Genomic DNA, 57,671 nt, shown 5'->3' on the forward strand with positions numbered 1-57,671 from the left:
CATAAGCTCGATTTCCCGATATCGGGAAATCGGTGGCGTAAGAACGAAGGTTGAAAATATTAAAAATCAGGTTGGAAAATGTTGTTTTTTTTCAAGGTACTTCATGTCACAATTCTATTAAAGCGCTTTCCTGAATCATGTCATGTTGCAATGGCAAAACACGACGGTTTGGTCAGGCGTAGAAAGGCTAAACGTTCATTCAAACGATTAGCATTTAACATCATTCAATTGATGAAGGGAGAACGGGGCAATGAAAGTAGGAAAAAGACTTGGGGTAGGTCTAGTCTTGGCTGCACTGACATTCAGTGCAATAGGCTGTGGGAACAACGGTAACAAAGAGACAAATACAACACCATCGGCAGGAGAGGCTTCAAGTAAACCGGAGAATTCGCCTTCCAAAACGGAAAAGGTCAAGATTACGTATTCGATGTGGGGTAGCGAAGAAGAAGGGAAAACCGTCCAGGCGGCGGCAGACAAGTTTAATGCTTCCCAAGACAAAATCGAAGTAAAAGTGGAGGCAATTCCTTGGGAAAACTACATGACAAAGTTGAATACACAGGCAACGGCAGGCCAATTGCCGGATACGGGGATATTGAAGGAGGATGGCGTCATCCAGTGGTCCTCTGACGGCATGTTGAATGATGTGAGCTCCATGTACGATGGAAGCGACAGCAAGCCGCTCGATAGCTTGGCCTACAAATATCAAGGCAAAACCGTAGCCTATGCTGCTGCCAATGAAATCCTCCTCCTTTATTACAACAAAGACATGTTTGACAAAGCGAATGTGCCTTATCCACCATCTGCACTGGATAAAGCATGGACATGGGATGAATTCGTAGCTGCGGCCAAGAAGCTGACGGTTGACAAGAATGGCAAACATCCTGACGAGGATGGCTTTAAATCGCAGAGCATCGTTCAGTATGGCGCCTCTATTGAAAATCTACCGTGGCAGTTGGAAACCTGGGCGCTTAGCAATGGCGGCGGTTTCTATTCGAGTGACGGGACCGAAGTGAGAATCGGAGAAGACGCCAGTACGGAAGCGATTCAGAAAGTTGCTGATCTATACTTGAAAGATCATGTTGCCCCGTTGTCGGTTGGTCAGACTGATGATGGCATTCAGCGCACCATCATTGCAGGAACGGTTGCCATGGCCACAAACGGTGCGTGGAATGTAGGAACCAGCTTGAACACAGCCAAGGAGAAAGGTTTGAACTATGGCGTTGCCGTACTGCCTTATATGAAGGAAAAGGTTACTCTAAACACGGGCGGCGCCAATGTCGTATTCTCCCAGACCAAGCATCCGAAAGAAGCGATGGAATGGCTCAAATGGTACAATTCCGAAGAAAACAACTGGGGGCTCATCTCATCAGGCATTTGGATGCCAACGCTGCAAAAGTGGTATACGGATGAAACTCTCACCCATAAATGGGTCGACAATCCGAACTTCCCTCCGTATGACGAATACAAGTCTGCGGTAGTCGATTATGCGCAATCCGCCGCCGCGAGACCCGCATCGTGGTTCTATACAAATCATACGACAGACTTTAACACCTTGCTCGGATCGACTCTGGGGGATGTTTGGACCGGAAAGACGACCGCCAAGGAAGCCATAACCAAAAATCTCGATGCTTTGAAAGCGGCTCATACAGGCAATAAATAACGGATAAAAGGAATGACCGCCAATATATTGCAAGTGGCGGTCTTCCTTCAAACATGAGGTGGGGAGCGAGATATGGAACCGATTAACAAACCGCTGAAGCGTCGTTCTCGCTTTTACTCAAGCGAGGCAAGAGTTGCTTATATATGCTTGATTCCGGCTTTCCTCGGACTGATCTTCCTGACCTACCTGCCTCTTCTGGGGGTGCTCGGAATCAGCATGACGAATTGGACAGGGTTAGCCAACCCCGAATTTGTTGGCCTCAATAATTATATCAAGCTGTTTACCACCGATCCGTACATTAAAGATTCGATTATCGCGACGGTCTACTTCGCCGTATTATCCGTAGCCGGAAGCATGATTTATTCGTTTTTCATCGCGATGCTGTTGAACCGTAAAATTCCGGCAAGAGGTTTTTTCAGAGCCGTATTTTATGTGCCGTTCGTTTTGCCGGCTGCTGCTATATACGTAGGTTGGTCCTGGCTTTACGAGGCGAATTTCGGTTTCTTCAACTATCTCCTCTCCGAAATCGGGTTGAGCAAAATTCTCTTTATTGCGGATTCCAGATGGGTAGTTCCTTCGCTTTCCTTGATTGCGGTCTGGTTGTCGGGGAACTTGATCGTTATTTTTTTGGCCGGGCTTCAGAACGTCCCGAGCGTCTATCATGAAGCGGCTGAGATGGATGGCGCAAGCGGATGGAAACGCTTCTGGCATATCACCTTGCCTTGCATGACGCCGATTATCTTTTACAACTTGTTGATGAGCCTGATCGCCAATCTCCAAGTCATAACACCGGCCCTTTCTCTGACCAATGGCGGCCCGGGCAATTCTTCAAGGTTCATGACATATCTGATGTACGATCAGGCTTTCGTCAATTACAGGCTGGGTTATGCTTGTGCGACGACCTTTGTAATTTTCGCCATCCTTGCCGCGTTTACTGGTATTTTGTTCAAGACATCGAATCTGTGGATCTTTTCTGAAGGAGGCGATGGCAATTGAGTGAAGCAGCGTACGTCAGACTAAAGAGCAAGAAACGCAGTGAACGAACGATAAACGTGATTATGTTTGTAGTCGTTGTTTTATTTGCTTTAATCGTGCTCTTCCCGATCTGGTGGATTTTTCGTACGTCTCTGATGACCAATCCCGAGATCTACAAATATCCACCGTCACTATTACCGGGAAATTGGTTGTTTTCCAATTATGAAGATACACTGAAGGTATTTAAATTTTGGAAATATCTAGGAAATACGATGATAATCATCGTTCCTTCCTGTTTGGCGGGAACGTTTACGGCCACCTTGTGCGGATATGCCTTTGCGAGGCTGCGGTTTCGGGGGAAACAGTTGATCTGGACCCTATGTGTCGGTTCAATGCTTTTGCCTACCATGGTTACGCTCATTCCGCTGTACATTGGATGGACGCGGGGGTTGGGGGTCCATGACAGCTATCTGCCATTGATTTTGCCATATTTTTGCGGAGGCGGCGCGTTTAATATCTTTTTAATTAGACAGTTTATTCTCTCCATACCGAGAGAACTCGACCAAGCGGCAACGATTGACGGAGCCGGATACTTCCGCATCTTGTTCAATATTATTATTCCAGCGATCAAGCCCGCCATGATCGTCGTCGCATTGTTTATTTTCATCGGCTTGTGGAATGATTTGCTCCAACAGATGATTTACATTAATTCGAGCGATAAATTCACGATAGCGTTGGGGCTCACCAATTTCAGAGGTCAATTAAAGCAAGATTGGTCGATGACGATGGCCGCCACGTGCTTATCCTTTGCTCCGGGAGTCATTTTCTACCTGATTGGTCAAAAGTATTTTGTAGAGGGAATCACGATGACCGGATTGAAAAATTAGTTCGGATCATTGTCGCTTTGTCCCATTGAAAGGAGAATTATCGATATGAATGTTAGGCTTAATGACCAATTTTGGCAGCCCAGGGTTCGGCAAACTATCCAGGAAACGATTCCCTATCAATGGAAGGCGCTGAACGATGAAATCGAAGGCGCGGAGCCGAGTCACGCCGTAGAAAACTTCCGTATCTCGGCAGGAGAACAGACAGGAACTTTCTACGGAATGGTCTTTCAGGACAGTGATGTAGCCAAATGGATCGAAGCTGCTGCGTACAGCCTGCGGCACTTTCCGAATCCGCAGCTCGAAACCGTCATCGATGCGGTTGTTGATCTGATGGGACGTGCCCAGCAGTCAGACGGCTATTTGAACACTTATTTTTCAGTCGCTGCACCGGAACAGCGCTGGAAGGATTTTTCATTCGGGCATGAGCTTTATTGCGCGGGCCATCTGATCGAGGCCGCGGTGGCTTATTACGAGTCCACGGGCAAGCGGACTTTTGTGGATATGATGTGCCGTTACGCCGATTATATTGACCGGATTATGGGTCCAGATTCGGATAAAATGCAGGTGTACTGCGGGCATGAGGAGATTGAGCTCGCGCTCGTAAAGCTGTTCAAGGCAACGAAAGAACAAAGGTATTTACATTTGAGCCGATACTTCGTAGAGGAGCGTGGAAAGCAGCCGAGTTTCCTGAAGGAGGAGCCCGAGTTCGGCGGACCTTCCAAGGATCGCTGGTTCGATCTGGATTACCATCAGGCTCACGCCCCCGTAAGAGAGCAGGAAACGGCAGAAGGACATTCTGTGCGTGCCATGTATTTGTATTCGGCTATGGCGGATCTCGCGATTGCATATGGAGACGCAACGCTGACCGATGCGCTTCGCAAACTATGGGTTCATGTGACTTCCAAGCGGATGTATATAACGGGAGGGCTTGGCTCGCAAGGTCATGCCGAACGCTTTACGATTGATTACGATCTGCCTAACGACACGGCATACACCGAAACATGCGCATCCATCGGACTTGCCATGTGGGCATTTAGAATGCTCCAGATTGAAACTGACAGCCGATACGGGGATGTGATGGAACGGGTTCTATTCAACGGGGTGCTGAGCGGGATGTCGCTAGATGGCAAACGTTATTTTTACGTCAACCCATTGGAGGTTCATCCTGCTGTAACTCAATACCGTTACGATATGCAGCACGTCAGAACCGAGCGCGTGCCATGGTTCGGCTGCGCTTGTTGTCCGCCTAATATTGCGCGGCTGCTAACGTCTTTGGATACTTACTTCTTTACGCAAAAAGGCAAAGACATCGCTATGCATCTTTACGCTTCCAATGAGAGTACATTCGATGTTCAAGGAAGAAAGATGATATTGCATACGGAAACTCATTATCCATGGGACGGAAATATCCAGATCCGACTGCAAATGGATGAGCCGACCGATTGCACGCTTTCTTTCCGAATCCCTTCATGGTGTAGAGATCCTTACATCAAGGTAAACGGGAACTTGCAAGCGCTGGATACGATCGTCAAGAGCGGATATGCGCATATCAGCAGAACGTGGATGGAAAACGACGAGATCAAGCTGTATTTCCCGATGATCGTCGAGCGCATTGAGTCGAACCCCAAAGTGCACGAGAATGCTGGCAAAATCGCTTTGCAATACGGTCCGCTCGTTTATTGTATGGAGGAAGTGGACAACGGCCCGGATCTTACGGATATCTGCTTTCCCGAAGATTCTGAATTAACGGCAGTGTATAAGGAAGATGTTCTAGGCGGTATTGTCGTGTTAACCGGAGAAGGGCTGCGTTCAGATTTTTGTTGGGAAGATGACCTGTACAGGCCGGTCATGCGAAAGAAGAAGAGCGTCCCAATCTTGGCTGTGCCATACGCATTTTGGGGTAATCGGAAGCCAGGCGAAATGACGGTTTGGATTCGCGAAAAATAAAAAAAGTCGAACGAATACTTTTTGGATTAAGACACTGCGCTAGAACCGATGACCTCTTACATTCTCATAAATATTGTTAATCCGAAATGAGACTTCTGCTATGCAGAAGTCTTTTTTTGTAGGATAAAAGTGATCTGCTTGAGTTACGGGGTGTATAATCCCCCTATAATTTCGACCGCTCGGTAGTAGTGGAAGGTGGATGATCGACAGAAGGTTATCAATATGGTAACCTGCAATCATGACAAACTCGACTGGAAAGCCGGATGATTCGCTTGTCCGATTCTCATATGGATTATTTCTGAACAATATGGTTTCTATGAACTGCTCATTTAAGGAGAAGGGACGGCAATGAATGAAAAGTATTTTTGATCGAAACCATACGAACGAGATTTTAGCACGTATCGATAAGTTAGAGGGTCATTCAGAACCACATTGGGGGCAGATGAATGCTGCTCAAATGCTGGCTCACTGCTCCGCATTCCAGGACATTGCCTCGGGCGTTTCTTTTCCAAAGAGAGGATGGCTTGGGGTCGTGATTGGAGGCTTCGTGAAACCAATAATGTATAATGACAAAACATTGCCCCACAATATGTCAACGATCCCGACCATTAAATTTACAGATGAAAGAGAATTCGAGAAAGAAAGAGAATTATTGAAACAAAAAACCGACTTATTTCAGCGCAATGGACCGGAGAGGTGCACGACTCATCCCCACCCCTTTTTCGGCAAGCTTACCCCCGAGCAGTGGGGCATCGGTATCTATAAGCACTTGGATCATCATTTAAAGCAGTTTGGCGTTTAGTTTTCTCTGTGTGATGTTCGGGCTAGGGCATATTTCAAGAGGTCAACGGCTTGATCCCGCTAGTCTCCATTAAACCATAAATTCAAACCACTTCTGCTGAAGTGGTTTATTTATTTGTGACAATCGTTTTCTATTTATATATTTTTTTCATACAATTTCCCATAATTTTTTGGTGATTTGGCGATAATCATTTGTTAGACTAAGCACAGAAACATGAAGGAGATCACGCTATGTACACGATTTATCTTGTTGAGGATGATATGAACTTGAATCAAATTCTTGCTTATTACTTAAAACAGGAAGGCTGGCAGGTTAGCAGTTTTACGGACGGTGATGAAGCAAGGCGGTCTATTCAGCAAAAACCGGATATGTGGAATCTTGACATATGAAGGTGTTATCCGAAACAACAGAATCAATGACCAACTTTCTTGATAGGTGCAGCCCATTCGGGTTTTCAACGACCTTAATTGTTCTCTCGACGGCTTTCGAAGATAAAAGTTTGGTAGGAAACAATATGTGATTAGGGATGAAACGGAATACCTAGATAGTTTCACTACAGAAACGGCAGAGATGCCGTTTTTTATTTTGATCTTTGTGTGTATGATATTCCATTAGAAAATAATGAATAAAGCCTTTCGGAATAAACTCCAAAAGGCTTCATATCTAAATTCTATAGCTAGATTTTCATCATTGTGTAGTCATCGTAGAAACCGAGGCAAGAATTCAACTACCTCAAATTATTTATTGCGGGCAGAAATTTGAATGCAGTATTGTCGGATGGAATCGGTTTGATATCAGGGTAAGTTTTAGTTTACATAAGATAAAGCAGAGAGAGGGTACTCCATTTTTGTGTATTTAATGTATAAGCAGGGAAAACAGTGTTTAAAATAGAGCGTACTTGTCCGCTAAGTCAGCTGTTCCTGACTTAGCGGATTTTTTATTACTACATTGCTGGGGCAACTAGAAGCATGATAGTATTTTAAGTAATGGAATGTTGCTAAATGGTTATTAGAAGAAATTAAAGCAATCCATAAATTGATCCGAATACAACTAGAGGTGAACAGGATGCTGAAAATTAACCGTGAGGACAAGCGTCCAATATGGCAACAACTGCTTGATCAAGCAATCCATAACATCACAACCGGCAAATGGCTGCCAGGCGAGTTGCTGCTGCCTTCTCGTGAACTCGCACTATTAGTGGGTGTCTCTCGTTCAACGATACAGATTGTTTATGAGGAATTATTTAGTCGCGGCTACACGGTTACTTCAAGGCGCGGCGGAACAAGCGTGAGTGACTGGACCAGCAGAACAAGTTTTACAGAGGATGTGAAACCCCAAGGGCCTAACACCCCTGAGTTACCTTTATTAAACGAAGCAGTCAGTCATTTGCAGAGCTGGTTTAGAGGCAAAGAATATCAAAATGTTGAGATCGATTTCAGCCCGCATGAGCCTTATTTGGATCAACATTTTCAGAAAAATTGGAGACACTCATTTTTGCAAGCCTCGAAAGAAACGGACCTGGACAGTTGGACATATGGCAACGCTTATGGTTTCGTTCCACTACGCGAACAGATTGGGCGTTATCTGTCACTCGAGCGAGGTGTTCACGTTCATATCGATCAAATTATTTTAACTTCGGGCGCACAACATAGCCTTGATTTGATCGCTCAAGCACTTTTAAATGAAGGAGAAACGGTTTCCGTAGAAGATCCCGGGTTCCCCGCCGCATGGATGGCCATGAAATATCGGCGGATGAATGTTGTTCCTGTCCCTGTTGATGATTACGGATTACAGGTAGATCACATTCATCCACAATCAAAGCTTGTTTATGTTACGCCTTCACATCAGTGTGCAGTTGGGGTGATCATGTCGGAGCCCCGCAGGCAACAATTGCTACATATGGCTGCTCAGCAGCAATTTTGGATTGTAGAAGACGACTATGACAGCGAATTTCGGTATCGTGGCGACCCGTTGCCTACGTTGTTTAGCCAGCAATCTCAGAACACATTGTATATGATGAGTTTTTCAAAAATGATTGCTCCTGGTATACGAATATCCGCAATCATTGGCCCCCAAAAAGCCATTCGCCAGCTAGCACAAGTCCAAGAGCTAACCTATCGTCACCTTCCGATTATGGAGCAATTAACGCTTACACACTTTATTGAACATGGGTATTTCATGCGTCACATGAGAAGGGTCAGAAACGTATATCGGCGCAGACATGAAGCGATGTCGAAAGCCATTAGCTCATCTGGCTTAGGAGAACGTTTCAAGCTAAGCGGCGTAGAAACGGGATTACACATGTTTTTAGAAGCGGAAGACTCGTTTAACGAACAAGCCTTTACGAACCAAGCGTTAGAAAAGGGAGTACGCGTTTATCCGCTGAGCCATTATTGTTTGGAAAGTAATCGAAAAGGGTGGGTGCTTGGTTTTGCTAAAGTAGATGAGTCAGCAATAACAAAAGGGATTTATCGTCTTGCGGAGATGCTGCTATAATTCGAACATCTCCGTCTCTTGGGTGAGTCGATCTGTCTCTGTATTTATGATCATGTTTCCTACTATTTCTGCTGAGCTTGTTTTATTCTACTCATTCTGGATGATTTTTGGCGGAAATGTCCATGTATCAAAACATGCGCAGCCAAACCTGCAACGAGACCCCAAAATGCACCGCCAACACCAAGTAATGTAACATTTGCAGCCGTTGCTAAAAAAGTAATCAGAGCTGTCTCACGTCCCTTGGGATCAATTAAAGCGCCTGCAAGGCTGCTGCCAATTGTTCCAAGCAAGGCCAATCCGGCTAACGTCGCGATGAAGGTGGCAGGAAGAATCAGAAACAAAGCAGCTAGCGTCACACCAAATAGGCCGACGATAATGTAAAAAATACCACAAGCAATTCCTGCTATATAACGTTTATTTGAATCTTCATGCGAGTCTTTACCTGTACAAATCGCTGCAGTAATAGCTGCTACATTAAAAGCATGCGACCCGAATGGTGCTGCAAGGAGTGAGCCTAAACCGGTTACTGTCAAAATCGGATTCGCACTCGTTTTAAATCCATCATTTCGCAATACTAGCATTCCAGGCATATATTGCCCCGTCAAAGTAATAACAAATAGAGGTAATGCTACGCTGAGTAAAGTATCAAATGAAAGCTCGGGAACAACAAATATAGGTGTTGCGATTGCCCATTTGATATTGCTGAAATCAACATTTTTCACACTAATCAAGTAGATAAGTCCAATTATTAAAATACCGATGATAGCGTAACGGGATGTAAACCTTTTTAATATTACATAAGCAGCAAATAGGACAACGACAAGTAATGGGTCAAATTCCGCTCCACCGAAGGCTGAAATACCAAACTTCAATAGAATGCCAGCCAGCAAACCAGAAGCAATGCCTGAGGGAATAAGCCGTACGAAACGCTCGAACATTCCCGATAATCCCAAAGCAATAAACCCTAAAGCAGAGATGATGTAAGCGCCAATCACTTCAGAATATGGGGTTACTGCTAATGCCGAAACGAGAAAAGCTGCACCTGGTGTGGACCAAGCCGTAATAATCGGTTCACGGTATCGATAACTTAGCCAAATGCCAGTAATCCCCACACCAACGGAGATCGACATTACCCATGAAGCAGTCATTTCAGCGCTCAGACCAGCTGCTTTGGCTGCTTGAAATACGAGAACAAAGGTCCCGCCATAGTTGACAATGACAGATATTAAAGCAGCTATGGTAGGAGATATAAAATCACGGCTGTGCAGTGAAGATGATATTGTATCCATATTCTCTCTCCTAATCATTCTGTTGTGCGGTTTCATCCCAGTAATACTCATCCGGTAAATATCGCTTGCCAAATACGCTTGTCCCTACTCTTATAATGGTTGCCCCTTCTTCAATAGCAACCTTAAAATCCCCAGACATGCCCATCGAGAGAATATCCATTGGTACCCTAGGCAGCTCCTTCTCTATAATCTGTGATTGAATTTGTTTTAATAAGCGGAAGCAATGTCGAGTCTCGTCATTTGTAGCATTCAGTTTTCCTATAGTCATCAAGCCTTTAACATTTAATGTTTCAAAATGAGACAATTGTTGAACCAACTCCAGTGCAGATTCCGGTAAAACACCGAATTTGCTTTCTTCAAATGATGTATTGACTTGTACCAAGATATCCAAAGTTTTGTGTTCTTTGAGGAGCTGCTGATGCAAGGCTTTTCCGAGCTTCAAACGATCCACAGAATGAATGAGTGTGACATATTTAACAACGTCCTTCACTTTATTCGTTTGCAGATGTCCGATAAAATGCCATTCTACTTGGTTGTACTGCTGCATAAGCGGGAATTTCTCGCGAAGTTCTTGAGCTTTATTTTCGCCAAATAATACTTCACCCGCTTGTATGGCAATTCGCAACTTTTCAAGCTGAACCGTTTTTGTCGCTAACAAAAGCTTCACTTCATCTTTCTTGCGTCCTGAGTGCTGGCAAGCCAATTCCATCTGATCCCTTACGGATCTAAGATTTTGTTCAACGAAATGGACCATGTCTGTTCAGCCTTCTTTCTGGAAACGCACAGACTATGCGCAATGTTTTTTCTGTATAGTCATCCATTAGACTTTTTTACTTGTACATTTTTTCTGCCTCAATCGGATTTTCTTTTGCTGTTATTTTATGGGGATCAATTCGGTACACCTGAACAGATGTATTGAAAACAGCAGACCTGTATTTATCTACATGCTGTTTGGACAATGGGCGGTTATAATAACCAGGCACATATTTGTGGAGCATTTCCTGCAACATGTATGTAGCTTCATCCAGATCCACGATGAGCTCGGCCTTGCCGAAAATCATGACACTCATATAGGCTGTGTCTGTCTTAGCCGGTACTGGATCAGTAATGGTTCCATATTCTTCACAAACCGTAAAACAAACCTCAGGGTTTACACTCATGACCTGATTGCGTCTCCCGCCTGCGGCACCATGAAAATAAAGCTTCTCATTTGCCCAAACAAAGTTGAGCGGAACAACATAGGGCAGCTGACCATCAACCATGCCTAGATGACCAATTCGCGCTTTGCTCAGGAAAGCTTCAATTTTGTTGCTATCGAGCACCTCTCTAATCTTGTAACGAACCATATCCATTTTTAACCCCTCCTTCAATACTGATTTATTTTCGCTAGCATATCAGTTATTGGAGTGAGTAAGTAGATCCAAAAATGCGTTTATCGAGCAATCCATATTTCTTTGGTGGTTCGGAAATTTCTATGGCATTGCCACTTAGAGGAAAATGGTGTCTGAATTTATCGCAATAACTTTTCGCCGAGTTGGCTTCATCAGCGATTAAATCAAGATTCAAAGAGCCTGTTGACATTTCTGAAAGTTAACGATATTCTAAAAGAAATTATGTTAGTGAGTACTAACTTTAAATGTCTGAGATCTACTAAAATAAATGAGGATTTGGAGAACGGGATGACCACAGACAATAAAAGCAAGCTGATGCTGGCAGCAATTGATTTAATGGCTGAGAAAGGCTACAAAGGCGTATCAACGAAGGAGATAGCTGCAGCGGCAGGCGTCAGCGAAATGACCTTGTTTCGCAATTTTGGAAGCAAGCAAAATCTACTGGACAAAGCAGTCGATCATTATCATTATTCGATTGAAATGACTAAGATTTTTCATGAAAAAGTAATTTGGGATTTGAGAGCGGACTTGCTCATGATAAGCCAAATGTATCATGAGATCATGGATCGAAACCGTAAACTGTTTCTCATTGTCTTGAGTGACAACGAGCTGGCCGAGATTCGTGAGAAAGCGCAGAAGCATCCGCGGAAACTATTGGAGCTATTGACGAATTATTTTGCAGACATGCAGGAAAAGAACAAACTGATTGCAACCGATGCGGAAACACAGGCCATTACCTTCATGTGGATGAATTATGGAGCTTTCATAACACAGCTATTTGGTGCGTCATCCATCACTAAGGTGACCCAGCAAAATTTTATGCAATCGAGCATTGAATTGTTTGTTAGAGCTCTGACTCCGTAGTTTTTAAGCATTAGTTAGTGAGTACCAACAACCATTTGGGAGGTGTTGCATTGAGTAATAAACAATATTCCGAATCAGGCAAAATAGTTGGTCAAACGGCATCGGTGGGTTATCAAGTTGGTGTTCGGAGAACGTTTCCGATTTCGCAAGAAGAGGCTTGGGCGTTTCTCACCTCTACCGAAGGGCTGAAATTATGGCTCGGCAGCCTATCTTTCTTAAATTTGCACAAGGGAGAGACTTTTACGACTCCTGAAGGTATTTCTGGCGAATTTAGGGTTGTAAAACCGTTTCAGCAGCTTCGCTTAAAGTGGGAGAAGAACGAATGGGAGAAACCATCGACGCTGCAAATCCGGGTGCTATCCGATAAACCTGACAAAACAACGATCAGTTTCCATCAAGAAAATCTGGATCATCCGAATACGCGTGAACAAATGAAGCTTTATTGGGAAGATGTATTGATGGCCATTAGACTTAAGACAAGTGATTCCGTAAATGATGAAAGGAAATGAGTATGAAAAAAGTTCACTGATTTAATTAGTTCCTGTAAAGCGATAAGGTCAGGGGGGTTACTGCCCATTAGGCTCCACCATACTAAACAAATTAACCACGTCCATCGGACGTGGTTTTCTGTTCATTAGGTGGATAGCTTATGAGGAGATGCACCATTAAAATATTGCCAAAATAAAAGCGTCATGTTTTATGATGAGCTGGCATGCGGAGTATTAAGAATCCAAACCGTTAAATGGATAAAATTTTCATAAATTACATCGTAATAAATGCTTTACAAGACATATGTGGGTGTACTATTATGAAATAGGACACCAAATGGTGTCTGATTAAAAAATAGAAAGGATGAGTATTTTAAATGCATATACTAGCCATTGTTCTTCAAAGTTGGCTGCTTTTTTCTATGGCTTTTTTTGGAGGAAGCAAGATTGTTGGAGCAAAACATCAGGTTGAACTGTTTGATTCGATTAAACTTCCTCAATGGTTTCGCGTCATTACGGGCTACGTTCAAATTGTTGCCTGCATAGGACTCATTGTCGGCTATTGGTATGCGGGGATTGCGGCATGGACCGCATTATTGGTGGGCGTCATGATGCTATTGGCGTGCCTCACGCATTTCAGAGTCAAACATCAAATCGGAAAAATATTCCCTGCCATATTGAATCTTTTAATAGCTGCTGCAGTAGTGCTATTATATGCAGATGAGCTGTCCAATCTATTTGGGTAAGGATAGTGGAATTCACCAATAAAACAAATTAACCACGCCCATAGGACGTGGTTGATTTGTTTTAAACCTATTCAATAAATTTCCTTCAAAAGCTCGAAAACTTCCTCTAAAGTAAGGCCGAAGGTTTTGTAATAGGAAGTGTCTAGAACCATTTGCTTCATAATCATTTCGTTGCGTTTTTGCAGCATCTCATCAGGGGAGAGCTCGGCTACAAAACAGCCTTTGCCGGTTACGGTATAAATCAAGCCAAGCCGTTCAAGCTCTTCCCACGCTTTTTTTACGGTAATGATACTAACACGAAGCTCTGTGGCGGCTTGTCGTATGGGAGGTAAGCTGTAACCATTTTCTAGTTCACCTTTTAGAATTTGTGCGCTAATTTGTTCAAAAAGCTGCTGATAGATCGGTTTATCAGATGAGTTCGAAATAGCTATGTTCATTAAATTTCCACTTTCTGAAAACGTTTGATTGCAATATGATAAGCGATTATCGTAAATATCGCAAATATGACGATGCCCGAGAACAAGATGGATAGATGAATTCCCAAATGATCAGTACCATTTCCTTTGAAAAGATCATACACAAATGAATTCTGTATTCCGAGCCATTCTGCGCCTCCTGCAAACAGTATCGCAGCTGTAATGGACACAATCGTTGCTGCGCCGTATTTATAGGCTGTTTTATAATACATCGATATAAGGATAATGTTGAAGATTGCAATCATAACGAAGCATAGTCCCCAAAAACCAAAGGATGGTTTGAAGAAAAAATAGGTCAGATTTGGATATAAGCGAATAGTAATCAAACCATAAATCATGGCAACAATGATGTGCATTAATTCCAGGATAACAATAACGTATACCTTTGCTTTTACAATGTCTTTTTTGGTTACAGGCAGCATGTTTGTAAATATCAAATCATTCTGAGATTTATACCCTGCAAACATATTCGGTATCGTGAGGAAACAGAAGTAGAGGATGACAAGGAAATATAACCATGAGGGAATTAGCATTAAAGCACCCGTCAAAAAAGGCATGATATAAAAGAATGGGCTTACGCCTAGCTTTAATTCTTTCATTAGTAAATTATACATGCACAATCTCCTTTTTCGCGAAATAGATCATAATCTCCTCAAGACTAGGCAAAGTTGATTTAATATTCCAAGAGGGATCAAAGTCTTTAGTATGGATCAAGGCTGTAAAGCCGAATGAATTCTTTTTGTAGGCAATTAACTGGTCTTTTATCAAATCCAATTGCTCTTCTTTCCCGTTCACCAAGCGGTAGGTATCAATAAATTCTTCTTTCTCAGAGCTGTTGATAATATGTCCGTTATCGATAAAAGTAATATAATCGGCACATTTTTCCAAATCAGTTGTGATATGAGTGGAAAACAGGATGCTGATTTCACCATCTTCCACTAGTTCCTGAAAAATATCCAATAAATTGTCCCTTGCCACCGGATCAAGTCCGCTTGTTGGTTCATCAAGAATAAGCAGCTTTGCACCGTGTGATAAAGCGATGGCTAAGCTGTATTTCACTTTCATCCCGGTTGATAATTCAGCTATTTTTTTGTTTTCATTCAAATTGAATCTCTTGAGATAATTGTAATAGGCTTCATCATTCCAATTATGATAGAACTTTTTGATTACATTAGTTAATGTTTTGACTTTGTTTCGAGTATAGAAATTGATGTCACCAAAGGCAGAGCCAATTTCTTGTTTTAATTCGAGCTCGTGTTTGGTCATCTCCTTGCCCAAAATACTAATCTCGCCGCTATCCTTATGAATCAAATTCAAAATGGCTTTTATTGTCGTTGTTTTTCCTGCGCCGTTGGCTCCGATAAATCCCATAATATAACCCTTTTCCAGTTGAAAAGATACGTCTTTTAAATGAAAATGCTCATATTTTTTATTTAAATTTTTTATTTCTAAAGCAAGCATATAATCAACTCCTTTGCGGATTGTGTATGTTGTGCATGCACAATATATCATTGAAACCATTCGCATGTCAATAACAAGAAATTTATGGATGAGTCTGTTTGTTTCTTGTTTATCGTAGTTTGGTATACTTTTGTCGATTAAAGGCTAATCGAGTCGAATTGGCGAGAGGATTGACTTATTTCAGAAGGAGGGTTAGAAGAAGGCAATAAGCAATTGATGACCAAACTGTTTTGAAGGAGTGTCTAAGCGTGGTGGCGTTTTTTTGTATAGAATGCCAGGGGGACGATCTCCGGGATGCAGTCCGAGGGGGAGTCAAAAGATCTCCAAGGAACAAACCATCATGTAATAAAATTCATTTTAGAACATTGGCCCATGCCCTATACGAATGTCCTTCATACGATATACAGTGCCTTATGTTAAATGACAGAGTAAGCAATTGCTCAATGAGAGATGTGATTATTTAAATTAAAAACGGAGCTTACCGGGTGAGTTGTTTTTAAAGTGTGCGGAGTGTAACAGCACATGGCTCAAGCAATCCGAAGCTGCTTAAAATAACACCAGCCCAATTTACTTGTTTATTTGGCGTGGCTTAGTCAGTGAAGATTCAAAACATCGATAAGTTAATCAAACTTTTTATTCTCAAATGGGCGAGACAAGCCAGCGGCGCTGACTCGTCCTTATTAATAAATAGTGTAGATGTGAAACCAGTTCTGGAGGGAAAACGGTCGTACTCAGGGATGGGATCAAAGTTTAGTCTAATATGATATTGCCTTGGTTATCGCTGTTTAGGAAGGCTTTGTATAATGGCGTTCTGACACTATTTTGATTCATATGGTGCAGCTAAGGAGATGAGAGCACTGAAGAAGATAACAGTAAAAAACGTTTTGCTCGTTACAATCACAGGCATTTTCAATTTAGAAAAAAACGATGCCAAAAGTGTAAGAAAAGGTATTGTAAGTGCGGTATTAGACAGGAAGTTATAGTAAATGTCAAAGCAAGGCGAAGAGCAGCGAGTGTTAAAGGAGCAACCGGAACAACGGGAGCAACGGGAGCAACAGGAGTCACAGGGGCGACAGGAGCAACAGGAGCAATCGGAGTTACAGGAGCAACAGAAGCAACAGGAGCAATTGGGGTTACAGGAGCAACCGGAGCGACAGGAATGATAGGTCCAATTGGAACAACAGGAGCAACAGGTGATCCTGGTGTGACAGGATCAATAGGGGCAACTGGGGTTACAGGAGCAACAGGTCCAACAGGAAATCCAGGTGGGGCGACAGGTGAAACAGGATCAACAGGGTCAACAGGAGCAACGGGAGTCATAGGAGCGACAGGTGAAACAGGAGCAACAGGAGTCATAGGAGCGACAGGAGTAACAGGAGCAACAGGTGATCCAGGTGTGACAGGATCAATAGGGGCAACTGGGGTTACAGGAGCAACAGGTCCAACAGGAAATCCAGGTGGAGCGACAGGTGAAACAGGATCAACAGGTGAGACAGGGGCAACGGGGCCAACAGGAGCAACAGGAGCGACAGGTGAGGGGTCTACAGGAGCGACAGGAGTAACGGGTGCAACAGGAGCAACAGGTGAGACAGGAGCAACGGGGTCAACAGGAGCAACAGGAGAAGCGGGTGCAACGGGAGTAACGGGAGTAGCGGGAGCGACAGGTGAGACAGGGGCAACGGGTGCGACAGGAGTAACGGGAGCAACAGGAGCAACGGGTACAACAGGAGTAACGGGAACAACAGGAGCGACAGGTGAGGGGTCAACAGGAGCGACAGGTGAAGGGTTGTCAGCTTATGGTTATGTATTCAATACAGGTAGCCAGTCAGTGGCGGTTGAAACGGATATTATTTTCGATAGCAATGGTAATCTAAATAACATCACCCATACACCGAATACATCACAAATTATGATAAATAACGCTGGAGACTATGCCGTTTATTATATTGTAACTGCAGTAGAAAGTAATCAATTTACCTTGTATCAGAATGGTGCCCCTGTTGGCGGAAGTGTATATGGTTCGGGTGTTGGTACTCAATCTAACCCAGGCATGATTATTATTACTGCTGCCGCTAGTGATGTACTAACTTTAAGAAATCATTCCAGCGCCTCTAGCGTTACTTTACAAACCAATGCCGGGGGATCTCAAATCAATTCAAATGCTTCCATTCTTATTATGAAAATAAGTTCTTAGGATTTCTTTCAAAATTGTGAAAGGATAAGTTAATGTAATTTACAGAACTATCCGGATGAAAATGTAAGTATTTTAATGTGATGAGGCTAGTGCTGACTCACCTTTAGACTGCACCAATAAAAAAATCACGTCCATTGGGCGTGATTTTTTTTATATGTTGGAATGCCCAATGAGCGAACCACAGCGTCAGCGCGTGTGGAAGGATTGAACTGAGAAAGCTGTATCGAATGAGGGAGCACACTGTCTGAATCCATTGCTAAACGTCATCATTGAGTTACCTTCATCAGCAATTAAATCAAGTCTAGGAGAACCCAAGCTGGATAAGCCTGTTAGACGAGATGAAGCTCTTTAGTGCTCAATTTCTAAGAATTGTTATATAAAAATACAAGTTTTTAATCTGCTGGTTCAGTTTTTGAGTGTGATAAAATGAAAGGTGCGCTTGATAGGCTCAAAAACGATATGAGGAGTGAATGATACACAAATGATGCAATATAGGAGAAAATGGCTCCCAAATACGTTGAAATATAGACTGTTTATCGCGTATATCACACTACTGATGCTTCCTTTGTGCATCGCAATTTATTATCTTTTCCAGCATTTCGAAACGATTCGGCAGAATGATATGATCGACCGCATGTCTGAGCGTATGCAGCAGGTTTATATATCCTTAACGGATATGATGGCATTTTCATATAAAGCGAATACCATGCTGAGCCAGGATGAAAGTCTGATCCAGATTATGCACGCCCCTGATAGATATGATCCTTTTGTACGAAAGAAAATAATAGAAAGCAAAATGTTCGGAATCAACAACAGCTTTTTTTTCCATCAGACGGAGCTGTATTTTCGTTTTATCGACCGTAATGGCAATGTATACACCTCCTATGCTCCCAATGACCAGTTGACAAACGAACGGAAAGAATTGCAGGAGTGGCAAAATAAGCTGCAAATCGGCTTGCGTCCTTACCGATGGGTAGCGAACGACTGGAATGATGTAAGAGGAAGTCAAGGAAGTAAGCTGCTAAGTCTGTATACGATGCTGGACGACGAGCTGCGGGGAAATTATGGATTAGCACGTATCAGCATCAACATTCAGGAATGGTTCAACAATACGCTAAAAGATAATCCGGTCAATCAGGATCTAACGATTTTTACCGGGCAAGAAGAAATCATTTTGCAAAATAAGGAATCTGCTTTCGGTGTCGACAGCATGAAAAGGATCATTTCTTCACATGCAAAAAATGGACATTACAAAGATGAACGCGCTTTGTCACTAGTCAATTACAGTTATGTGGAGGAGCTGGATTGGTATGTCGTTAGTCAAATGCCCTTAAGTGAGCTTCAGCGTGAAGTGAAGCAATTAAGACTGATGATCTATATGTTTCTCATTATTCTGGTAATCGTTTTCATCACGGTAACCTTCTTTTTGGCGTCTCGAATAACGAAGCCGTTGTATGTTTTGAAACGAAGCATGGAAGAGGCGTCGGACAAGAAGCTGAATGTTAAAATATCGATCAACCAAGGTGCAACAGATGAAATTCGTTCGCTAAGCGATAGCTTTAACCGAATGATTGATGATGTTGTTCTGCTAATTGCTAAGCTGAAACAGGAGGAGCGGCAAAAGCAGGTAGTCCGTTTTCAAATGCTGCTCTACCAAATGAACCCGCATTTTCTCTTGAATACGTTGAACACTGTCAAATGGATTGCAAGAAAAGAGAAACAGGACGCCATTGCGGGTATTTGTACTTCTTTAGGCTTAATATTGGAGGCTAGTCTGAATTCCGATATTGAGCTGATTCCACTTAAAGAAGAGATCACTTTGCTGCGATCCTATGAATCCATACAGGCGTTTCGATTTAGAGAACAATTTACAATCGAATATGAAACAGAGGAATCGGTACAGTATGCGCTTGTTCCCAAATTTAGTTTGCAGCCTCTGACAGAAAACTCTATCGCCCACGGCTTTAATATGTCTGAAGGTCGTGGCACCATATGGGTCAGGGCGCGAGCGGAGGGGAGCGAGCTTGTTCTGGAAGTGGAAGATAACGGAATTGGCATGGAAGAGGCAGCCCGCAATAAGGGGAGACGCAGCGGACACGGGATTGGACTAAGCAATTTAAGAGAAAGGCTGGAGCTGCTCTTTAAGCGTGAGGGTGTGATTGAACTTATATCGGGCGCGGAAGGAACCCTCGTTCGAATACGTATGCCATTATTGATTGCAGCGCCTTATTCACAGAAAGGAGATGACGGACATGTGGACGATTTTATTGGTGGAAGATGAAGTGTTTGTTCGTGAAGCCATTAGAGAAATTTTGGACTGGGAAAGCCATGGTTTTTGTGTTGTCGGCGAAGCGGGCAACGGCAATGAGGCGCTTTCGGCTATTGTGGATTTGAAGCCGGATGTCGTCATCGCCGATATAGTTATACCTGGAATGGACGGGATCGAATTGCTGAAGGAAACACGGAAAGCCGGTATACGCAGCCGCTTTATTATGCTGACGGCTATGAACCAGTTCGATTATGCTCGGGATGCGCTTCAATACGGAGCTTCCAACTATTTGCTGAAACTATCCTTAAATGATGATGTTTTGCTGGAAAGTTTGGCACGAATCAAGGAGGATTTGCTTGCAGAGCTTAAAGGGGTCGGAGAGGCGCTTTTACCTTATTATCACCGCACGTGGGCGGTTATTTTGGGAACAGGAGTATCGGCTCAGGCAGATGCAGCGGAGCTTGTCTTGACGGTGAAGAAATTCAGCAGTCTGAGATTAGAGATTGTAGTCACTCTAAACGGTGCCGCACCTGCTCGCATGGATCAAGTTGGAATCCGGCCGGAAAAATATCTGCTGGTCCAAACCTTCCATGATGCGGGTCAGACAACTTTCTTTTGCTGGAGATTTCAGAATAAGTCAGAATCGGTCAGCCAGATCCTGTCCCAGCGGATGATTGAAACAACGCCTATTAGCAACTTGTCCCGTTTGTCCGATGATTGGCTGCATGCGCTGAATCAATTAAACGGCGATTGGTACGGTCGTGATACTGATCCGATAGGGGAGAAACACGTGAAGGTGCCAATCGAGGAGCTGGAGGCTGAGTTGATTCGCTGCTTTGAAGAGAGGAATGAACCAAAATGCACGGAGGCAGCAACGCTGATCTGGTCGTGTATGAAAGACTCGTCATTTTCTCATGTGGAAGTGAAAAAACGAGCAGCCCATCTGCTTCATGTTGTGACGATGCTGGCAGGACGGAAATCGGAGGATCGGACAGACATCTACTCTGCCGTAAGCCATGAATCGCTGCTTGCGCTTATGCAGCAAGCAATACGGGAGCTTATTAGGCAGAAGCAAGAGGAGCATATAAGCTATACAGACCATCCAGAGGTGAACCGGGTGATTCAATATATGCTGGAGCATTACAGGGAAAACATTAAAGTTACGGATTTGGCTAGTCTGGTAGCAATCAATGTAGACTATTTGAGCACCGTATTCGGCAAAAAAACGGGATTGACGCCAATCGCCTATTTGCGAAACATTCGTATTGAACAATCCAAACGTCTGCTGGTGCATTCCAAGCTCAGTGTAGAAGAGATCGCGAGTCAGACGGGCTTCGCTGACGATGCGTACTTCATCAAAGTGTTCAAGCGCTTGGTTGGACAAACACCCAGCTCCTTTAGGAAAGAGAACAATATATAAGTTTTATACAGCCAATCCGCAAGTTTCGTCTCTTATAGACCCAAGAGCGAGTTGATATAGTTGGGATGTATTAAACATCCGATTAGGGAGGTTACAAGAAAGATGAGAAACAGAAAGAGATTGGTTGCAGGCTTGATTTCAATAGTGGCGGTGTCTCTGATGCTTGCTGGCTGTGGCGGAAACAATAATGGTAATGGAGGAGCGAAATCACCGGAAGCATCTTCTAACGCAGAGCCCGGCAAGGCGGCAAGCGCAGACCCAATCAAGCTGACTCTGTGGGGAGCCGTGCCGGCAGAGAATGGCCCGCAAGAGGTTGTCGACAACTGGAATAAAGAAAATTCAGATATTCAGCTGGAATACGTACGGTTCGTCAATGATGATGCTGGCAATCTGAAGCTGGATACAGCGCTCATATCCAGCCAGCCTGTAGATATGTACATTAGCTATGATATCAGTCTTTACGAGAAGCGGATCAAAGCAGGAAACGCGCTTGATTTGAGCGCTTTCTCCGACTACAACGTGGAAGAAAAAATGGGCGAAGGCGCCGCTTTGTGGAAGATTGACGACAAGTATTATGGTGTACCTACCCAGAAGGGCTTGTCCTTTGTCTGGTTAAACAAGGATATGCTCGACGCCAAGGGATTGCCGGTTCCGACAGAATGGGGACTGGATGAGTTAAAGGATTATGCCGCCAAGCTGAAGGGTGACAACGTTTGGGGATTAGCGCAAAGCGATTATTATTTCAATGTACCAATCAACGGTTCCATGCAGAAGCAAAGCCTGCAGCTAACGAATCCGGACGGTACTTCAGCTTTCGACAATCCGTTGACGGTCAAAGCGCTTCAGGTTTATTCGGACATGATGTTCACAGATAAAAGCTTGATGCCTCATACGGAGCAGATCACCTCAAAGCCTGCTTTGGATCAAATGTTTGTGAAGGGAGAAACCGCGATGTTATTCTCCACGAACCAGATTTTCCGCACAACTAATAATGTAAAAGAATTTCCGCGTACGTTCAAGGCGGCGGCGGCACCTGCTCCCAAGATTAACAAGGATCAGAGCGATTATATTAACGCCGGCGGTTTGGGAGACGTGATTTCCATAAATCCCCGAACTAAGCATCCGGAAGCCACCTGGAAGTTTATCAAGTGGTATGCAGACGGCGGAATGCTGCCGATGGCGGCAGGCGGAAGAGTTCCTTCATCCAAGGACTTTCCAGTCGATGAGGCTGTCGCCCTTATGTTTAAGGGTGTAGAGGACACGTATGACCTAGAATCGATTAAGCGGGTCATGTTCGGGGATCTTCCGCTAGGCCTGAGTCGTCTGGATCGGAAAACGTCAAGTGAACAGCAGTCAATCTACGACAATGTATTTTCCCAAAAGCTGTCTCCTGAGGAAGGCGCGAAGGAGTTAGCGAGGGTGCATAACAAGAATTTGCAAGAGTCATCTAAGTAACACTGCTAGGCCAGGTGGAGGCGGGGCTTTGGCGCCGCTACCCCTTGGTCGCAAGCTGCATGTTGCTTGGAACTAAAAATAATACAGAGAGAAAGGCGGTGACTAATCGTGAGCTGGATGAAGCGGCAGAGGATGATTGGTTATGTATTCATTGCTCCCAATCTGATCGGAATGATGATATTTATGCTCGTTCCGGCCCTGTTCTCCTTTTATTTGATGTTTACGGATTGGGTATTCGCTAGCGGGCAAAGCCCGCGTTTTATCGGATTGGATAATTTCAGGATGATGGTGAAAGACGATTTGTTTGCTGTATCGGTCAAAAACACCTTGCTGGTGCTGATCCCCGTACCGATTTCTATTATGCTCGGATTTTTGATTGCGGTCATGCTCAACAATCGAACCTATTTTCAGAAGACGCTGCGGGCGTTCTTTTTTGCCCCGTATTTCACTAGCGGCATCGCAATTGCTTTTGTCTGGATGGTGCTGTTTCAGCCCACCAACGGTCCGATTAACGCATTCCTGCGTTCTGTTGGTGTAAGTGATCCTCCCCTGTGGTTCGCTTCTCCAGATACATCGATGTATGCTGTGCTGGTCATGATGACAGCAGGCGGCATCGGGTACAACATGATTATATATTTGGCCGCGCTGCAGGAAATGTCTTCGGAGCAGTTAGAAGCTGCCAAGATGGACGGAGCAACGTTCGGGCAGTTACTGAGACTAATTATATTTCCTTTGGTTAGTCCTACCACCTTTTTTCTGATGATTACCGGCTTCATAGGCTCCATTAAAGGTTTTGGCATGATTTACGCTATCACTCAAGGAGGTCCTGCTAATAGTACGACGGTTTTCTCTATTTTCGCTTATAAAAAAGCATTCAATTTTTATGAAATGGGATATGCCTCGGCCGTCTCATGGACCATGTTCCTGATCATCCTCAGCATCTCGCTTATTCAGTGGGCTGTTCAGAAAAAGTGGGTTCATTACTAACGGAGAGGAAGACGCACAATGGGTACAAGAAATGTCAGAATAATCAGAGAACGAGTGATCAAAGGTTTTAATACAATCCTAATGGTATTAGCCAGTCTGCTGCTATTGTCGCCAATGATCTGGATGATCAGCACCTCGTTTAAGAAAGCAAAGGACGTCTTCACTTATCCAATTCAGTGGATTCCTCTCAATCCTGTATGGGTTAACCACTTTAAGGTCTGGACGGCCGGAGACGGATTTCTTTTATTTTATTTAAACTCGCTGAAGATATCCTTGATTTTAATGGTCGGAGCCCCCTTGTTTGCCGCTTTTGCCGCATATGGCTTCAGCCGCATTCCATTCAAGGGAAGGAACGCTATCTTTGTGCTGTATCTGTGTCTGATGATGATTCCACAACAAGTGCTTTTTGTTCCTAAATTTATCATGTTTGAATGGATGAGAATTTACAACACGCATTGGGCGCTTATACTTCCGGGTTTGTTTACAGTATTTGGCGTCTTTATGATTCGGCAATTTTTTATGAGCATCCCCCATGAAATATCTGAAGCGGCTTTCATTGACGGAGCCGGCCATTTCCGAATTTTCTTTCAATTGTTTCTACCGCTTTCCAAACCGGTTCTGGCAACCTTCGCTATCATTGATTTTACATGGACGTGGAACGATTATGAAAACGCTTTGATTTTCTTGCTGGACAAAAGACTGTTTACGGTTCCGCTTGGTATGCAGAATTTTATGCTGGAAGCGGGAGTGGACTATAACATGATGATGGCTGCCGCCACAGCAGGAGTCGTGCCGCTGCTTATCGTCTTCTTTATTGGCCAGAAGTATATTATTCAAGGGTTCTCCAGTTCTGCTGTCAAAGGATAAACGACATGTGATCCAAGAAAACCCATGTTCTGTTTGCCTCACGAATGCTGAGAGGCAATAAATAAGGAGGTCATTCTAATTAAAAGACTAACTATTGTTCTTATAATGGCTTTACTGACTAATCTATTTTTCTATAACACTCCCAGTCAGGCTTCTGCAGAGGATCAGCCGGAAAAACTCGAGAACATCACATCAGATTTTGATTATGTACTCAGTGATTTTGAGCAAGTGAACGATAACTGGCTCTTTGCTTTTGGCGATACGCCTGCCGTAAAGGGAAGCTATAATGTGATCGAATCAGCTGATAGTTACCAAGGAAACTATATGGGGCAATTAATAGCAGATTTCAGTAAAAGCCCTACAGGTTCGCCATATGTGGCCATAAAAAAAGAGGTGAATAGCCTAGACATTGAACAATTTTCGTTTTGGGTCAAAACCTCGGATCTGAAGTCAATCCGCATACGAACAACTGATTCAACGGGGCAAACGTTCCAACAGCGTATCGAATTGCAAAATACATCAGACTGGCAGCAGGTTGTAGTAAGTCAAATGGGATCGAAATCATTTACTTATTGGAACGGTGCTAACGACGGGATATGGCACAAACCAGCCGGAGCCATATCAATACTCTTCGATCGATTTGATATAAAGAATGGGGCGTTAAATGCCACTATTTTGCTTGATCAGATCACAGCTCAAGTAACTGCTCCGCCAGTAGATTTTGATCACTTAATCAGTGACTTTGAGCAACCGAATGACAATTGGCTCTTTGCTTTCGGTGATACGCCTGCCGTAAAGGGAAGCTACAATGTGATCGAGTCAGCTGAGAGTTACAAAGGAAAATATATGGGCAAATTAATAGCAGATTTCAGTAAAAGCCCTACGGGATCGCCATATGTGTCCATAAAAAAAGAGGTGGATGACCTAGACATTGAACAATTTGCGTTTTGGGTCAAAACCTCGGAATTGAAGTCAATCCGCATACGAACAACAGATTCAACGGGGCAAACGTTTCAACAGCGTATTGAATTGAAAAATACATCAGACTGGCAGCAGGTTGTAGTTAGTCAAATGGGATCAAAATCATTTACTTATTGGAATGGCGCCAATGACGGGATATGGCACAAACCAGCCGAAGCTGTAATGATACTCTTCGATCGATTTGATATTAAGAATGGTGGGACTACAGCGACTGTTCTTGTGGATCAGGTTACATCCCGATTAGGGGACTGGTGGCCAGAGTTGGACATTAAACAGACGACACTTGGCAATGTATTTTTGGAGAATGAATCAATCACGTTTGATGTGAAAACAGTTAGGCCGACGGTACAATGGTCGGTTTATGACGTTTACGGATCCCATGTATCCTCAGGGACAGAACAAAACATAGGTGGAACAGCAAGAATAACGGTGCCTTTCACAAAATTGGGCTATTTTACGCTGGATGTTTCCGCTGAGCAGCCCGGGAGCGAACCGCTCGTCCGAAAAACAGCTTACGCGGTCATTTCCTCGGTTTTGCCGCCCGGCAATGGCGAGTCGCCATTTGGCGTCAGCACTCATCTGAACTGGACTGCCTCTGGCTGGAGTAAAGAACTAACCAAGCTTATCCGCTATATGGGCGCGTCTTTCGTTAGGGATGGCATGGAATGGACCAGTATTGAAAAGGAAAAAGGCGTTTATACTTTTTCACCTACACCGGATGACTACATGAACAAGCTTGCGGAGAATGAGCTTAAGCTTCTCTTGGTGGCGGCATTCAATAATCCGTTCTACGATAACAATGGCACACCCTTCACGGATGAAGGTAGAAGAGGACTTGCTGAATATGCGAAGGCCTATGTGGGTCATTACAAGGATCAGCTCATCGGGTTCAACGTATATAATGAATTCAACGGAGGATTTGGCAAAAGGGGCAACAGTCCTGCCAATTCACAGCCGGACTATTACTACAAGCTGATGAAGGAGACGTATAACATAGTCAAGCCAGCGTATCCTGATGTGCCGGTAGTCGGTATCGTCTCAGGGGGCGTCGACTTGAACTGGATCGAAGGTGTACTGAAAGGCGTAGGAGAAGGTGAAGACAAGAATGCCGGCCTGAAATATTTGGATGCAGTGTCTGTACAGACCTATATGGATCCGAACGCTCCTGACGAAGTATTTGCAAAATTAGAAGGCCTGAAAACCTTGATTAAACAATACAATGACGGCAAGCTTGTACCGATCTGGGTGACGGAATTTGGTTCGCCGACACACCAATCCGCCAAAGGTGTCGATGAGAAGACACAGGCCAATTATTTGCCTCGCGGATTTGTAACGGGAATGGGGCTCGGAGTAGAACGGATGTCCTGGTACGATTTCATGAATGACGGTCTTGAAAGCGATTACAACGAACATAATTTTGGATTGGTCCGGCATAAGGATGACCCTATTGKGGCTTATACACCAAAGCCAGCCTATGCGAGTTATGCTGCAATGAGCAGGCAGCTTGCAGGTGCGGCATTCGAGCAGATCGAGCAATTTGGCGACCCGATAAAAAGTAATTTGTTTACGCAAGGCGGCGAAGCTCTCCGAGTTGTATGGGCACAGAAGGAAACCGGTGCCGTAATTGAAACGAACAATAATCTGGAAATTACGGATTTTATGGGGAACACAGAAATTTACACACCGCATAATGGCAAGATTTATATGACGCTGACAGGAGAACCTTTTTATATAAAAGGAAGCATTAGCCGGATTGTGAAGGACGATACTTTTGCGTTCGCCGGTGAGCAAACGGCAGTAGGCGATTCGCATACGTTCACCTTAACCGTGAACAACGAGACTGGATCTTCGCTTGATATCACAGCGAGGATGGAGGAAAGCAGCTATTCAATTGTGGCTATGCAAGGGCAAGCTGAAGCGCTTTCTCTGACAGTCAATGAGACACGGGAAGGTTTCCGTTCGGTAGCAATTTACTTGCTGGACAAAGCAGGTAACAAGATAGGCAAGCTGCAGCATCAGGTCGTAACTAGCGTACCGCATAAGGTTTCTGTTAAACCTGCATTGCAGCAGATCGATGGGCAATACAATCAAATGCTGAACGTTGATGTAGAAAATTTTAGAAAGACCGCGGGTCTTACTGTTAACAGAATAACCTGGAAGGTCGGAGGACAGTCTGGACAAGAGCTTATCAACATGACTGTGCTTCCGGGCAATAAACAGCAATTCAGCATTCCGCTTAGCCTGATCGCACTTGGAGGGGATCAGCCGGCTTCCATCCGAGTTGAGTTTGAGGAGCAGGCGCCTTATGTTTATGAAGGGAATTTCAGTTTTAATCCCATCTACCAGGGAGCGATTTCGGTCAATGACCGCATAGAGCCAGAAATTGATGCTTTATCGCCTACAATGGATTTATCGCAAGGCAAACCTGTCTTACTCTCCGGTCATAGCGGCCAGATTGAATTGAGTGGACAAGCTTGGCTCCACTATGATCAGGATCATTTGTACATGACTGCAAAAATAAAGGACGATGTTCATGCGGCATCGGCCTCCGGTGCTGATATATGGAATAATGACAGCATCCAGTTTGCCTTGTCTCCTGGAATTCCTGGGGAAAGCCGGGGCTGGTATGAGTATGGTATATCGGATACGCCGAATGGTCCGCAAGTTTATCGCTGGACGACGATGGGAGGATTGCCGGCAGGGCCGCTGCAAAATGGTGAAGCAGCTGTAACAAGGGATGAGGAGCATAAGCTGACGATCTATAAGCTTGCTCTGCCTTGGTCGGAGCTGACGCCGATACAGCCCCAGCGCGGTGATGTTATGAGCTTCTCACTGCTCGTGAATGAGAATGACGGCAAGGGAAGAAGAGGCTGGTTGGAATGGGGCTCTGGAATTGGCAATGAGAAACGGCCAAGTATGTTCCGGTCGATGCAGTGGATGTATAATCAGGCAGCTCCATCCGTCTATGAAGCAACTTATACCGTCAAATCAGGTGAAGAAGTGCAAGGAACGCTGCGAGCGGAGCATGCAGAAGGGGCAAAGCTAACATTTGAAATTGTTGCAAACGGCAAGAAAGGTACAGCCAAGCTTGTCGATACTGGTGAGGGCAAATTTGTCTACACAGCGGATGCCGCTGCAGCGGGAGAAGATGCTTTTACGTTCCGAGTATATGATGGATACGAATTTTCTAATATTGCGACAGTAAAGGTCAATATTAAAGAAAATACCGTTACACCTCCTTATCAGGGTGGAAATGATCATAGCCCAAGTCCAAATATCTCACTTACGGGTCAATTATATCTACCGGTAAAAGCTGCTGGGGAAGTAAGCCTAGGTACAATTGCCAAGCTGGTCATTTTTAAGGGCACGACAGACCAAGGCACGAAATTGTCGCTGCTGGAGCTGGATGATAAAGAGAACATCGGCAACGCTGGTTTGTCACGGCAGCTTCTTAGCTCGCTCATCGAGGTACAAGGGGAGCCGGAGGTTAAGCTGCATAAGCCAGCGATACTTAGTCTTACTTTCGATAAGAAGAAGCTGAAAGAGTCGCAATATCCCTCTATATGGCAGTATGACGAGAAGCAAAAGAAATGGATTGAAGTCGGCGGGGAAGCTGTCGGTGACGTGATCACGGCGGAGATTGGAAGTTTAGGTAAATTCGCTGTATTTTCCAAAGACGGAGGAGAGCCGAAGCAAGTTTTACTGACCGATATTAACGGGCATTGGGGACAAGCTTGGATCGAAAAGGCAGCGCAGCTAGGAATTATACAGGGCTATAGCGATCATACCTTCCAGCCGAATAAAACGGTAAGCCGTCAGGAGATGGTATATATGCTGGTGCATGCTCTTAAGCCGTCAAATGAAGCAACTGCGTCTGACTTTGCAGATCAAAAACAAATCGGCGTATGGGCAGCAACAGAGGTTGCGGCAGCTGTGCGAGAAGGATGGGTTACAGGTTTCGGGGACGGAAGCTTCCGCCCTCAGGCTAATATGACGCGTGCCGAGGTGACAGCTATTATTGTTCGTGCAATGAATCTTCCGGTGAAACAGAACAACAACGGGAATACCGGATTCTCGGATAACGAGAGCATCCCTGCCTGGGTCAAAGGTTATGCTGCAGCTGCGGCAGAGAACGGCCTGATTAAAGGCCGTGAGGGCAGCCGTTTCGCATCAGAGGGGATTGTCACTCGGGCTGAAGCGGCAGTAATCATCGTTAGACTACTTGAGCTGAATGAGAAGCTGCGGTAATAAAAAAAGGAAAGAAGCTGTTCGTGACCGATTTGGTTCATGGACAGCTTCTTGTACGTTTGGCAGAGTAAACAACTAGGAATGAAAAGGGCGATATTAAACATTTGAGCTTTTCATAAAGTTATACTTTGTTATTTTTCCGATAGTCAGATGGACTGACTCCGACACGTGACGAGAAAATACGGCTGAGATAATATCCGTTGTCATAACCGCACTGTACAGCAATTTCCTGCAAAGTATAATCGCTTTCCATCAAAAGGGATTTTATTCGATTGATTCGTAAGGATGTGATGTACTCGCTAGGATTGACAGAGAAAGTTTGTTTAAACTTTCTCGTCAACTGCACAGCGCTTAAACCAAATTCAGCGGCTACTCTATTGATGTTGAAAGGTGTATAGGCGAGCGTTTGCAAACGCTCGAGTATGGCTTCAAGCATAGGATCTTCCGCGCTTGGCATGGATTCCTGAAATGGATTGAATTGATCGCTGGCAAGCAGGAGGATGTCGTGAATAATCGTGTTCTTCCAAAGCTGCGCTTGTTGATTCGAATGCCCCGATAGCTTACGAAGCATGCGAAGATTTGATCTTAAGCGATCCGGATCCCCGATAATCACTTGGCCATGTGGATAGCTTTCTGTCGTTGTTTGAATGTTGGTGTTCGTTTCGGCTAAATGAAACAAAATGAAATGAAAAGTTAACTTTTCAAGCGTTTCTCTATGGAATGCAATATGAGGAGGGCATATGACGATGCTGCCGAAGCTGGATTCCCCCTCTTGATCCTCAATTTGGAATGAAAATCGGCCACTTTCAGGTATGAACATAACCCAGTTGGCGTAAGTGTCCACGGAAAGCTGGAATCGATCGATATTTTGCCAATAATTATAGGATATTACAGTCGGTGTGTGCGACCATAGCGCGGGATGTTCCATTCTTATAAACTCCTTGAAATAAAGTATATCCTTGAAGTAATTATAGTGCATTTTCTTATATTTTGAATAGCAATATATTTGAAATTGAAGATACACACAACTTATATTCAGGGGGAGATTGCCATGAGAAATGAGTTAGTGAAAACGGATATTACCGTAGTTGGAGCCGGATTGGCGGGCATTTGCGCGGCCATCGCCGCGGCAAGATTGGGCTTGAAAGTTGCGCTTGTTCATAACCGTCCAGTGCTGGGGGGGAATTCCAGCTCGGAGGTGAGAGTGTGGGTATGCGGTGCAACCGGTCATGGAGTAAATCGTTATGCCCGTGAGACGGGGATCATGGGAGAGTTGTTCATCCAGAACCAGTACCGCAATCCCGAGGGGAATCCTTATTTGTGGGATTTGACGCTGCTGGAAGCCGTTCGCGCGGAACCGAACATCAGCTTGTACTTGAACACAGACGTCCGGGAAGTCGAAGCGGATGGAGAGTTTGAAGAGCGGATTATCCTCGCTGTTACCGGATGGATGATGGGCTCGGAGCGGCTTATTCGCTTCGAGAGCGAAGTGTTCCTCGATTGCACGGGAGATGGGTTGGTCGGTTTCCTAGCGGGAGCCGCCTATCGTCTAGGGCGTGAAGCGCAGCACGAGTATGAGGAAGATTGGGCGCCAGAGGTTGCAGATGACATTACATTAGGCAGCACCCTGCTGTTCTACACGAAGGATACCGGCAAGCCGGTTCGTTTTGTCGCTCCGTCATTCGCTAAGGACATTTTGACGACATCCATTCCGATCAAACGAGTCATACGCAGCGGCGATTCGGGCTGCCACTATTGGTGGATTGAATGGGGTGGAGAGCTGGATAGCGTTCATGAGAACGAGCGAATCCGCGATGAGCTGTGGTCGGTCATTTATGGGATATGGGACTATATCAAAAATTCGGGTCAATTCGATGCGGAGACGATGACGCTCGAATGGGTTGGCTCTATCCCGGGCAAGCGGGAGTACCGCCGCTTTATCGGCGACACGGTGTTGAATCAAAACGACATTATGGCGCAGCGTCCATTCGACGACAGCATCGCCTTCGGTGGATGGTCGATCGACTTGCATCCCCCTCAAGGCATGTATGCGTCTGAGAGTGGATCTAAGCATCTGCATGCGGATGGAATCTACCATATTCCGTTCAGCTCTTTGTATTCAAGAAACGTGAGCAATCTGTTATTTGCCGGACGGAACATCAGCGCGACGCACGTTGCTTTTGGCACGACGAGGGTAATGGCAACTTGTGCGGTAATAGGAGAAGCTGCGGGTGCAGGCGCCGCGTTGTCCGTTATGAAAGGCGTTACCCCGCGCGAGCTGCGTGAGTACCACATTGCTGAACTTCAGCAGATCTTGCTTAAGAGTGATGCTTCAATCATCGGATTACGGAACATGGATGCATTGGACTTGGCTAGGAGAGGAACCATGAGCGCTTCGAGTACTTTAACGCGAATTTGCTTGGATCAGCCATCGGAGGCGTACCCCCTTGCAAAGGACGTCGGTTTGCTATTTCCAATTGAAGGTGAGATGGGACAGTTCGAGCTGCTGCTGTCGGCAAGCGGGGAAAGTGAGCTTACCGTTGAGCTGTGGGATACCGGACGTGCGGAAAACTACGTTCCGGCAACGTTGCGTCATAGTGTGAAGGTGAAAGTAAGCACGGGTGAGCGGCAATGGGTCGAGATTCCGCTCGTGCAGGGTAGCGATGAAGCGGCGAAAAATGCATTTATCATCGTCCGCGCAAACGACCAAATCAGCTTGTTCAAGTCGGCTGTTCCGCTAACCGGCGTACTATCTTTCGAGAGCATGCATACTGAACACTCTAGTCGCGATGATGACGAGCGGTATACGCCTGTCACCGAATGGAGCATGAAGCGGTTGGTTCGCGAGCCATTTTGTTTCTCGGCGGCAACGGGAGCCTATGCTGCGAGCAAGGCAACCGATGGTTACGCAAGACCGTTCGGCGGACCGCATATTTGGGTATCGGAACCGCTGAAAGCCGGTGTTGACGAATGGATTGAGGTTGATTTAATCGAAGCGACGAATGTATCCGAAATCCATGTGACCTTCAACGACGATGTAAACGAGGATTTAATTAACCTTCATCATCACGAAACGCCTTTTTTAGTTATTCCGGAGCTCGTCAAAGACTACCGAATTGAAGCATGGGTAAACAACGGATGGACTGTTTTGCATAGAGAAACAAATAATCGAATAAGAAAAAGAGTTCATTCCATAAATGAAGTACAAACCAATAAGCTAAGATTGGTTGTCGAAAGTACGAATGGCAGCCCGCGAGCGGAAATTGTGGAGATTAGAGTATACAGTTGTAAATGATAAGGTTTTTAATCTGGAAAAAAAGAGGGTGCCTTTGCCAATCTCATGGCATGAGGACATCCTCTTTCTGATTGTATTGTAAAAATGGGGGACAAGTCCCCACCCAAATAATGATTCAAGTAAATGATCAAATTTAAGAACTATTTTGAATACCGATTCGAACAAAAGTACTGCATTCATCGAACAAAATTCCCCCGTCGTGATAAACAAAGCCTCTAACGAAACAAATTTCCCACCCATCAGAAACAACTGTCCGTTTTTTCCGAGAACTCCTTTCGATACAATGAAAGCGTATACTATTCCGTAAAGGAGATTAGATATGAACTTTGACTTAAGTATAGTACCTTTCAGTCGAAGAGAATCGTTCCTAGCGATCTCCATTTTGCCTGAAGCCAAAGATAGACAACAAGGCCTATATATGCGCACCGTGCGCGGTGGAGATGATAAATTCGGCGAAGCTTTCCATATCGATATGCTCGATGAAAGCGGCCAATCTGTATCTTTCCTATCCAAAGCTTCCCCAGAGCGGATTCAGTTGACATCGGAACGCGGCTTAACGGCAGAAATTTGTATATCTGACAGCCGGACATTCCGTGTTCGCGCGAACGGCTGCGGAATTCGCTTGACCTTCCGTACGGCCGCTTATGATTATGCCTATCAAGCGTCACCTAGCAGCTGGGAAGTAAACAGCTTCACCCATGAGTGCAGGTTCATGCTTACTGCGCTTGTTGGCGAGCTGCGAATGGAAGTCCCATGGGACAAAATCAAAAGCTCATATGTTATCGCAAGTTTCTTGCCGGACAATAATACAGGTAAATTAGAGTTTGCTATTGAAGAGTTTAGGACTATTTTGGAGCCGCGAATGGCTTGGGAACCTTTTGATGATGTCGTTAAGCAAGTGAAGGAAGAGTTTAATTTGTGGTTGGATAATAGTTTAACGCTGCCACAACGCTGGGAAGAAAGCCGAGTACTTGCCGCTTATATTACGTGGTCATGCCTCGTTCCGGCAGAAGGCTGTCTCACTCGGCCAGCGATGTATATGTCAAAGAATTGGATGACGAACATTTGGAGCTGGGATCATTGCTTTAATGCGATGGCACTTGTTCGCCATGATCCGAAGCTAGCATGGGATCAGTTTATGATTTTCTTTGACCGACAGGATGAGAGTGGGCTTATCCCGGATTTCATCAACGATAAATATGAACTGTGGAATTGCAACAAACCGCCGATTCATGGATGGACACTTGCTTGGATGATGGCACGAACCGATTTTATTAAGGAAACGCAGCTTCGTGAGGTTTATGGACCTTTGTCCAAATGGACAAAATGGTGGTTCAACTACCGCGATGGCGATAGCGATGGCATTCCGCAATACAATCATGGCAACGACTCCGGCTGGGATAACAGTACGGCTTTTAACAATGGCATTCCGGTAGAGAGCCCAGATTTAGCAGCTTTTCTTATTCTTCAAGCAGAGCTTTTAGCTGAAATTGCTGAACGGCTTGGTCATGTGGAAGAAGCTGTCGAATGGAGACAGCTTGCTGAGGGAACAATGAAAAAAATGATCAGCCATTTTTGGAAAAATGGTCAATTTACTGCCTGCCGATCAGGTACGCATGAGCTATCAGAAGGAGACAGCCTATTATTGTTCGTTCCAATTATATTGGGCAAACGTCTACCTGAGCATATCCGTACTGCACTGCTAGAAGGGCTGCGTGATGAGAACAGATTCTTAACTGCTAATGGCTGGGCGACGGAGAGTGTGAATAGTCCCTTCTATAGTGCTGACGGCTATTGGCGCGGTCCAATCTGGGCGCCCTCGACTATGATACTGGTTGAAGGTGCTGCCGCAGCAGGAGATCTTGAGCTTGCTGAAATGGTCTCACGCCGGTTCTGCGCGATGCTGGACCGAAGCGGGATGGCCGAAAATTTCGATGCGATGACGGGTCAAGGTTTACGTGATCGAGCGTTTACATGGACGTCGAGCGTGTTCCTCATTTTGGGGAATGAGTATACAACCGAATGAATCACTGCACTTCCAATAAGCCAATAATAGGCTGACGGGAGGTGCTTTTGACGTTTATGGGAATAAGATCTCATTTGTGATTGGTGGGTTGTCGTCCACAGCATATTTGCTGGAATTGCTTCTCATTGTTCGGTAAAAGAGGTCCATGATACACTTCAAGTATTATGGAGTGGAGGAGGAAGGATGTAATTATGTTGAATCATGTACTTAAGAAACTTAAACTTCCTCTTTTGTCTGGCTCTTACCGGAGCATACGAACTAAGCTGCTCTTCTGTTTTCTCATTGTGACCATTATTCCGCTGCTCTCGCTTGGAGCTTTGTCTTATTACCAATCCGCGAAGGTCATTAATTCTCAATTTGGCAAATATGGAGATAATGCAGTGGCTCAATTGGAACAGCAGATGAGCTCTTATTTGAATCGAATGAATCAGACAACAGAAACTATTTATTCCTATTTGCTTGATCCTGCGCGCGTTGATCTAAGTGATCACGTACCGACTACGTATAAAGATATCATGGATAAAAATGATTTCGAAGCACTTTTGAAAGCGCTTAAACCCGATCGAACGATTGGAATCTATATTATTACCAGTTCCGGCTATTATTATGGGGAAAATAATCTTGATGTATCCAAGCTCAGCCTTATTCCCGCATGGCAAGCCATGAACAATTCGATTGGTGGCAAGTATTGGTTAGGATTTTACTCTCAGAACCATGCTATGGGCGAAACGATGGAGAACGGGATCTCATTGCTTGGCTTGGCAGTACCGGTTAATAGTCCTTACGGAGCGCTGCGAGGCAGTAAAATATTAATTGAAGAAAATGCCGAAGATCTGCTTCATATGTTCCAGCTGTTCGAGAATGATACGAAGGCACATCTCAAAATTGATGATCCACAGGGAAGGATTATCTATGAGACGGCAACCGCCTTCCAACCCAAAGAGAGTGACATCTTATGGACTAAAACTCTTGCTGTTAATGGGTGGAGCATTGAGGCAAGATTGCCTGCTGCATCCTTTTATCGCTCTTCCGACATTATACGGTCGAATACCGTCATCGTCGCTTTTGGCTCCTGTCTGCTGGCCTTTGGACTCGCATACTTGTTCTCTTCCCGGTTTACCGCACGGATTCGCCGCCTTAAGGATGCGATGCAGAAGGTAAGCTTCGGAAAGCTGCATACGAGGACTCAGGTTGAATCCCATGACGAGCTAGGCATCTTGGATACAAGTTTTAATAATATGGTCAGCGGGATACAATCGTTAATTGGCGAAGTTGAGCGGAGCGAGCGACTTAAGAAGGAAGCGGAGCTTAAGGCTTTCCATTATCAAATTAATCCCCATTTACTGTTTAACACGCTTAATTCGATTCAATGGAAAGCGAGACTGCAAGGAGCAGAAGAAATCCGTCAGATGCTGTATCACCTTACGATGGTGCTTGAGGGTAATTTGGATATCTCACAGGAGTTGATTTCTATGGAACGTGAGCTTCGGATGATTGATCATTTTTTGAAAATTCAAGAAGTGCGCTACGGTTCCACGTTCGAGTATGTGCTGGAATGCGAGGAGCATTTGAAACGCTATCTGATTCCTCGAATGACGCTGCAGCCATTGTTCGAAAATATTTTTTTCCATGGCTTCGAGGATGGCAAGGGTGTGATCCGTTTGACTGTACAGGAGAAAGGAAATCATTTATTGCTTAAGTTATCTGATAACGGAGCTGGCATTTCGCCAGATAAGCTAAAGCTTTTATTGTTGACCAATATGACGAATCGCAAGGGCCGAGGAGGACTTGGGGTACAAAATGCCGATCAGAAATTCAAACTGCATTTTGGCCTGCAGTATGGGTTAACCGTACAATCGATTCAGGGTGAAGGGACTACGATCATCATTGAATGGCCCAAAAAGGAGGATAACCTGCATGGAAGCAACCAAGATGATTAAGGTGTTAATCGCAGATGACGAAAGTATTGTCCGCAAAGGACTTCGCTCAACCGTTCCTTGGGATAAATATGGAATGGAAGTGGTCGCTGACGCTCCAAACGGCCGCAAAGCCTGGGATGCTTTTCTTGAACATCAGCCTGAAGTTCTCATAACAGATATTGTCATGCCCGAGATGGATGGCATCGAATTATCACGGAAAGTAAAGGAGAAGGCTCCTCATACAAAAATAATTTTACTCAGCTGCCACCGGGATTTTGAATACGCGCAGCAGGGCATGAAGCTGGGCGCATCAGGTTATCTGCTCAAAACCGCCTTCGAGGACGAAGAGCTGGAAGGAATGCTGGCGAAGTTCCAGATTGAACTGGGGGCGGCTTCGGAATCCGCGGTGCCTGAAGAAAATGGCATTGATCAAGGAGAACGCTTGAGTACCCTGTTGTACGCTTGGTTGAATGGACATAACCATAAATTTATTGGCGAGATGGAGAAACGCACTCGCGAGGAGTGGTCTTTCCATGGCGAGCCTGTCTATATCTATTTAGTCAAGACTTCAGGCTGCGAGTCATCCTGGCTTGATCTATTGAAGAAAGTGACATACGAGGATCAAAGGATTTGTGAAGGGACGATTATTCCTTATGGGGAGGAACGATGCTACTGTATCGTCCCGCAATCTAAATTAAATGTCTTGGACATGCTGCTGGTGGAGCAAAAGAGCAAGAATACGAAGCTGCAGTGGGCCAAAAGAGGGCCGCTCTTGCATGCGGATGAACGGCTTCAAGCATGGTCAGCGCTTCATAAAGAAGCAGAACTGGAGAAAGCCCACAGCGTATCCGCGGTGGATTGGCCAGAGGCAATTTGGCGAGCAGTTAACTTGCTGCATGATAACCCAGCGGCAGAATGGTCAGTCAGCGACGTGGCCAAACAGGTCGGCCTTAGCCGCAGCCATTTCTCGATCCTGTTCAAAAAAGCAGTAGGGGACAGCTTTGTCGCCTATCAGTATAAACGCAAGCTGAAATTGGCATATGTGTTATTGAAAGAAACGAACCTTACGATGCAGGACATAGCCGAGCGTACAGGGCTTGGCGATAGCAAATATTTCAGTAAATGGTTCAAGCGCTGCACGGGGCAAACGCCCAGCTACTACCGTACCCAACAAAAAGGCAGTACGCTCCAAACAGATGTGCACCTTCCCAAGTAAATCGAACAAAACCACACCAACATTCGAATGTTTAACGGTTTTGTAGCGCTTTCATTTTTATTAAGATGAAAGCAGTTCAATTACGAAGTACTACACGGATAGGGGAGCTGCCAGAATGAAGAACAAAATTTCTCTTATTATTGTTACGACGGTTATGACTGTGACAATGCTTACAGCATGTTCAGGTAATAACGAAAGTACAAATGGCACGACAGCGAAGCCTGATAATGAAAAAGGTTCTACAGCTTTGAAAACGCTTCGATTTGCCACATGGGATACTGGGGATGCGCTCAAGATTGAGCAGGATATCGCTAAGAAGTTCGAAGCCAATCATCCTGGCACGAAGGTTCAGGTAGAGGCTTACGCAGATGGATTTGACCAAAAGCTGGCTGCAGGCTTCGGGGCTACAAATCCTCCCGATGTCATGTATATGTGGGATTTTCCAACCTATCACCAGTCGCTTGAGCCGCTTAACAGCTATGCAGACAGCGATACGGACCTGAAAAAGGATGACTTCTACAGCGGCCTATTTAATTACGCGACAATTGACAACAACCTTTATGGCATTCCGGCAGGCTTCACGACACGTGTTGTGTACTACAACAAGAAAATGTTTGATGATGCGAAGATTCCTTATCCGAAGGATGGCTGGACATGGGATGAGTTTCAAGAAATCTCCAAGCAACTGACGGACAAAACGAAGAAGCAATATGGCTTCGGAGTTCGGGCTGAGAATGACACTTATGATCTGCAAGGGTTTGTATGGAGCAATGGCAGCTCCTATATATCGGATGACGGTAAAACAATAGACGGTTACATGAACAGCAGCGAAACAGCAGGTGTGATTCAAATGTTTGGCGACATGTTAAAGAACGGCTCTGCCGTGCTTGCAGGTGGTAAAGGTCAACAAAGCGGCGAGGATATTTTTAAAGCTGGCAAAATCGCTATGTGGGAGAGCGGAATTTGGCCGCTCGAATCTTTCAAGCAAGCTGGCATTGATGTAGGCACCGTGGAGATGCCAGCATTTCCAGGCAAGCAAGTTAAAGGCGTTGTCGCAGAATCTGCGCTGTCCATTGCGAAGGATTCCAAGCAAAAGGATTTGGCTTGGGAATTTATCAAATATTATGTATCGAATGAAGCGATCAAGATGCGCGTAGCTGATTTGCCAGTAAGATTAAGCGTCGTGGAAGAGCTCAAAAAAGATCAAGATCCTCTGTACAAGCCGTACTATAYGATGCTTGAACGTTCTGATAATACACCGGCTTTCCTGCTTAGCGCAAAGTGGAATGAAGTGAATAGACAGCTTTCCGCGGCAGTAGAAGCAGTTATGCATGGCAGCAATGCGCAGGAAGCATTGAATCAAGCCGTAAAAGATAGCGAGCGTTACTTGAAATAACATTATAGCTGCAGAAAGAAGGTTAGGAGATGGCTCAGACCTACCCACAGACAGCAGGAAAACATTCAGCCAGCCTGAAACGCAGATGGGGTGGGGCTGTGCCCTACCTCTTCATTTTTCCATGGATCTTTGGATTCCTTGTTTTCACTTTGGGACCGTTGTTGTTTTCACTTATTATTTCTTTTTTTGATTGGCCGATCGTGGGCAAGGTGCAATTTATTGGATTTGGCAATTATGTAGAAATGTTTACAGATGATCCGTTGTTTTGGAAATCATTCGGCGTCACGATTAAGTTTGCAGCGCTATTTGTTCCGCTCAATATTGCAGTTGGGTTGGGACTTGCGATTCTTCTTAACCAGAAGACACGGGGCAGTGCGATTTTTCGAACAGCATTTTATTTGCCTTCTGTCATCTCAGGTGTAGCTTTAGCAATGATCTGGTCTTGGGTGTACAGCGGTGATTACGGCATATTGAATTATTTTCTGTCACTCGTCGGTGTACAAGGCCCGGACTGGCTGAATGAAACACAGTGGTCTCTCGTAGCCATGGTTGTCGCAAGCCTATGGGGACAAGGCGCAATGATGCTCGTCTTTCTCGCTGGGCTCAAGGGGATTCCAAAGGATCTTTATGAATCCGCATCGATTGATGGGGCAGGTATGATCAGGCAGTTCATCAGTGTAACGATTCCGCTGCTAACGCCGACGATTTTGTTCAACCTAATTACTTCAATTATAGCGGCGTTTCAACAGCTCACTCTCGCGTTATTGCTCACGGGCGGAGGCCCTATGAAATCTACGTACTTCTATGCGATGTACATGTATGAGAATGCGTTCAAGTTTTTCAAAATGGGCTACTCTGCTGCAAACGCATGGTTTATGTTTCTTATTGTGCTCACATTGACTTTTTTTGTATTCAAGTCGTCAGAGGCTTGGGTGTTCTATGAAGGCGAAATGAAACGTTTGCCGGAGAAGAAATTGAAGTCCAGTGGAAAGGGGAGATCCGTATGAGGCGGATCATCGTTTATACGCTGCTGATCTTCTGCTCGCTGATGTTCGCTGCCCCGTTATTTTGGGCGGTGACGACCGCTCTAAAGTCGCAGACGGAGCTGTATCTGTTTCCACCCAAATGGATTCCTTCGGTTTGGAAATTCAGCAACTTCGCCAATGCGTGGACGACACAGCCTTTTAACTTATTTCTGAAAAATACGCTAATCGTAACTTCGTTGTCTACGATTGGCCAGTTGATATCCTGTACTCTAGTAGCTTACGGGTTCGCGAGATTTGATTTTAAGGGACGCAATCTACTTTTCCTAGTTGTACTAGCGACGATGATGGTTCCTTGGGAAGTGACAATGATTCCGCAGTATATGGAGTTCAACTATTTGGGATGGATTAATACGCTCAAACCGCTTATCGTACCTTCTTGGTTCGGTTCAGCTTACTTCATATTTTTGCTGAGGCAGTTTATTCTTACGATTCCGCGTGAGCTTGATGAGGCGGCAACTATAGATGGGGCGAGTAAATTTGGAATTCTTGTGCGGATTATAGTGCCGCTTATGGGACCTTCGCTCATTTTAGTCGCTGTGTTTCAAATTATGAGCTGTTGGAATGATTATCTGGGGCCGCTTATTTTCCTTAATGATCAGTCAAAGTACACACTGACGCTCGGATTAGCACAGTTCAAGGGCATGTTCGGCGTCGATATGCAGTCGATTATGGCGATTACTTGTCTCATCTCGATTCCTCCGCTCGCTGTATTTTTTTTCGCACAGCGTTATATTGTCGGTGGAATAGCAGGTACGGGGATTAAGGGATAGGCAGCATGAATAGATAGAGTGATAGAGATAGGTTTAGGAGAGGAGCGGCATCGATGCGAAACGAGAAAATAGAACGCGATTGGGATAATCTTGCCATACTTGCACGCGGCCGCGCGAAAAGCCGATCATATTTTATCCCGTATTCCGATCGTGCTGGAGCTTTGAGCTATGACCGAGGGAGCTCCCCTTGGTTCCGCTCATTAAATGGCAGTTGGAAGTTTCATTATGCGAAGGGGCCTGAGTGGGCACCGGATAGATTTTATGAAGACCATTATGATACATCCAGCTGGGATGATATTCAGGTTCCAAGTCATTGGCAGCTGAAAGGTTATGGAAATCCACATTATACAGACTTGTATTATCCATTCCCTGTCGATCCGCCTCATGTACCGAATGATAATCCAACAGGCAGCTATATACGAGAATTCGAGCTGCCTGCACATTGGAATGGAAGAAAGCTTGCCGTCAAGTTCGATGGCGTTGATAGTGCCTTTCATTTGTGGATTAACGGGATATTCGTCGGATACAGCCAAGGAAGCCGATTGACATCAGAGTTTGATTTGACGCCTTATGCGAAGCCGGGTATCAACCGTCTAGCTGTTCGTGTATACCAGTGGTCGGACGGCAGCTACTTGGAAGATCAGGATATGTGGTATATGAGCGGTATTTTTCGAGATGTATATTTGATTTCGGAGCCATCAGCGGTTCGTATTGTGGACTACCGAGTCGTTACCGATTTGGATAGTGAATATTGCGATGCGATGTTATCGGTACAGGTGGAACTGAGTGGAGAGGATCTGCAAGGCGAAGTTCGGCTGGAGCTGCTTGACCCTGAAGGTGCATTTGTTTGTTCAGCGATGAATCCAATTGCTTCTGCTGATGGTCAGACTTTCGTAGCAAGTTTCGCCATTCCAATTGTGAAGCCAGCCCTTTGGAGTGCGGAAGCTCCTGCTTTGTATCATCTGACAATTAGTATTGTGGATCAGAATGCACAAATGATCGAGACCGTTGCTCAGCGGGTGGGCTTCAGGAAGATAGAAGTAAAGAACGGCCAATTTCTGGTGAATGGCAAAGCCATTTTGCTCAAAGGTGTAAATCGTCATGACCATCACCCTGATACGGGACGAACAGTCACCCTATCGACGATGATCCAAGATGTGAAAATGATGAAACAGCATAACATTAATGCGGTTAGAACGGCACATTATCCGAATGATCCGAGATTTTATGATATTTGTGATGAATACGGTTTGTATGTTATGGAAGAAACGGACTTAGAGACACATGGCTTCGAGCTTTTGGGCAATATTGCTAAGCTAAGCGATGACCCAGCATGGCAAGAAGCGTATGTGGAGCGGATGAGGCGTATGGTGGAGAGGGATAAGAATCATCCTTCCATTCTGTTCTGGTCGCTCGGCAACGAGTCTGGCTTTGGCTGCAACTTTCGGGCAATGTCGGAATGGTGCAAACAAAACGATCCGACCCGCCTTATTCACTATGAAGAGGATCGTGAAGCAGAAGTGTGCGACATCGTGAGCACGATGTATTCCTCCGTAGAGAAGATGGAAGGTTTTGGTCAGCTGGTTGATCATCCTAAGCCGCATATCCTATGTGAATTCGCTCATGCGATGGGGAATGGTCCAGGCGGTCTCAAACCCTATTTTGATACCTTTGATGCTTATCGAAGATTGCAGGGCGGCTTCGTGTGGGAATGGATCGATCACGGCATTCGCAGGAAAACAGCCGATGGCAAAGTTGATTATGCTTATGGTGGAGACTATGGCGATGTTCCTAACAACAGCAATTTTGTTATTGATGGACTTGTTCGACCAGATCGAACGCCTTCACCCGGACTCATTGAATATAAGAAGATTATCGAGCCTGTCAGAGTCGACTATATAAATAATGATCGTATACGAATTACGAATCGGTATGACTTCCTAACGCTGGATCATCTATATGCAGATTGGAATGTGACAGTAGAAGGACGGATTGTCCAAAGTGGTGTACTTTCGCTGCCTAGGATAGCACCCGGTGAAAGTGCAGAGCTTCGTATTCCTATGCGAAATGATTTGCAGTTGTCCTTATCCGTGGAGGGAGCGGAGCGCTGGCTGAATATCGGCTTCTCGCTTGCAGCATCCTGCATGTGGGGAGAGAGAGGGCATGAGATCGCATGGGCGCAGTTTGCCATTGAACCTGCGCGGAACTGCGCAACTTCCCGAACTGACGGGGATTATGCCAATGAAGAATTGACTTTGGCAGCAGCCGTAAGTTTACCTATTCCTAGCTTATCGTGCATGGAGGATGGACGACAGATTAGCATTGGGAACGATTATTTCAATTTGGTATTCGATTCACGGCAATCAGGGATCAGCTCACTCCGAATAAACGGACAAGAGTTAATAAATAAAGGGCCGCGTCTCAACTTCTGGCGAGCCCCGATTGACAACGATATGTATGTCCTGCCCGATTGGCGCAAGGCGCATCTCGATAAGCTGACGGAACGAATCGATGATTGCCATTGGGAGCGATTGAATGAAGGGACGATTAGGATCAGCTGGTCCTCCCGAGTTGCTCCGCCTGTCTATGATTGGGGCTTCCGCTGTGAAACGATTTACACTGTAACAGGCACAGGCTTAATCATGATTGATGTGCATGGCGTACCTGAAGGCAAGCCGCCTGCGATGCTTCCTAAGATTGGATTTCAATTGGAAATGCCGTCAGAAATGGATAATGTCAAATGGTATGGCCGTGGTCCGGGAGAAAATTATTCCGACAGCAAGGAAGCAGGAAGATTTGGCGTGTATACAAAGTCAGTTGATGAACTATTTACCCCATATATCTATCCACAAGAGAACGGGAATCGTATGGATGTTCGCTTTGTATCTATTACAGACGGCAGTGGAATTGGGCTGCTGGCGGCAGGTGTAAAGGCACTTGAATTCAGCACTCGACGTTATACGGATGGCGACTTAGAAGCAGCGCAGCATGCGAGTGATCTTGTTCCGCGGGATTTTATTACACTTAATTTGGATTATCGCCAGAATGGTCTTGGCAGCAATAGCTGTGGACCTTCTCAATCACTGGAAAACAAAGTTGCGGCAGAGGAATTCCGTTTCAGACTGCTGCTGAAGCCTTATCTTTCTGAAGATACGGCTCCCGAGAGGCTCAGCCATCACATGAGACAGGAAGCGAATCTACTACAACAGGAGGAGAAATAATGATGCTTCGTACACAAGACATGCTTAATCTATCGGGAAAAGTAGCCGTAATCACCGGAGGCGCCTCTGGAATTGGACTTGCGACAGCTGAACTTCTTGCCAGCTTCGGTGCAGCAGCTATCCTTATTGACATTAATGAGGCGATGGGTGAGCAGGCGGTTAAAGGAATAAGGGAAAAGGGAGGCCAAGCGAGCTTTCAGCGCTGTGATGTGACCTCTTCAGCAGATTGCCAGCGTGCAGCAGCAGAGATTGATACTGCTCATGGCCGAGTAGATATCTTGTTCAACAATGCTGGCGTTATTCGTCGCAAGACTGTCGTGGAGCTGGAAGAACGCGACTGGGATCTCGTTTTGGATGTTTCCTTGAAGGGTGTCTATCTGCTCTCCAAATATATCATTCCTATCATGGAACGCAGCGGTGGAGGAAGTATCATTAATTCGGGTTCAGGCTGGGGTCTAAAAGGCGGAGATCGGGCTGCAGCTTATTGCGCAGCCAAGGCTGGTGTCGTGAATTTGACGAGGGCGATGGCTATCGATCACGGAATCGCCAATATACGTGTGAACTGCGTTTCACCTGGCGATACGGATACTCCTCTCCTGCGCGATGAAGCAAAGCAGCTGCAGCAGGACGAGGCAGCATTCCTTGTCGCCTCTGCCAGCGGTCGTCCGCTTGAAAGGCTTGGAACGCCGCGTGATATTGCGAATGCGGTTCTGTTCTTAGCAAGCGACATGTCTTCTTGGGTAACAGGAAGCGTGCTCGTTGTGGATGGCGGCGGTATTGCTTAAGAACGGCTACAGGATACAACTAATTCTGACAACGATGAATGGAGGCGTTTATTTTGCCTAAGAACAGAACGTATGCCCATCCTTATATACCGAATACGGTACCTGAAGTTCGCGAAGCGATGCTGAAGGAAATTGGACTCACCTCGATGGACCAGCTTCACGAAGGCATACCAGAGAGCTTAAAGCTGAATCATGAGATGGACCTTCCTCCAGCGATGACGGAATATGAGCTGCGCCGTCATATCGATGGCCTGCTTGCAAAAAATAAGCATGGTGCAGCTTATCTGAATTTTTTAGGAGCAGGCTGCTGGCAACATTTTATTCCAGCTGTCTGTGATGAGATCAATCAGCGTTCCGAATTTGTAACGGCTTATGCAGGTGAACCCTATGAAGATCATGGACGCTTCCAAACATTGTTTGAGTATCAAAGTTTGATGGCTGAGCTAGTTGATATGGATGTCGTAAACGTCCCTACTTTTGACTGGGCGCAAGCTGCATCAACTTCGATTCGGATGGCAGGGCGCATGACAGGGCGCAAAGTTGCCTTGCTTCCAAGGTCGGTTGATCCTGACAAAGTGATGATCATCAACAATTATTGCACGCCTGTGATGGAACTTCGATTCGTTGAAATCGACGAGGCAACGGGCAAAATGAGCTTAGATGATTTGCGCAGCAAGCTATCGAGCGATATCGCTGCGGTTTACTTCGAGAATCCTGGTTATCTAGGTATTATCGAAGACCAAGGGCATGAAATATCAGAGCTTGCGCATTCAGTAGATGCGATTTCGATCGTTGGTGTTGATCCCATCTCCCTTGGCGTTCTTCAGCCGCCTAGCCAGTACGGCGCTGATATCGTATGCGGAGATTTGCAGCCTCTTGGAATGCACATGAATTATGGCGGGGGGCAAGCCGGTTTTATTGCGACCCGTGATGAAGAGAAGTATGTCATGGAGTATCCATCAAGATTGTTCGGCATTGTGCCTACTGAGGTAGAAGGCGAGTATGGCTTTGGCGATGTGGCATATGAGCGAACTTCCTTTGCGCTGCGTGAGAAAGGGAAGGAATCTGTTGGCACCCAAACTGCATTGTGGGGAATAACAGCTGGCGTCTATTTGTCCTTGCTTGGACCGACCGGCATGCAAGAGGTCGGGGAGTCGATCATGCAGAAGTCGCAATATGCAGCGAAGAAGCTCTCAGCTATTCCAGGCGTTTCTCTTCGATTCGGAGAAGCAGCCTTCTTTAAAGAGTTTATTGTTGACTTTAACCATACTGGCTTAACGGTCGCTCAGATAAACGCTCAGCTCTTGGAAGCAGGAATTTTTGGAGGCAAAGATTTGTCGGCTGCTTTCCCGCAGTGGGGACAAACTGCACTGTACTGCGTGACGGAAATACATTCGCAGCTTGATCTAGATCGCCTGGCAGACACGATTCAAACGATCGTTCGCAAATGAGGTTTGACTTATACAGAGGAAGGACGAAAGCGCCATGAAACGAATTCGCAGGGACCATAAAGTCCGAAATTTCCATCAAGCCAAATGGGATGAGCCGATCATATTTGAACTTCATCGTCAGGGCGAGCGAGGTGTCATTCCACCTGGAACTGAAGCTGGGATTGTAGCTGAGGTAGGAGATGGTACCCGCCGCATACCTGCATCCATGCGTCGCAGCAATGCGCCGGGGCTTCCCGAGATTGGTCAAGCAAAAGTACTTCGCCATTATTTGCGCCTCTCGCAAGAGACACTGGGCTCCGATTTGAACGTTGAGATCGGTCAAGGTACTTGTACGATGAAATATATTCCGCGCATTAACGAAATGCTGATCCGCACGCCGCATATGACGGAGCTCCATCCGTTGCAGGATGCAGGTTCTGTTCAAGGCATATTAGAAATTTTCTATAAAATGGATCTGGCCATGCGTGAAATTAGCGGAATGGATGCCTTCTCGTTTCAGCCAAGCAGCGGGACGCAGGCTTTGCTTGCGATGGCTTCCATCGTTCGTGCATACCATGATTCGCGGGGCGAAGGAGATCAGCGTGATGAAATCATTACGACGATTTTCTCCCACCCATCTCAAGCTGCAACAGCTGCAGTTAAAGGGTACAAAATCATTACGCTTCATCCGGACGAAGACGGCTTCCCTGATTTGGAGAAGCTGAGAAATGCGATATCTGAGAGGACCGCTGGATTTGTTGTAGCAAATCCGGAAGATACCGGTATTTTCAATCACCGTATTCGCGAGTTCACCGATTTGGTTCATGAAGCGGGCGGCATCTGCTTCTATGATCAAGCTAATGCTAATGGCTTGCTCGGCATTACCCGGGCGAAGGAAGCTGGCTTTGATATGTGTTTCTTCAACTTGCATAAAACCTTTGCTGCTCCTCATATGTGCGGCGGTCCAGCTACAGGTGCGCTAGGCGTGAGCGAAGCGCTTAAACCTTTCTTGCCGGGGCCGCTCGTTGATTATGTTGATGGCCAGTATGTATTAGCGAATCAGTCAGAAAGCAGTATTGGCAAAGTTAGAAGCTTCCATGGTGTTGCCCAAACGGTGCTTCGTTCTTATGCTTGGATCATGAGTCTAGGTCCAGATGGACTAAAGGATGTTGCACAGACTGCAGTTCTTAACAATAACTATCTGTATCACAAAATACTGCAAATTCGCGGTGCAAGTGCACCTTACATCAAAGGTCGCCGCCTAGAGCAGGTTCGTTACAGCTGGAAGCAGCTTACCGAGGAAACGGGTGTCACAACCGAGGATATTACTCGTCGCATGTGCGATTTTGGACTCCATTATTGGACTTCACATCATCCGTATATCGTGAAGCAGCCATTCACCTTAGAGCCGACAGAGTCCTATTCCAAAGAAGATTTGGACGAATACATTCACGCGCTGGAGCATATCTCGAACGAAGCTTATACGCAGCCGGAAATTGTGAAATCAGCTCCGCATAGCAGCACCGTACACCGAAATGATGAATCATCCCTCGATGATCCGAAGCAATGGTGCATTACGTGGCGGGCTTATTTAAAAAAGACGCAACCCGAATAAAAATTTCTAATTAATGACAACTAATATTTTTGAAAAAATCCGATGTCTTTCAAAAAGACATCGGATTTCTTTTTTTATTATGCGTATTGTGAAGAAGGAAGATGCGTTAGTTGTTCAATAGCGTTCCATACATTATTTTGCCAAGCTGCCAGCTGATTGTTTTTCTTTCCACATCATCGTAATGACAAGGCCAATCAACATGATGACAGCAGCAAAGAGATAAGGATAGTTGATGTTTACATCAAATAATATTCCGCCAAGCGCAGGTCCGACGATATTGCCTAGGCTTGTATAGGTGGAGTTCATTCCAGCGATAAAGCCTTGTTCTTTCTCGGCTGTTTTGGATAAATAGGTCGTTAATGCTGGCCGCAGCAGGTCAAATGCGAGAAAGATAAAGGACGTGACTATCAAGACAGCTAAAAAGMCGGAGATCATGGTGGATACTACGGCAAAAAATACGCCAGCAATCAAGCATATTTGGATAAGTTTTTTCTCACCGAGTTTATCCACCATCTTACCAAACATAAAGACCTGAACGACAACGCCGAAGATTGCACTAATTGTAATAACGGCTGCAATATCTTGAGGAGTGAAACCAAATTTATGATCAGAAAAAAGACTGAATACTGTTTCATACGCTGATAAGCCAAAGGCCAGTACAAACACAATTATAAAGGCGATAATGTATTGTGGTTGAATCGATCGTTTCAAATCAGATACAAAGTTGGTCCCTTTTTTGAGCTGACTAATTTCCAGAAGTTCCTGTTTGGATAGCGGTTCTTTTAAAATAAACAGGGATGAAATACAGGTTATTAATGCGAATCCAGCTGCAAAGTAGAATGGGGCGCGCACGCCCAGCTCAGCAATAAAACCTCCGATGCCAGGACCAATAATAAAACCGATACTAATCGCGGCAGAAATATAACCCATCGCTTTGGGCCTTTCCTCCACAGAGGTAATATCAGCAACAAAAGCGGTTACGGCGGGCATAATAAATGCACCACTAATACCTCCTAAAATTCTGGAAAAGTAAAGAACGGATACATGTGTGCCAAGTCCAAAGATTACCTCTGATATGCTGAAGAGGAATAAGCCGATAACGATCATTTTCTTCCTGCCGAAAGTGTCAATCCACCGTCCTGCAAGGGGAGACATGAGTAATTGCGCAAACGCAAAGGCCGCCATTAGATAACCCATCGATTGGCCTGATAAATGCATAATATTCATAAAGGATGGCATAACCGGGACGATTAGTCCCACGCCTAGAAAAACAATGAATATATTACTTAGTAGGATAAATAAGACGGTTTTTTGTTCTTTCAATGGTTTCTTCATGAAGTAATACCTCTTTCTGTAAAATCATAGCTGTGAAATACCTCTCCAAAATACAGTCCATGAGGCATTTAATTTATCCTGTAGACGTTTTTCATTATTCCCATAAGCAAGCTCTAACATCATGGAATCAACAACACCTAAGAAAGCAAGCGTAGGGATGGAGGCTATATCTTCCCTAATGGCTTTCGCCGCGATCCAATCATGAAATTTGCCTTCGAGTACGGTTTGAATCTTATTTTCCGAGTCGAATACTTCCTCATTAATGGCTGGCGCCAAATGGAGAGGCGGAAAAAAAGACATACGCAGCCAAAACTTCAACTGCTCGCTCTGTTGAAACAAATCAATGACTAATTGCAGGTATCCAAATAAATCCTCTTTAGGGTTTTGGGTACCCACTTTACTCAAATAGTTTAGCTTCGATGAGACCTCTGCTTCTTTAGCATCTTGTAATACTTGTAGAAATAGATCATCTTTTCCTTTGAAATGAGCATAGAGAGACTGTTTTTTCATTCCGACATTGTCGGCAATTTGAGACAGAGATGCACCCTCATACCCATGAATTGTGAAAAACTTTAAAGCAATGTCTTTAATTTCTTGGCTTTTCAATAAGATCACCTCACATTAACGAACGTTCGTCAGTTATATTATCAAAAATTTTTTTCTTATGCAAATGAAAATTGCTTTGGCAGGCTAAAAAAGCTGGTTTTGAATATAATAAGCTTATCTTCTTCTAAAGGATTGACAATCCGCTTCGTAGTAACTACAATGGTTACAACGGTGGTGATGCTAAGTGAAACAAATTAGTAGCAGATTTTCCATTGCTGTCCACATCCTTTCTCTAATCGCCGTTAGCTCCAATGATTGTACGGGCGATTATATTGCAGGCAGCGTGAATACGAATCCTGTCATTATCCGCAGAATTATGGGGATGCTCAAGAAGGCAGGCTTGGTAGATATTCGACCAGGAGTCGGAGGCGCTTCCTTGCTGAGAGATCGGGATGAGATCACACTTTTGGACGTTTACCGTGCCGTGGAAGTCATTGAGGATGGTCAATTGTTTAATTTTCATGATAATCCGAACCCAAAGTGTCCGGTTGGCCGAAATATTGAAGCAGCTCTTCGTTTGGAAATGAAGGAAGCTCAATCTGCAATGGAACAAAGGCTAGCTCAAGTAAACTTAAGCCAGCTCGCAGCTCATTTTGTGTAACAAAAAAGCTCATTGAGCTTTTTTTATACCCAAGTTGTAACCAATGTGGTTATAACGAAGGGCAATCATAATACATTAAACTAAATGGAGGAATTACGATGAAAATTTTGGTGACAGGTGTAACAGGGAAATTGGGATCAATTGTAGTAGAGACTTTATTGGAGACTATACCGGCAGAGAATCTGGCTGTCAGCGTTCGCAATCCGGAGAAAGCCGAACACCTTCGTGCGCGGGGCGTGGATGTACGTCATGGGGATTTTGACCAGCCACAAACGTTAGACAAAGCGTTTGCGGGTATCGACCGTCTATTGATCGTGTCCACTGACGGCGATAACGAAACGAGAATTCGTCAGCATGCCGATGCCGTAGCAGCCGCTCAGCGCGCTAATGTTGGTTTCATTGCGTATACCAGTGTAGGAAATGCAAGCGAGAGCTCACTTTTTCTTGCGCCAGTACATCGTGCTGCAGAGGAAGCGATTAAGAACACTGGAATTCCTTATTCCTTCCTGCGCAATAACTGGTATTTGGAGAACGAGATCAGCAGCATTCAAGCGGTCCTTGGAGGTGCGCCTTGGCTGACATCAGCGGGTTCAGGCAAAGTAGGCTGGGCAACGCGTCGCGATTATGCAGTGGCAGCTGCGGCGGTGCTCGCTGGCGAAGGCCACGAAAATACCGTTTATGAGTTGTCCGGCAAGCTTACGACGCAAGAAGAGCTGGTTTCCATTCTTGCCGCTGTCTTGGGACGGGAAATTCCTGTTCAACAAGTGGATGACACTGCTTATGCCAGCATCATGAGCAGTGCAGGCGTACCTGAACCGGTTGTTCCTATTCTGGTTCAGATTCAAAGTGCGATTCGCGATGGAGCATTGGAAGTGGAAAGCAATGATTTTCAGAAGCTGCTTGGTCGTCCAGTCACGCCGCTCGAAGAGGCTCTCCGTCAAATCGCAAACGAAATTCAGTCATAATTAAGCGGTAAATCAATTCTAGAGGTTGTCCCAGAAGGTCTTAAGTGACCGATGGGACTGCCTCTTTTTTATTAATTGCTAGTTTGAATAACAAGTCAATGACAACTATTGCTTCTTCCTCCGTTTTCTATGATGCTTAATCACTGTGAGCACTAAAATCAGAAGAACGGGTAAGGTATAGGCAAGATTATTGAGCAGCGGCCATGTCACATTGACGAACTCCTCCAATTGAGATTCCTTCGTATAGGTGGTTAACGACAGCATGAGGCAAATGAATGCTACGGGAAATACGACCAAGCGTTCATTTTTCAAGCCTAGAAGTTCTTTCAACATTTTGATCAGGATGAGCAGGAGAATAGAAGCTTTGAAATAAAAGCCTATGATGAGCGAGAATCCGATGATGGATTCAATTCGCTCGATTACCTCCTGAAACGATATTAGCCGGGCTAGTTGGTACAAAGAGTATTTCAAGTCACCGGACAGTGGTCCCAGTACCATAATGCTGCTTATGACCGAGGCAATCAGCGTCAAGGAATTGATTACAAGCGCAAAGTACATATGTTTGCGCAGCTGAGCGTTCTCATCCTTGCGTACAAACGATAAGATGACCGAAAATACGACCATCTCGGAGTAGGGAAAACCATAAACTACATAAGAGGCGTTCAGGATTGGTCCAATTCCATCTGGCATCACAGGGAGCAGATATTGCGGGTTATACAGGTTTGAGACCAGAATCAAGATAAGAACAATACAGCCGAACATCAGAAACATTAATACAGCTGCCATCCGAGCAATGACCTCGATTCCTGCCATCGCTGTTACTCCGATCATAATGAAAAACAATGTGCTTACAGCATAGGTAGGGGTTTCTTTCATCATCGTATTCTTGAAGAAGATTCCGATTTCAATGACAACGCCCGAAATATTCCAAAGCAATACGAAGGTGAAAGGGATCAATATCAAAAAGGTGAGTCCCTTTCCCAGCACGGAGCGGCCTTGCTCAATCAACGAAAGCTCTGGGGCTAGCCGGTTTAAATAAAGGATAGCAGCCAGCAAAAGCATGCCTGTCGCCGAGGCGATGAGAAGAGAGATCCATGCTCCATTGCCTGCAATGTTCGTTAAGGGTGCAGGGACAATGACGATGGAGGAGCCTGTCATGAAAAAAAGGAACAGCATGGACATTTGAATCGAACTGATACGTTCTTTTTGTTTCATGGGGTCTCCTCCAAATTTTATAAAACTCACGTATGCAAGGGATTGAGCCAACGAATGAATAGTTTAGCTGGTTCGGTAAATAAATTGAAAATCATATCGAGGCTAGGCCATGGCTTAGCTATTAAAAAGATAACAGCAAGATAGAGGAGCGGCGCCAACATCGCTATGTACACAAACCGATCTCGTTTGCTTGCGGCTTTCACTTTCGGGATGTCATGGATCAGCATAGCGGATGCTAACAGCAGGACGCAGATGAATTTTCCTAACACATCTAGTGCTCCTTTTTCCCAAATATCGTACCAGCGTTCATGCCCGTACTTAACACATGAACTTGAACGTGGGTTTGAAATTGCATTTGAGCAAGCTTATCCTCCCAAATGGGTTCTAATTGTTTCCATAGTTTCGGGTTGTTCCGATAAATTTGATTGCCGATTCCGAGCACATCAACTTTTTTCGCTTTAAAGGTACGGATTGCATGTTGAATCTGATGTTCGATCTGCTCCTTAATCGTTTGTTCAAAACGCTCCATATCTTGCTTGGTTTTCAGGTCTGAGCATCGTAGTTCTCCGGTTGTACCTTCAATCGTCATTTGGATGTCGACGGTTACATTCTCATCTGTCACTTTCGAAACCAATTGACTGTTGAAGTTGATTATTTCAAGCGATTCTTTGTTGTAGAGCTGTTTCTTTTTTTCATGATTCATGCAAGGGAATTCAAATACTCCATACTTATATTTGTCTGTCAGCATCATCAGCGTTTCGGTGTCTTTTTCCGTAAGAACCCCTACCATTCTCCCGTCTTGAATCAATGCGACCCCGGAAATTGACGCTTTATTGTCCAAGCTATTTTTATGCAGGTAAGGCATAGCAGAGGTTTTGGAGGGGCTGCTTAGCTGAATAGCGAGATCATATAGCGGAAGGTTAGACGTTTTCGCGGAATAGAGAGCTCCGGTCGTCTCCATCTTTCTATACTGTTGACCAATGGTCTGCTCGATAAACGGTTTAATATCCAAAAATGCTGCCGCCGATTTCTCAGCTATGATGGGAAGAATCGTGCCCCGTGGCTCATGGTCTCTTGAGAAAAAATCAAGCACTTCACGGATGTTCAACGTTCTGGCTAAATTCTCTTCGATGATAATGACTCGCATATGATCCCATTTGGCTTTACGTCCGAATTTTGCAGGGATCTCTCGCATTGCTTCAAAGAAGGTTTCTCCCGTTGTACGAATATTAATTCCTTTCGCTGCTATACTCGTTGCTGGATCAGTCTGCATTTTGCTGGAAGGGTTATAAAAGTGAGTCGTAATATCGACAAAATCACCCTCGCCTCGATCAATCGATATCGCTTGCACATAGCCATACTCGTCCAGTTCATTATTATCCCAGCATCCAGTAATCAAGCAAAGAACAAGAAATGAAGCGAGAAAGGAGAGGAGTGGCTTCACTATGATTTCTTCCTTCCAGAAGATTTTTTATGTAGATGTCGACTCCGAGGCGAATGAACCAGCAAGCGTCTTGGCAGCACAAAAATCGCATCTCGCAGCCTTTTCAAATCCAGTGGAGCAAACGAATCTAGATAGGGCTCACCTAAGGATCGTAGAGTCGCTAGATGAATGTAAATGAGAATTAAGCCTACCATGATGCCTAAACCTCCAAACGTCGCTGCGAGAAACATTAACGGAAAGCGCAAAATCCGCAGTGCGATGGCCATGTTGTATTGAGGAAGCGCAAAGGAAGCGATGCCCGTCAAGGCCACGACAATGACCATGACCGGAGATGCAATCTGTGATTGGATAGCTGCTTGGCCGATAACAAGCGCCCCAACTATGCTGACGGCCGAACCGATCGGCCGAGGCAGACGAATGCCGGCCTCCCGCAGCAGCTCAAAGAAAAACTCCATAATCAACGCCTCAATCATAGCCGGGAAAGGGATACCTTCCCGTGTATCTAAAATGGCTAACAGGAGAACCGTCGGTATGAGTTCAGAGTGGAAGGTTGATAACGCGATATAAGTGCTGGGCAGCATAAGCGCTATGAGGAACGCAGCCAGTCGAATCAATCGAATTAACGAAGAAAAAATCGTCCGATAGTAATAATCCTCGCTGTTTGTAAAAAACTCAATGAATTTTCCTGGACAGATAAGAACCGATGGGCTTCCGTCCACTAACGCAATGATTTTGCCATCCAGCAAAGAAGTAACCGTCGTATCCGGGCGCTCCGTATACCGAACTTGCGGAAAAGGGGAGTAGTTGGAGTCATTAACCCACTCTTCCAGATAGGAAATATCAATCATTTCTTCTTGATCTATACCCTCAATCTTTTGCTTAAACGCTTCTAATGTCTCCGGCTTTACGACGCCTTCCAAATAGCCGTAGGACACTTTTCTGTGAACCTTCTCCCCGGATATAAAATACTCAAATTTAAGTTCGGGCGATTTCAGCAAGCTTCGAATGACACCGATATTGCGATCCAAGCTTTCAATGAAGCTGACATGCGGGCCTTGAACGGTAGGCTCCGTAATGGGCTCTGAGGTTTGACGCTGCTCGACATCAAGGGCAAAATAGGCGATAGCCTTAGGCCATCCGTCAAAAAAAATGACGACTTTGCCGTCCAGAATGCCTCTGACGGCTTGTTCCATTTCGCTCATAAGCTCAACGTTAGGAGAAGCGATGCCACGATTCTCAAAATAATGGATAACATCTTTTATCGTTACCGTCTCGGCAGGTCCAAGCTCATGCGGGACCAGATTTTGCAGCGTATCCTTTGCAAAATTCGTAACGGTCGTTTTGGTTAGCGTATCGAAATAGACAGTAAAGGCTGATTGCTCCAAGCCCTGTCCATAACTCCAGCGATGTATTATCAAGTCTTTGCAGTTGGCAAAAAAACCTTCGATCGCGTTCAAGTTTTCTTCCAGATGGGGAGAAATGTTCGGGTAAGAAGGCTTGTCGGATGTAGTGTGATTAGGTGAAAAATTGGGCGATTTCCGCATGCGTGTCTCCTATCCGAAGTGAAGTGTCGAATGATTACATCTTTTCCCTGTTGAGGAAAAGATATTCGGTTGCCATTGGATTGGGAGGAGGGGAGGAGCCAATGTCTATTCTGTTTACCTGTTATATTTTATTGCATGTATGAGATTGACGACTATAATAGGTTTAAAGAAGAGGGATTGCAGCGAATGTATTCCTAGATTTATGAGCAGGTCTAAACATCGTTGGAAGAAAGGCTGGCATGAGAGGGGACTGGCTATGTTTTATTCGTTAAAAAGTCGTTTGATTGCAATCTTTTGTTTACTATTCGTTTTATCCTTCGTCACCCTGTCCATTCTTTTATTTAATGAGTCCCGTTCCATTATTCGCTCTTACATTGAATCTTCAGCACTGGAGAAAATGGATGAATACGGGTCTTACATTGATATGGTTCAAACACAAATCTATGATTTAGCCTCTATCGTTTTTAATAGCGATATTACGAATAATTGGGATGCAGTAGCGTCTGATTCCGCATCCACGGAGGGAGAAAAAAATCTTGCCCATTACCGAATGAGCCAGTTTTTGACGCAGACAACGAACAGTTATTCCAGTGTTTCTGGTGTCGCCGTCTATCGTCAGGAAGGCATGTGGGTCAGCAGTGGCAATTTAGTTGTGTCTAACGATTCCTTTCTGAAGGAAAAGTGGTATCTCGATTTTAAAAACGAGGATCAATACTGGATTCCGGCTCATACGGATGTCGCAGAGCTGCGCAATAACAACAAACATCCGGTAATCAGTATGCTGATGCCGATCAGTTCATTTGAGCCTTCACTGACAAAAAGTGTGATGAAGATTAATGTAAGCGCTGACTATTTTTTGGAGCCGCTAGGCAGAATCCATCTTGGGGAGAGCGGAACGATCTATTTATTAGATCAGCATGGCAAACCAATGCTGTCCCAGAACGAATACGGAGCCCATTCGGAGATGGTACGGCAGGTTGATGATTTACGGACAGGCTGGAGGAAGCAGGGCGTCGTTTATTTAAATAATTTAAGCGGAGAAAAAGAAATTTTAGTATACAAAAAACTGCCGAAAACGAACTGGATGCTTGTTGGGTTCGTATCAGAGAAAGATTTGTATTCACAGCTCTTTCGCCTGCGAAGCACGATTCTAATCGTTGCGGCTGTATTATTAATTGTGTCTTTGATACTGGCGACTTGGTTCTCGCATGGAATTACGAAGCCGCTTTCACGGCTGGTGCTCGCAATGCGGCATGTACAAAGAGGCGATTTTGTGCTTGCCGAGAGCCGTTTGGCGCCTGAGAAGAGGGTGCGCAATGAAGTGGGCTTCGCAACTGAA

The 57,671-nt window shown here is 45.0% G+C and carries 43 protein-coding genes and 1 pseudogene (1 of these 44 running past the window's edge); 31 read left to right on the top strand and 13 right to left on the bottom strand.

Features of this window, described 5'->3' with window-relative positions; translation table 11 throughout:
* The first annotated feature begins 250 nt into the window (after window positions 1-250).
* The 7 genes from AC1DM9_RS18350 (at window position 251) to pdxR (ending at window position 8,767) form a co-directional block, all read left to right on the top strand.
* Window positions 251-1,660, top strand: a complete 1,410-nt coding sequence (locus tag AC1DM9_RS18350; protein ID WP_441880835.1) for an ABC transporter substrate-binding protein — start codon at window positions 251-253, stop codon at window positions 1,658-1,660.
* A gap of 72 nt (window positions 1,661-1,732) precedes the next feature.
* Window positions 1,733-2,656 (top strand): carbohydrate ABC transporter permease, encoded by a 924-nt coding sequence (locus tag AC1DM9_RS18355; RefSeq protein WP_477581490.1) that lies wholly within the window; start codon window positions 1,733-1,735, stop codon window positions 2,654-2,656.
* Complete coding sequence (locus tag AC1DM9_RS18360; protein WP_076270453.1) at window positions 2,653-3,522, top strand: carbohydrate ABC transporter permease; 870 nt, start codon at window positions 2,653-2,655, stop codon at window positions 3,520-3,522. The genes AC1DM9_RS18355 and AC1DM9_RS18360 overlap by 4 nt, the downstream gene beginning before the upstream one ends.
* A 45-nt stretch (window positions 3,523-3,567) precedes the next feature.
* On the top strand, window positions 3,568-5,469 hold the full coding sequence (locus AC1DM9_RS18365; RefSeq protein WP_477581492.1) for a glycoside hydrolase family 127 protein: 1,902 nt from the start codon (window positions 3,568-3,570) through the stop codon (window positions 5,467-5,469).
* A 352-nt stretch (window positions 5,470-5,821) separates the two neighbouring features.
* Window positions 5,822-6,271, top strand: a complete 450-nt coding sequence (locus AC1DM9_RS18370; RefSeq protein WP_477581494.1) for a DUF1569 domain-containing protein — start codon at window positions 5,822-5,824, stop codon at window positions 6,269-6,271.
* A 230-nt stretch (window positions 6,272-6,501) separates the two neighbouring features.
* The gene (locus tag AC1DM9_RS18375) at window positions 6,502-6,660 is read left to right on the top strand and encodes a response regulator (protein WP_339203977.1); all 159 of its coding nucleotides are present in this window, start codon (window positions 6,502-6,504) and stop codon (window positions 6,658-6,660) included.
* A gap of 676 nt (window positions 6,661-7,336) precedes the next feature.
* Window positions 7,337-8,767, top strand: coding sequence for a MocR-like pyridoxine biosynthesis transcription factor PdxR (pdxR, locus tag AC1DM9_RS18380; protein WP_477581496.1), 1,431 nt, complete (start codon window positions 7,337-7,339; stop codon window positions 8,765-8,767).
* Window positions 8,768-8,829: 62 nt separating this feature from the next.
* Here pdxR and AC1DM9_RS18385 read toward each other — a convergent pair whose 3' ends face one another.
* The 3 genes from AC1DM9_RS18385 to AC1DM9_RS18395 form a co-directional block, all read right to left on the bottom strand.
* On the bottom strand, window positions 8,830-10,056 hold the full coding sequence (locus AC1DM9_RS18385; RefSeq protein ID WP_477581498.1) for a benzoate/H(+) symporter BenE family transporter: 1,227 nt from the start codon (window positions 10,054-10,056) through the stop codon (window positions 8,830-8,832).
* A gap of 10 nt (window positions 10,057-10,066) precedes the next feature.
* Window positions 10,067-10,810, bottom strand: coding sequence for a YggS family pyridoxal phosphate-dependent enzyme (locus tag AC1DM9_RS18390; protein WP_477581500.1), 744 nt, complete (start codon window positions 10,808-10,810; stop codon window positions 10,067-10,069).
* Between the two features lie 76 nt (window positions 10,811-10,886).
* A complete protein-coding gene (locus tag AC1DM9_RS18395) occupies window positions 10,887-11,408 on the bottom strand; it encodes a pyridoxamine 5'-phosphate oxidase family protein (RefSeq protein WP_477581502.1) in 522 nt (173 codons plus the stop codon).
* A 327-nt stretch (window positions 11,409-11,735) separates the two neighbouring features.
* On the opposite strand from AC1DM9_RS18395, the gene AC1DM9_RS18400 reads away from it, so the two are divergent.
* From AC1DM9_RS18400 to AC1DM9_RS18410, 3 genes are all read left to right on the top strand, one after another.
* Entirely contained in the window at window positions 11,736-12,311 is a 576-nt protein-coding gene (locus AC1DM9_RS18400; protein WP_256711031.1) for a TetR/AcrR family transcriptional regulator, read from the top strand.
* Window positions 12,312-12,361: 50 nt separating this feature from the next.
* Complete coding sequence (locus tag AC1DM9_RS18405) at window positions 12,362-12,820, top strand: SRPBCC family protein (RefSeq protein ID WP_477581504.1); 459 nt, start codon at window positions 12,362-12,364, stop codon at window positions 12,818-12,820.
* A 356-nt stretch (window positions 12,821-13,176) separates the two neighbouring features.
* The gene (locus AC1DM9_RS18410; protein WP_441880843.1) at window positions 13,177-13,545 is read left to right on the top strand and encodes a DoxX family protein; all 369 of its coding nucleotides are present in this window, start codon (window positions 13,177-13,179) and stop codon (window positions 13,543-13,545) included.
* 71 nt (window positions 13,546-13,616) lie between these two features.
* Here the strand turns inward: AC1DM9_RS18410 and AC1DM9_RS18415 are convergent, their stop codons facing one another.
* Genes AC1DM9_RS18415 through AC1DM9_RS18425 form a run of 3 tightly spaced genes read right to left on the bottom strand, consistent with a single transcriptional unit; the run spans window position 13,617 to window position 15,482 of the window.
* Window positions 13,617-13,982: a GntR family transcriptional regulator gene (locus AC1DM9_RS18415; RefSeq protein ID WP_441909306.1), complete on the bottom strand. Its 366-nt coding sequence runs from the start codon at window positions 13,980-13,982 to the stop codon at window positions 13,617-13,619.
* Complete coding sequence (locus AC1DM9_RS18420; RefSeq protein ID WP_076270473.1) at window positions 13,982-14,635, bottom strand: ABC-2 transporter permease; 654 nt, start codon at window positions 14,633-14,635, stop codon at window positions 13,982-13,984. Before AC1DM9_RS18420 ends, AC1DM9_RS18415 begins: the two co-directional genes overlap by 1 nt.
* Window positions 14,628-15,482 (bottom strand): ABC transporter ATP-binding protein, encoded by an 855-nt coding sequence (locus tag AC1DM9_RS18425; RefSeq protein WP_477512839.1) that lies wholly within the window; start codon window positions 15,480-15,482, stop codon window positions 14,628-14,630. The genes AC1DM9_RS18420 and AC1DM9_RS18425 overlap by 8 nt, the downstream gene beginning before the upstream one ends.
* A 1,021-nt stretch (window positions 15,483-16,503) precedes the next feature.
* Here AC1DM9_RS18425 and AC1DM9_RS18430 point away from each other — a divergent pair.
* From AC1DM9_RS18430 to AC1DM9_RS18460, 7 genes and pseudogenes are all read left to right on the top strand, one after another.
* Window positions 16,504-17,676, top strand: a pseudogene (locus AC1DM9_RS18430) (BclA C-terminal domain-containing protein); the annotation flags it as partial.
* 481 nt (window positions 17,677-18,157) lie between these two features.
* Window positions 18,158-19,957, top strand: a complete 1,800-nt coding sequence (locus tag AC1DM9_RS18435; RefSeq protein WP_477581506.1) for a cache domain-containing sensor histidine kinase — start codon at window positions 18,158-18,160, stop codon at window positions 19,955-19,957.
* Window positions 19,929-21,365, top strand: coding sequence for a response regulator (locus AC1DM9_RS18440; protein WP_477581508.1), 1,437 nt, complete (start codon window positions 19,929-19,931; stop codon window positions 21,363-21,365). The genes AC1DM9_RS18435 and AC1DM9_RS18440 overlap by 29 nt, the downstream gene beginning before the upstream one ends.
* A 102-nt stretch (window positions 21,366-21,467) precedes the next feature.
* Window positions 21,468-22,820 (top strand): ABC transporter substrate-binding protein, encoded by a 1,353-nt coding sequence (locus AC1DM9_RS18445; protein WP_441880849.1) that lies wholly within the window; start codon window positions 21,468-21,470, stop codon window positions 22,818-22,820.
* Window positions 22,821-22,937: 117 nt separating this feature from the next.
* On the top strand, window positions 22,938-23,807 hold the full coding sequence (locus AC1DM9_RS18450; protein WP_339209709.1) for a carbohydrate ABC transporter permease: 870 nt from the start codon (window positions 22,938-22,940) through the stop codon (window positions 23,805-23,807).
* 18 nt (window positions 23,808-23,825) lie between these two features.
* A complete protein-coding gene (locus tag AC1DM9_RS18455) occupies window positions 23,826-24,674 on the top strand; it encodes a carbohydrate ABC transporter permease (protein WP_477581510.1) in 849 nt (282 codons plus the stop codon).
* 105 nt (window positions 24,675-24,779) lie between these two features.
* Complete coding sequence (locus AC1DM9_RS18460) at window positions 24,780-29,903, top strand: S-layer homology domain-containing protein (protein ID WP_477581511.1); 5,124 nt, start codon at window positions 24,780-24,782, stop codon at window positions 29,901-29,903.
* A 121-nt stretch (window positions 29,904-30,024) separates the two neighbouring features.
* On the opposite strand, the gene AC1DM9_RS18465 is transcribed toward AC1DM9_RS18460, so the two are convergent.
* Entirely contained in the window at window positions 30,025-30,831 is an 807-nt protein-coding gene (locus tag AC1DM9_RS18465) for a helix-turn-helix domain-containing protein (RefSeq protein WP_477581513.1), read from the bottom strand.
* 123 nt (window positions 30,832-30,954) lie between these two features.
* On the opposite strand from AC1DM9_RS18465, the gene AC1DM9_RS18470 reads away from it, so the two are divergent.
* The 11 genes from AC1DM9_RS18470 (at window position 30,955) to gcvPB (ending at window position 48,622) form a co-directional block, all read left to right on the top strand.
* On the top strand, window positions 30,955-33,198 hold the full coding sequence (locus tag AC1DM9_RS18470) for an FAD-dependent oxidoreductase (protein ID WP_477581515.1): 2,244 nt from the start codon (window positions 30,955-30,957) through the stop codon (window positions 33,196-33,198).
* Window positions 33,199-33,517: 319 nt separating this feature from the next.
* A complete protein-coding gene (locus tag AC1DM9_RS18475; protein ID WP_477581517.1) occupies window positions 33,518-35,224 on the top strand; it encodes an amylo-alpha-1,6-glucosidase in 1,707 nt (568 codons plus the stop codon).
* A 191-nt stretch (window positions 35,225-35,415) separates the two neighbouring features.
* Window positions 35,416-37,164 carry a sensor histidine kinase gene (locus AC1DM9_RS18480; protein WP_477512111.1) on the top strand — a complete coding sequence of 583 codons (1,749 nt, stop codon included), beginning with the start codon at window positions 35,416-35,418 and terminating at the stop codon, window positions 37,162-37,164.
* On the top strand, window positions 37,142-38,359 hold the full coding sequence (locus tag AC1DM9_RS18485) for a response regulator transcription factor (protein WP_477581519.1): 1,218 nt from the start codon (window positions 37,142-37,144) through the stop codon (window positions 38,357-38,359). Before AC1DM9_RS18480 ends, AC1DM9_RS18485 begins: the two co-directional genes overlap by 23 nt.
* A gap of 115 nt (window positions 38,360-38,474) precedes the next feature.
* Window positions 38,475-39,755, top strand: a complete 1,281-nt coding sequence (locus AC1DM9_RS18490) for an ABC transporter substrate-binding protein (protein ID WP_477581521.1) — start codon at window positions 38,475-38,477, stop codon at window positions 39,753-39,755.
* 29 nt (window positions 39,756-39,784) lie between these two features.
* Window positions 39,785-40,762 (top strand): carbohydrate ABC transporter permease, encoded by a 978-nt coding sequence (locus tag AC1DM9_RS18495; protein ID WP_339203949.1) that lies wholly within the window; start codon window positions 39,785-39,787, stop codon window positions 40,760-40,762.
* A complete protein-coding gene (locus tag AC1DM9_RS18500) occupies window positions 40,759-41,571 on the top strand; it encodes a carbohydrate ABC transporter permease (RefSeq protein ID WP_441880857.1) in 813 nt (270 codons plus the stop codon). The genes AC1DM9_RS18495 and AC1DM9_RS18500 overlap by 4 nt, the downstream gene beginning before the upstream one ends.
* A gap of 53 nt (window positions 41,572-41,624) precedes the next feature.
* A complete protein-coding gene (locus tag AC1DM9_RS18505; RefSeq protein ID WP_477581524.1) occupies window positions 41,625-44,792 on the top strand; it encodes a glycoside hydrolase family 2 TIM barrel-domain containing protein in 3,168 nt (1,055 codons plus the stop codon).
* A 2-nt stretch (window positions 44,793-44,794) separates the two neighbouring features.
* On the top strand, window positions 44,795-45,577 hold the full coding sequence (locus AC1DM9_RS18510; RefSeq protein WP_477581574.1) for an SDR family NAD(P)-dependent oxidoreductase: 783 nt from the start codon (window positions 44,795-44,797) through the stop codon (window positions 45,575-45,577).
* Window positions 45,578-45,615: 38 nt separating this feature from the next.
* A complete protein-coding gene (gene gcvPA, locus AC1DM9_RS18515; RefSeq protein ID WP_477581526.1) occupies window positions 45,616-47,028 on the top strand; it encodes an aminomethyl-transferring glycine dehydrogenase subunit GcvPA in 1,413 nt (470 codons plus the stop codon).
* 34 nt (window positions 47,029-47,062) lie between these two features.
* Entirely contained in the window at window positions 47,063-48,622 is a 1,560-nt protein-coding gene (gcvPB, locus tag AC1DM9_RS18520; protein ID WP_477581528.1) for an aminomethyl-transferring glycine dehydrogenase subunit GcvPB, read from the top strand.
* A 132-nt stretch (window positions 48,623-48,754) separates the two neighbouring features.
* Here gcvPB and AC1DM9_RS18525 read toward each other — a convergent pair whose 3' ends face one another.
* Together AC1DM9_RS18525 and AC1DM9_RS18530 are read right to left on the bottom strand one after the other, a co-directional pair.
* Window positions 48,755-49,957: an MFS transporter gene (locus AC1DM9_RS18525; RefSeq protein WP_477581530.1), complete on the bottom strand. Its 1,203-nt coding sequence runs from the start codon at window positions 49,955-49,957 to the stop codon at window positions 48,755-48,757.
* A gap of 24 nt (window positions 49,958-49,981) precedes the next feature.
* Window positions 49,982-50,563 (bottom strand): TetR/AcrR family transcriptional regulator, encoded by a 582-nt coding sequence (locus tag AC1DM9_RS18530; RefSeq protein WP_076270492.1) that lies wholly within the window; start codon window positions 50,561-50,563, stop codon window positions 49,982-49,984.
* Between the two features lie 184 nt (window positions 50,564-50,747).
* Between AC1DM9_RS18530 and AC1DM9_RS18535 the strand changes: the two genes are divergently transcribed.
* Window positions 50,748-51,164: an Rrf2 family transcriptional regulator gene (locus AC1DM9_RS18535; RefSeq protein WP_339203942.1), complete on the top strand. Its 417-nt coding sequence runs from the start codon at window positions 50,748-50,750 to the stop codon at window positions 51,162-51,164.
* Window positions 51,165-51,262: 98 nt separating this feature from the next.
* Window positions 51,263-52,129 (top strand): SDR family oxidoreductase, encoded by an 867-nt coding sequence (locus AC1DM9_RS18540; RefSeq protein ID WP_477581532.1) that lies wholly within the window; start codon window positions 51,263-51,265, stop codon window positions 52,127-52,129.
* Between the two features lie 105 nt (window positions 52,130-52,234).
* On the opposite strand, the gene AC1DM9_RS18545 is transcribed toward AC1DM9_RS18540, so the two are convergent.
* The 4 genes from AC1DM9_RS18545 to AC1DM9_RS18560 are packed head-to-tail and all read right to left on the bottom strand — an operon-like array spanning window position 52,235 to window position 56,332.
* Window positions 52,235-53,344, bottom strand: a complete 1,110-nt coding sequence (locus tag AC1DM9_RS18545) for a GerAB/ArcD/ProY family transporter (protein WP_477581534.1) — start codon at window positions 53,342-53,344, stop codon at window positions 52,235-52,237.
* A gap of 26 nt (window positions 53,345-53,370) precedes the next feature.
* A complete protein-coding gene (locus AC1DM9_RS18550) occupies window positions 53,371-53,613 on the bottom strand; it encodes a hypothetical protein (protein ID WP_441880865.1) in 243 nt (80 codons plus the stop codon).
* Window positions 53,614-53,615: 2 nt separating this feature from the next.
* Complete coding sequence (locus AC1DM9_RS18555) at window positions 53,616-54,788, bottom strand: Ger(x)C family spore germination protein (RefSeq protein ID WP_477549829.1); 1,173 nt, start codon at window positions 54,786-54,788, stop codon at window positions 53,616-53,618.
* The gene (locus tag AC1DM9_RS18560; RefSeq protein ID WP_477581537.1) at window positions 54,788-56,332 is read right to left on the bottom strand and encodes a spore germination protein; all 1,545 of its coding nucleotides are present in this window, start codon (window positions 56,330-56,332) and stop codon (window positions 54,788-54,790) included. Before AC1DM9_RS18560 ends, AC1DM9_RS18555 begins: the two co-directional genes overlap by 1 nt.
* Window positions 56,333-56,588: 256 nt before the next feature.
* On the opposite strand from AC1DM9_RS18560, the gene AC1DM9_RS18565 reads away from it, so the two are divergent.
* On the top strand, window positions 56,589-57,671 hold the 5' portion of the coding sequence (locus tag AC1DM9_RS18565; RefSeq protein WP_477581576.1) for a sensor histidine kinase. The gene runs 720 nt beyond the window's last position; only the first 1,083 of its 1,803 coding nucleotides appear in the window; the start codon lies at window positions 56,589-56,591; its stop codon lies beyond the right edge, outside the window.

Source organism: Paenibacillus sp. 01T431 (assembly GCF_056398625.1).

What these genes read in the sequence shown, in the direction of transcription:
- AC1DM9_RS18350 (WP_441880835.1), top strand. Translation starts at nt 251, where the DNA reads ATGAAAGTAGGAAAAAGACTTGGGGTAGGTCTAGTCTTGGCTGCACTG.
- AC1DM9_RS18355 (WP_477581490.1), top strand. Translation starts at nt 1,733, where the DNA reads ATGGAACCGATTAACAAACCGCTGAAGCGTCGTTCTCGCTTTTACTCA.
- AC1DM9_RS18365 (WP_477581492.1), top strand. Translation starts at nt 3,568, where the DNA reads ATGAATGTTAGGCTTAATGACCAATTTTGGCAGCCCAGGGTTCGGCAA.
- AC1DM9_RS18370 (WP_477581494.1), top strand. Translation starts at nt 5,822, where the DNA reads ATGAAAAGTATTTTTGATCGAAACCATACGAACGAGATTTTAGCACGT.
- AC1DM9_RS18375 (WP_339203977.1), top strand. Translation starts at nt 6,502, where the DNA reads ATGTACACGATTTATCTTGTTGAGGATGATATGAACTTGAATCAAATT.
- pdxR (WP_477581496.1), top strand. Translation starts at nt 7,337, where the DNA reads ATGCTGAAAATTAACCGTGAGGACAAGCGTCCAATATGGCAACAACTG.
- AC1DM9_RS18385 (WP_477581498.1), bottom strand. Translation starts at nt 10,056, where the DNA reads ATGGATACAATATCATCTTCACTGCACAGCCGTGATTTTATATCTCCT.
- AC1DM9_RS18390 (WP_477581500.1), bottom strand. Translation starts at nt 10,810, where the DNA reads ATGGTCCATTTCGTTGAACAAAATCTTAGATCCGTAAGGGATCAGATG.
- AC1DM9_RS18395 (WP_477581502.1), bottom strand. Translation starts at nt 11,408, where the DNA reads ATGGATATGGTTCGTTACAAGATTAGAGAGGTGCTCGATAGCAACAAA.
- AC1DM9_RS18400 (WP_256711031.1), top strand. Translation starts at nt 11,736, where the DNA reads ATGACCACAGACAATAAAAGCAAGCTGATGCTGGCAGCAATTGATTTA.
- AC1DM9_RS18410 (WP_441880843.1), top strand. Translation starts at nt 13,177, where the DNA reads ATGCATATACTAGCCATTGTTCTTCAAAGTTGGCTGCTTTTTTCTATG.
- AC1DM9_RS18415 (WP_441909306.1), bottom strand. Translation starts at nt 13,982, where the DNA reads ATGAACATAGCTATTTCGAACTCATCTGATAAACCGATCTATCAGCAG.
- AC1DM9_RS18420 (WP_076270473.1), bottom strand. Translation starts at nt 14,635, where the DNA reads ATGTATAATTTACTAATGAAAGAATTAAAGCTAGGCGTAAGCCCATTC.
- AC1DM9_RS18425 (WP_477512839.1), bottom strand. Translation starts at nt 15,482, where the DNA reads ATGCTTGCTTTAGAAATAAAAAATTTAAATAAAAAATATGAGCATTTT.
- AC1DM9_RS18435 (WP_477581506.1), top strand. Translation starts at nt 18,158, where the DNA reads ATGATGCAATATAGGAGAAAATGGCTCCCAAATACGTTGAAATATAGA.
- AC1DM9_RS18440 (WP_477581508.1), top strand. Translation starts at nt 19,929, where the DNA reads ATGTGGACGATTTTATTGGTGGAAGATGAAGTGTTTGTTCGTGAAGCC.
- AC1DM9_RS18445 (WP_441880849.1), top strand. Translation starts at nt 21,468, where the DNA reads ATGAGAAACAGAAAGAGATTGGTTGCAGGCTTGATTTCAATAGTGGCG.
- AC1DM9_RS18450 (WP_339209709.1), top strand. Translation starts at nt 22,938, where the DNA reads ATGAAGCGGCAGAGGATGATTGGTTATGTATTCATTGCTCCCAATCTG.
- AC1DM9_RS18455 (WP_477581510.1), top strand. Translation starts at nt 23,826, where the DNA reads ATGGGTACAAGAAATGTCAGAATAATCAGAGAACGAGTGATCAAAGGT.
- AC1DM9_RS18465 (WP_477581513.1), bottom strand. Translation starts at nt 30,831, where the DNA reads ATGGAACATCCCGCGCTATGGTCGCACACACCGACTGTAATATCCTAT.
- AC1DM9_RS18470 (WP_477581515.1), top strand. Translation starts at nt 30,955, where the DNA reads ATGAGAAATGAGTTAGTGAAAACGGATATTACCGTAGTTGGAGCCGGA.
- AC1DM9_RS18475 (WP_477581517.1), top strand. Translation starts at nt 33,518, where the DNA reads ATGAACTTTGACTTAAGTATAGTACCTTTCAGTCGAAGAGAATCGTTC.
- AC1DM9_RS18480 (WP_477512111.1), top strand. Translation starts at nt 35,416, where the DNA reads ATGTTGAATCATGTACTTAAGAAACTTAAACTTCCTCTTTTGTCTGGC.
- AC1DM9_RS18485 (WP_477581519.1), top strand. Translation starts at nt 37,142, where the DNA reads ATGGAAGCAACCAAGATGATTAAGGTGTTAATCGCAGATGACGAAAGT.
- AC1DM9_RS18495 (WP_339203949.1), top strand. Translation starts at nt 39,785, where the DNA reads ATGGCTCAGACCTACCCACAGACAGCAGGAAAACATTCAGCCAGCCTG.
- AC1DM9_RS18500 (WP_441880857.1), top strand. Translation starts at nt 40,759, where the DNA reads ATGAGGCGGATCATCGTTTATACGCTGCTGATCTTCTGCTCGCTGATG.
- AC1DM9_RS18505 (WP_477581524.1), top strand. Translation starts at nt 41,625, where the DNA reads ATGCGAAACGAGAAAATAGAACGCGATTGGGATAATCTTGCCATACTT.
- AC1DM9_RS18510 (WP_477581574.1), top strand. Translation starts at nt 44,795, where the DNA reads ATGCTTCGTACACAAGACATGCTTAATCTATCGGGAAAAGTAGCCGTA.
- gcvPA (WP_477581526.1), top strand. Translation starts at nt 45,616, where the DNA reads ATGGAGGCGTTTATTTTGCCTAAGAACAGAACGTATGCCCATCCTTAT.
- gcvPB (WP_477581528.1), top strand. Translation starts at nt 47,063, where the DNA reads ATGAAACGAATTCGCAGGGACCATAAAGTCCGAAATTTCCATCAAGCC.
- AC1DM9_RS18540 (WP_477581532.1), top strand. Translation starts at nt 51,263, where the DNA reads ATGAAAATTTTGGTGACAGGTGTAACAGGGAAATTGGGATCAATTGTA.
- AC1DM9_RS18545 (WP_477581534.1), bottom strand. Translation starts at nt 53,344, where the DNA reads ATGAAACAAAAAGAACGTATCAGTTCGATTCAAATGTCCATGCTGTTC.
- AC1DM9_RS18560 (WP_477581537.1), bottom strand. Translation starts at nt 56,332, where the DNA reads ATGCGGAAATCGCCCAATTTTTCACCTAATCACACTACATCCGACAAG.